This window comes from Streptomyces rugosispiralis, from assembly GCF_024505145.1.
GTDB lineage: Bacteria > Actinomycetota > Actinomycetes > Streptomycetales > Streptomycetaceae > Streptomyces > Streptomyces rugosispiralis.
In genome coordinates this window covers 1-56,813 of record NZ_JANIAA010000038.1, presented here as the reverse complement: position 1 = coordinate 56,813, position 56,813 = coordinate 1, and the positions used below count along the sequence as shown (strand labels likewise).

50 protein-coding genes and 7 pseudogenes (1 of these 57 running past the window's edge) are annotated in these 56,813 nt (G+C 69.8%); 29 read left to right on the top strand and 28 right to left on the bottom strand.

The window, feature by feature from the left end; genetic code table 11:
• Positions 1-778: the 3' portion of a MerR family transcriptional regulator gene (locus NP777_RS37005; RefSeq protein WP_256654563.1), read on the top strand. The gene continues 134 nt to the left of window position 1, outside the view; only the last 778 of its 912 coding nucleotides appear in the window; its start codon lies off the left edge, out of view; its stop codon occupies positions 776-778.
• Here the strand turns inward: NP777_RS37005 and NP777_RS37000 are convergent.
• Positions 764-1,327: a phytanoyl-CoA dioxygenase family protein gene (locus tag NP777_RS37000; protein WP_256654562.1), complete on the bottom strand. Its 564-nt coding sequence runs from the start codon at positions 1,325-1,327 to the stop codon at positions 764-766. The two genes, NP777_RS37005 and NP777_RS37000, sit on opposite strands and share 15 nt — an antisense overlap.
• A gap of 141 nt (positions 1,328-1,468) precedes the next feature.
• Here NP777_RS37000 and NP777_RS48685 point away from each other — a divergent pair, with 141 nt between their 5' ends.
• Positions 1,469-2,122, top strand: a complete 654-nt coding sequence (locus NP777_RS48685; protein ID WP_391858647.1) for an AraC family ligand binding domain-containing protein — start codon at positions 1,469-1,471, stop codon at positions 2,120-2,122.
• Here the strand turns inward: NP777_RS48685 and NP777_RS36995 are convergent.
• The 5 genes and pseudogenes from NP777_RS36995 to NP777_RS36975 form a co-directional block, all read right to left on the bottom strand.
• On the bottom strand, positions 2,037-2,882 hold the full coding sequence (locus tag NP777_RS36995) for an SDR family oxidoreductase (RefSeq protein WP_256654597.1): 846 nt from the start codon (positions 2,880-2,882) through the stop codon (positions 2,037-2,039). The genes NP777_RS48685 and NP777_RS36995 overlap by 86 nt on opposite strands.
• Before the next feature lie 90 nt (positions 2,883-2,972).
• Positions 2,973-3,633 (bottom strand): annotated as a pseudogene (locus NP777_RS36990) (transposase); the annotation flags it as partial.
• 159 nt (positions 3,634-3,792) lie between these two features.
• A complete protein-coding gene (locus NP777_RS36985) occupies positions 3,793-4,764 on the bottom strand; it encodes an alpha/beta fold hydrolase (protein ID WP_256654561.1) in 972 nt (323 codons plus the stop codon).
• 428 nt (positions 4,765-5,192) lie between these two features.
• Positions 5,193-5,744 carry an MFS transporter gene (locus tag NP777_RS36980; protein ID WP_256654560.1) on the bottom strand — a complete coding sequence of 184 codons (552 nt, stop codon included), beginning with the start codon at positions 5,742-5,744 and terminating at the stop codon, positions 5,193-5,195.
• A 99-nt stretch (positions 5,745-5,843) separates the two neighbouring features.
• Positions 5,844-6,272, bottom strand: coding sequence for a hydantoinase B/oxoprolinase family protein (locus NP777_RS36975; RefSeq protein ID WP_256654596.1), 429 nt, complete (start codon positions 6,270-6,272; stop codon positions 5,844-5,846).
• 171 nt (positions 6,273-6,443) lie between these two features.
• Here NP777_RS36975 and NP777_RS36970 point away from each other — a divergent pair, with 171 nt between their 5' ends.
• Both NP777_RS36970 and NP777_RS36965 read left to right on the top strand, forming a co-directional pair.
• A complete protein-coding gene (locus tag NP777_RS36970) occupies positions 6,444-8,612 on the top strand; it encodes a hypothetical protein (RefSeq protein ID WP_256654559.1) in 2,169 nt (722 codons plus the stop codon).
• 5 nt (positions 8,613-8,617) lie between these two features.
• On the top strand, positions 8,618-10,237 hold the full coding sequence (locus NP777_RS36965) for an ABC transporter substrate-binding protein (RefSeq protein WP_256654558.1): 1,620 nt from the start codon (positions 8,618-8,620) through the stop codon (positions 10,235-10,237).
• Between the two features lie 358 nt (positions 10,238-10,595).
• On the opposite strand, the gene NP777_RS36960 is transcribed toward NP777_RS36965, so the two are convergent.
• On the bottom strand, positions 10,596-11,033 hold the full coding sequence (locus NP777_RS36960) for a MarR family winged helix-turn-helix transcriptional regulator (RefSeq protein WP_256654557.1): 438 nt from the start codon (positions 11,031-11,033) through the stop codon (positions 10,596-10,598).
• A gap of 3 nt (positions 11,034-11,036) precedes the next feature.
• Here NP777_RS36960 and NP777_RS36955 point away from each other — a divergent pair.
• Positions 11,037-11,147, top strand: a pseudogene (locus NP777_RS36955) (cupin domain-containing protein); the annotation flags it as partial.
• A gap of 52 nt (positions 11,148-11,199) precedes the next feature.
• Here the strand turns inward: NP777_RS36955 and NP777_RS36950 are convergent.
• The 4 genes and pseudogenes from NP777_RS36950 to NP777_RS36935 form a co-directional block, all read right to left on the bottom strand.
• A pseudogene (locus tag NP777_RS36950) lies at positions 11,200-11,395 on the bottom strand (IS630 family transposase); the annotation flags it as partial.
• A 290-nt stretch (positions 11,396-11,685) separates the two neighbouring features.
• A complete protein-coding gene (locus NP777_RS36945) occupies positions 11,686-13,845 on the bottom strand; it encodes an MMPL family transporter (RefSeq protein WP_256654556.1) in 2,160 nt (719 codons plus the stop codon).
• 148 nt (positions 13,846-13,993) lie between these two features.
• Complete coding sequence (locus NP777_RS36940; protein WP_256654555.1) at positions 13,994-14,671, bottom strand: response regulator; 678 nt, start codon at positions 14,669-14,671, stop codon at positions 13,994-13,996.
• The gene (locus NP777_RS36935) at positions 14,668-15,876 is read right to left on the bottom strand and encodes a sensor histidine kinase (RefSeq protein ID WP_256654554.1); all 1,209 of its coding nucleotides are present in this window, start codon (positions 15,874-15,876) and stop codon (positions 14,668-14,670) included. Before NP777_RS36935 ends, NP777_RS36940 begins: the two co-directional genes overlap by 4 nt.
• A 175-nt stretch (positions 15,877-16,051) precedes the next feature.
• Here NP777_RS36935 and NP777_RS36930 point away from each other — a divergent pair, with 175 nt between their 5' ends.
• Positions 16,052-16,483: a hypothetical protein gene (locus tag NP777_RS36930; RefSeq protein WP_256654553.1), complete on the top strand. Its 432-nt coding sequence runs from the start codon at positions 16,052-16,054 to the stop codon at positions 16,481-16,483.
• A 276-nt stretch (positions 16,484-16,759) separates the two neighbouring features.
• On the opposite strand, the gene NP777_RS36925 is transcribed toward NP777_RS36930, so the two are convergent.
• Positions 16,760-17,644, bottom strand: coding sequence for a MurR/RpiR family transcriptional regulator (locus tag NP777_RS36925; protein WP_256654552.1), 885 nt, complete (start codon positions 17,642-17,644; stop codon positions 16,760-16,762).
• A gap of 200 nt (positions 17,645-17,844) precedes the next feature.
• Between NP777_RS36925 and NP777_RS36920 the strand changes: the two genes are divergently transcribed.
• The 14 genes and pseudogenes from NP777_RS36920 to NP777_RS36860 all read left to right on the top strand — a co-directional run bounded on the left by NP777_RS36920 (position 17,845) and on the right by NP777_RS36860 (position 30,048).
• Positions 17,845-19,428: an alkaline phosphatase family protein gene (locus NP777_RS36920; RefSeq protein ID WP_308405327.1), complete on the top strand. Its 1,584-nt coding sequence runs from the start codon at positions 17,845-17,847 to the stop codon at positions 19,426-19,428.
• Positions 19,429-19,608: 180 nt separating this feature from the next.
• Complete coding sequence (locus NP777_RS36915; protein WP_256654551.1) at positions 19,609-20,751, top strand: aminotransferase-like domain-containing protein; 1,143 nt, start codon at positions 19,609-19,611, stop codon at positions 20,749-20,751.
• A gap of 20 nt (positions 20,752-20,771) precedes the next feature.
• Complete coding sequence (locus tag NP777_RS36910) at positions 20,772-21,614, top strand: phytanoyl-CoA dioxygenase family protein (RefSeq protein ID WP_256654550.1); 843 nt, start codon at positions 20,772-20,774, stop codon at positions 21,612-21,614.
• Positions 21,611-22,651 (top strand): succinylglutamate desuccinylase/aspartoacylase family protein, encoded by a 1,041-nt coding sequence (locus tag NP777_RS36905; RefSeq protein WP_256654549.1) that lies wholly within the window; start codon positions 21,611-21,613, stop codon positions 22,649-22,651. The genes NP777_RS36910 and NP777_RS36905 overlap by 4 nt, the downstream gene beginning before the upstream one ends.
• Before the next feature lies 1 nt (position 22,652).
• Positions 22,653-23,744 (top strand): ABC transporter ATP-binding protein, encoded by a 1,092-nt coding sequence (locus NP777_RS36900; RefSeq protein ID WP_256654548.1) that lies wholly within the window; start codon positions 22,653-22,655, stop codon positions 23,742-23,744.
• The gene (locus NP777_RS36895) at positions 23,741-24,655 is read left to right on the top strand and encodes a carbohydrate ABC transporter permease (protein ID WP_256654547.1); all 915 of its coding nucleotides are present in this window, start codon (positions 23,741-23,743) and stop codon (positions 24,653-24,655) included. The genes NP777_RS36900 and NP777_RS36895 overlap by 4 nt, the downstream gene beginning before the upstream one ends.
• On the top strand, positions 24,652-25,467 hold the full coding sequence (locus tag NP777_RS36890; RefSeq protein WP_256654546.1) for a carbohydrate ABC transporter permease: 816 nt from the start codon (positions 24,652-24,654) through the stop codon (positions 25,465-25,467). Before NP777_RS36895 ends, NP777_RS36890 begins: the two co-directional genes overlap by 4 nt.
• Positions 25,468-25,508: 41 nt before the next feature.
• Positions 25,509-26,774 carry an ABC transporter substrate-binding protein gene (locus NP777_RS36885; protein ID WP_256654545.1) on the top strand — a complete coding sequence of 422 codons (1,266 nt, stop codon included), beginning with the start codon at positions 25,509-25,511 and terminating at the stop codon, positions 26,772-26,774.
• Between the two features lie 142 nt (positions 26,775-26,916).
• Entirely contained in the window at positions 26,917-27,540 is a 624-nt protein-coding gene (locus NP777_RS36880) for a carboxymuconolactone decarboxylase family protein (protein WP_256654544.1), read from the top strand.
• Between the two features lie 27 nt (positions 27,541-27,567).
• A pseudogene (locus NP777_RS48865) lies at positions 27,568-27,789 on the top strand (IS630 family transposase); the annotation flags it as partial.
• A 276-nt stretch (positions 27,790-28,065) separates the two neighbouring features.
• A complete protein-coding gene (locus NP777_RS36875; RefSeq protein WP_256654543.1) occupies positions 28,066-28,323 on the top strand; it encodes a hypothetical protein in 258 nt (85 codons plus the stop codon).
• A 167-nt stretch (positions 28,324-28,490) separates the two neighbouring features.
• Complete coding sequence (locus NP777_RS36870; protein ID WP_256654542.1) at positions 28,491-28,886, top strand: DUF6233 domain-containing protein; 396 nt, start codon at positions 28,491-28,493, stop codon at positions 28,884-28,886.
• Positions 28,887-29,043: 157 nt separating this feature from the next.
• The gene (locus NP777_RS36865; RefSeq protein WP_256654541.1) at positions 29,044-29,670 is read left to right on the top strand and encodes a hypothetical protein; all 627 of its coding nucleotides are present in this window, start codon (positions 29,044-29,046) and stop codon (positions 29,668-29,670) included.
• A gap of 198 nt (positions 29,671-29,868) precedes the next feature.
• Positions 29,869-30,048 carry a hypothetical protein gene (locus NP777_RS36860; protein WP_256654540.1) on the top strand — a complete coding sequence of 60 codons (180 nt, stop codon included), beginning with the start codon at positions 29,869-29,871 and terminating at the stop codon, positions 30,046-30,048.
• Positions 30,049-30,412: 364 nt separating this feature from the next.
• On the opposite strand, the gene NP777_RS36855 is transcribed toward NP777_RS36860, so the two are convergent.
• A complete protein-coding gene (locus NP777_RS36855) occupies positions 30,413-32,008 on the bottom strand; it encodes an MFS transporter (protein WP_256654539.1) in 1,596 nt (531 codons plus the stop codon).
• A 129-nt stretch (positions 32,009-32,137) separates the two neighbouring features.
• A complete protein-coding gene (locus tag NP777_RS36850; RefSeq protein ID WP_256654538.1) occupies positions 32,138-33,142 on the bottom strand; it encodes an NAD(P)/FAD-dependent oxidoreductase in 1,005 nt (334 codons plus the stop codon).
• Positions 33,143-33,234: 92 nt separating this feature from the next.
• On the opposite strand from NP777_RS36850, the gene NP777_RS36845 reads away from it, so the two are divergent.
• Both NP777_RS36845 and NP777_RS36840 read left to right on the top strand, forming a co-directional pair.
• Positions 33,235-33,813 (top strand): XRE family transcriptional regulator, encoded by a 579-nt coding sequence (locus tag NP777_RS36845; RefSeq protein ID WP_256654537.1) that lies wholly within the window; start codon positions 33,235-33,237, stop codon positions 33,811-33,813.
• A 189-nt stretch (positions 33,814-34,002) separates the two neighbouring features.
• Positions 34,003-34,905 carry a class I SAM-dependent methyltransferase gene (locus tag NP777_RS36840; RefSeq protein ID WP_256654536.1) on the top strand — a complete coding sequence of 301 codons (903 nt, stop codon included), beginning with the start codon at positions 34,003-34,005 and terminating at the stop codon, positions 34,903-34,905.
• 61 nt (positions 34,906-34,966) lie between these two features.
• Here NP777_RS36840 and NP777_RS36835 read toward each other — a convergent pair whose 3' ends face one another.
• Complete coding sequence (locus NP777_RS36835) at positions 34,967-36,028, bottom strand: Kelch repeat-containing protein (RefSeq protein WP_256654535.1); 1,062 nt, start codon at positions 36,026-36,028, stop codon at positions 34,967-34,969.
• A gap of 695 nt (positions 36,029-36,723) precedes the next feature.
• Between NP777_RS36835 and NP777_RS36830 the strand changes: the two genes are divergently transcribed.
• Positions 36,724-37,164 (top strand): WapI family immunity protein, encoded by a 441-nt coding sequence (locus tag NP777_RS36830; RefSeq protein ID WP_256654534.1) that lies wholly within the window; start codon positions 36,724-36,726, stop codon positions 37,162-37,164.
• A gap of 761 nt (positions 37,165-37,925) precedes the next feature.
• Here NP777_RS36830 and NP777_RS36825 read toward each other — a convergent pair.
• A pseudogene (locus NP777_RS36825) lies at positions 37,926-39,979 on the bottom strand (Helicase associated domain protein); the annotation flags it as partial.
• A 223-nt stretch (positions 39,980-40,202) separates the two neighbouring features.
• On the bottom strand, positions 40,203-40,538 hold the full coding sequence (locus NP777_RS36820; protein WP_030873914.1) for an ArsR/SmtB family transcription factor: 336 nt from the start codon (positions 40,536-40,538) through the stop codon (positions 40,203-40,205).
• A 173-nt stretch (positions 40,539-40,711) separates the two neighbouring features.
• Here NP777_RS36820 and NP777_RS36815 point away from each other — a divergent pair, with 173 nt between their 5' ends.
• A complete protein-coding gene (locus NP777_RS36815) occupies positions 40,712-41,854 on the top strand; it encodes an FAD-dependent monooxygenase (RefSeq protein WP_256654533.1) in 1,143 nt (380 codons plus the stop codon).
• Between the two features lie 158 nt (positions 41,855-42,012).
• Here the strand turns inward: NP777_RS36815 and NP777_RS36810 are convergent, their stop codons facing one another.
• A complete protein-coding gene (locus NP777_RS36810) occupies positions 42,013-42,390 on the bottom strand; it encodes a hypothetical protein (protein ID WP_256654532.1) in 378 nt (125 codons plus the stop codon).
• Between the two features lie 252 nt (positions 42,391-42,642).
• Between NP777_RS36810 and NP777_RS36805 the strand changes: the two are divergent.
• A pseudogene (locus NP777_RS36805) lies at positions 42,643-43,424 on the top strand (transposase family protein).
• Positions 43,425-43,580: 156 nt separating this feature from the next.
• Here NP777_RS36805 and NP777_RS36800 read toward each other — a convergent pair.
• Both NP777_RS36800 and NP777_RS36795 read right to left on the bottom strand, forming a co-directional pair.
• On the bottom strand, positions 43,581-43,799 hold the full coding sequence (locus tag NP777_RS36800) for a bacteriocin immunity protein (RefSeq protein ID WP_256654531.1): 219 nt from the start codon (positions 43,797-43,799) through the stop codon (positions 43,581-43,583).
• A gap of 650 nt (positions 43,800-44,449) precedes the next feature.
• Positions 44,450-44,869: a hypothetical protein gene (locus tag NP777_RS36795; RefSeq protein ID WP_256654530.1), complete on the bottom strand. Its 420-nt coding sequence runs from the start codon at positions 44,867-44,869 to the stop codon at positions 44,450-44,452.
• 319 nt (positions 44,870-45,188) lie between these two features.
• Here NP777_RS36795 and NP777_RS36790 point away from each other — a divergent pair, with 319 nt between their 5' ends.
• Positions 45,189-45,812 carry a DedA family protein gene (locus tag NP777_RS36790; RefSeq protein WP_256654529.1) on the top strand — a complete coding sequence of 208 codons (624 nt, stop codon included), beginning with the start codon at positions 45,189-45,191 and terminating at the stop codon, positions 45,810-45,812.
• Between the two features lie 2,045 nt (positions 45,813-47,857).
• Here the strand turns inward: NP777_RS36790 and NP777_RS36785 are convergent.
• From NP777_RS36785 to NP777_RS36770, 5 genes are all read right to left on the bottom strand, one after another.
• Positions 47,858-48,802, bottom strand: a complete 945-nt coding sequence (locus tag NP777_RS36785; RefSeq protein WP_308405323.1) for a S66 family peptidase — start codon at positions 48,800-48,802, stop codon at positions 47,858-47,860.
• Positions 48,803-49,134: 332 nt separating this feature from the next.
• Positions 49,135-49,545: a helix-turn-helix domain-containing protein gene (locus NP777_RS48680; RefSeq protein WP_391858646.1), complete on the bottom strand. Its 411-nt coding sequence runs from the start codon at positions 49,543-49,545 to the stop codon at positions 49,135-49,137.
• Between the two features lie 213 nt (positions 49,546-49,758).
• Positions 49,759-49,899 carry a hypothetical protein gene (locus tag NP777_RS36780; RefSeq protein ID WP_256654527.1) on the bottom strand — a complete coding sequence of 47 codons (141 nt, stop codon included), beginning with the start codon at positions 49,897-49,899 and terminating at the stop codon, positions 49,759-49,761.
• Between the two features lie 906 nt (positions 49,900-50,805).
• A complete protein-coding gene (locus tag NP777_RS36775) occupies positions 50,806-51,741 on the bottom strand; it encodes a hypothetical protein (protein WP_256654526.1) in 936 nt (311 codons plus the stop codon).
• 150 nt (positions 51,742-51,891) lie between these two features.
• Positions 51,892-52,062 (bottom strand): hypothetical protein, encoded by a 171-nt coding sequence (locus tag NP777_RS36770; RefSeq protein ID WP_256654525.1) that lies wholly within the window; start codon positions 52,060-52,062, stop codon positions 51,892-51,894.
• Positions 52,063-52,570: 508 nt separating this feature from the next.
• Between NP777_RS36770 and NP777_RS36765 the strand changes: the two genes are divergently transcribed.
• A complete protein-coding gene (locus NP777_RS36765; protein ID WP_256654524.1) occupies positions 52,571-53,461 on the top strand; it encodes an aminoglycoside phosphotransferase family protein in 891 nt (296 codons plus the stop codon).
• 125 nt (positions 53,462-53,586) lie between these two features.
• On the opposite strand, the pseudogene NP777_RS48675 reads toward NP777_RS36765, so the two are convergent.
• Positions 53,587-54,328: pseudogene (locus NP777_RS48675) on the bottom strand (TnsA-like heteromeric transposase endonuclease subunit); the annotation flags it as partial.
• A 250-nt stretch (positions 54,329-54,578) separates the two neighbouring features.
• The gene (locus tag NP777_RS36755) at positions 54,579-54,701 is read right to left on the bottom strand and encodes a hypothetical protein (RefSeq protein WP_256654523.1); all 123 of its coding nucleotides are present in this window, start codon (positions 54,699-54,701) and stop codon (positions 54,579-54,581) included.
• Positions 54,702-55,278: 577 nt separating this feature from the next.
• On the opposite strand from NP777_RS36755, the gene NP777_RS48670 reads away from it, so the two are divergent.
• The gene (locus tag NP777_RS48670; RefSeq protein ID WP_391858645.1) at positions 55,279-55,497 is read left to right on the top strand and encodes a hypothetical protein; all 219 of its coding nucleotides are present in this window, start codon (positions 55,279-55,281) and stop codon (positions 55,495-55,497) included.
• On the top strand, positions 55,452-56,006 hold the full coding sequence (locus tag NP777_RS48665; protein ID WP_391858644.1) for a class I SAM-dependent methyltransferase: 555 nt from the start codon (positions 55,452-55,454) through the stop codon (positions 56,004-56,006). The genes NP777_RS48670 and NP777_RS48665 overlap by 46 nt, the downstream gene beginning before the upstream one ends.
• 320 nt (positions 56,007-56,326) lie before the next feature.
• Here NP777_RS48665 and NP777_RS36745 read toward each other — a convergent pair.
• A partial coding sequence (locus tag NP777_RS36745; protein WP_256654522.1) for a short-chain dehydrogenase occupies positions 56,327-56,813 on the bottom strand: 487 nt, incomplete at its 5' end.

Genomic DNA, 56,813 nt, shown 5'->3' with positions numbered 1-56,813 from the left:
CCGCCGCCGCTACGGGTACGAGGACATGATCCGCCTGCTGTGGATTCGCAAGATGGCCGACGCCGGGATCGCCCTGGACGACATCCGTGACGCCTTGACCACCGGCATGGCTTCCGCCGGTGCGGACAGCGGAGACGGTATCGCGGACACCCTGGAACGGTTGGAGGAAACCCTCGCCCAGCAGGAGGCGGAATTGCGGCGGCAACGGACCGCCGTGCAGCGGATGCGCACCGAAGGCAGCCGGCTGGGCCTGCTCTCCGACTTCGTCACCGAACGCCTCAAGAGCCTGCCCGAGGGCTCCCTGCGTCAGGCGGACCTGGACAGTCTGCTGGTCACCGAGCGGATCTTCGGCCCGCTCGGCGCGGCCGTCCAGGCCACCCGCTTCGTCGTCCTGGCCACGCATCCCACTCTGCGGGAGGATTCCGACCGCATCGATGACGCCGAGGAGGCACTCGATGACAGTGTCGCCGTCGATGATCCACGGGTGGCTCAAGTCGCCGTCGAGCGGCACGCCTTCGAAAGCGCCCTGCAGGCCGTCATCGAGGAGTCCGGCCTGGGTAAGGAGGACGATGCCCTCTTCGACGCCTGGGACACTTTGCACCCTGCCACCGCCGATGACGGCGAGGACGAGGCCGACCTCGGCTCCGGCAGGCGGGAGGCTGACTCCATGAGCGTGTTCGAAGCTATCGGCAAGATGCCCTACGACTTCTCTCCAGCCCGCCTGCGCTGTATGGAACTGGCCGAAGAGCTATCCGCCCAAGACTCACCCGCTACCTAAAACACGGCCGTAGTGGCCGTCGTACACCACAGGGTTGAGTTCCGTTTGGGGTACCTGGCCGACAGGGTTGTGGCTGCCGCGGGCGAAGGCCAACGGGCCCATGTCGAGGGGAGTCTCCTGCAGGGGGAGCCAGACGGTCACTGTGCGGTCGGAGGACAGCGGCCAATAGTACTGGCCACCGCTGGGCTCCTTGTACAGGGCTTGGTCGTGATAGACGCGCACGGCACGCACACCAAGGAGCCGGGCCGCGATGCCGGCGAGACGGCGTGAGAAGACGAGCCGCCGTACCTTCTCGTTCTCCCGCCAGAGGTTCGACACCTGCAAGAAGGCCATGCCGTAGGTGTCCCGCTCGGCGAGCGGGAGGTGCTGGGTGTTGAGCCGGAGGACTTCGGAGGTGAGCGTCGGCTCGTACTGCCCGATGGTCTCGGGGGAGAGCACGTCGGAGAGGTGGACGAAGCCGTCACGGTTGAAGTCGGCGGTGGCCGTGGGCGACAGGCCTTCGAAGGGGGTGTCCAGCTCATCGGCCGGTTCGGGCAGGGGTGCCGTCATGGCGTGTGGGCTCCTCGGGCGTTGGCTCGGGGCGGATCGGTCGTTCAACCGTGGCAGGGCGGGGCCGGACGCTGCCACGTCTGTGTTTGCCACTTCTGGTACTGGATTGACATCGGCGCGGTCCCGAGGCGGAGAGCTACGATGCGCTTTGTGCGGCCACGTTATGAACAGCCGGGGGTTCGCGTCGGGACCACGTTCTTCGGATTCGTCCGTCGTCAGGGAACATTCGACTTCGCCTGGCACTACCACGAGGAATACGAGCTGACGCTCATCGCTGAGGGCACGGGAACGCGCTACGTCGTCGGTACCACCGTCGAGCGTTACTGCCCGGGGGTCCTCGTCCTCCTCGGCCCGGACCTTCCGCACACGTTCGCTTCCGAGGCGGGGGAGGGGGCCGCGGAGGCGGTGGTGGTGCAGTTCCGGCACGGCTTCCTCGGCCCTGAGTTCTTTGCCCTGCTCCAATTCGCCGACGTGAAAGGCCTGTTGGGGCGCTCCGCCCGGGGGGTGCGCTTCGACCGTGCGAGGGACGAGATACGGGCAGATGTGGCCGCGCTCCCTGGGTTGGCAGGCGCGGCCCAGACCGTTGCGGTGCGGCCGAAGCCGGCCTGCACCTCGTCGGAGACGACGAAGCCGCCCTGTGCTCGTACGGCGGCGCCCGCTCGCTGGGGCCTGTCGGCGGATACCGGGTGCAGGTCGACGAGGACCGTGATCAATCGAAGAAGTCGCGGTTCTGGCGCACGAAATCGGCGAAGCCGAGGGCTGGACGGCCCGTCAGGTCGGCCACGGTTGAAGTGACCGACTCGGCACCGCCGTCGCGGTAGGCGCGGGCAACTCCGATCAGGGCGTCGACGTGGAACTCCGGCGTTCCGCGATCCAGCATGGCCGCGCGCACTTCGTCGTCCGGCAGGCCCACGTAACGCACCGGCTTGCCGAGGACGTCGGAAAACTCTTCGGCGGCTTCAGCGTAGGTCAGGGCCTTCGGTCCGGTGAGGTCGTAGACGCAGCCGTCGTGGCCATCAGTGGTGAGAACCCTCGCCGCGACACAGGCGATGTCGCCGATGCCGATGAAGCTTATGGGCGCGGTGATCAATGGGAAGCTGAACTCCCCGGCTTCGCGGATGGACGACTGGCGCAGGAAGTTCTGCAGGTAGAAGTTGGGCCGCAGGATCGTCCAGGGCAGACCGGACGCAACCAGCGACTGTTCGACGGGCTGATGCAGCCGGGCGATCGGTGAGAGTCCTTCGTCGGCCCGCCAGACCGACAGCTTGACCACCCGGACGCCAACCGCACGGGCGGCTTCCAGCATGTTGAGTTCGTGCGTCGTTTGGGCGGGACTTGTCGCGCCGAGAAGGAATACGGTCTCGATGCCATCGAGCGCGGGACCGATCGTGTCCGGTATGGCCAGATCGAGCGTCACTGCCTGACCGCCCGACTTGATCACCTGAGCCGTGGTGCGCGGATCACGATAGGCCGCCCGCGCGGCTACGCCGTCGGCACGAAGACGGGTGAGGAGAGCCGTTCCGACGTTCCCGCCCGCGCCAGTCACCAGAATCATCGTCACACCCTCCCAGGCGGTAGCGGCGAGTAGGCCAAGAACCGGAACGTAGCATCCTGGGATGGCGGCGAGGCAGGCCAATAGTGATCTTCAGGCTATGGCGTTCAACGGACGTTCGCCCCAGCGAATGCCCTTCTCGCCGCGGATGCGGGTGTGTTCCTTGCGTTGGGCGGTGAGCAAGTCGGGATGGCGGGCGTGGGCGTTGCGCCGGCGCAGGCAGGCGTGCGGGGCCCGGGTCTGCGCGGGATGGCTGCGGTGGTAGGAGTTGACCAGGGTGAACTGCCGCAGCGGACCGAAGTGCGCCTCAAACGGGTTGGCCCAGGAGGCGTAGGCCGAGATGGGGCACCGCTCGGCCTTGTTCTGCTCCGCCCAGCGGCGGATGTCCGCTCCGGTGTGGGCGGAGAGGTTGTCCGGGACGATGGAGATGGCGGCGCCATCGGGGTCGGGCGCGCGGATCAACTTCGGTGCGGCCAGGGTGTTGGCGGTGCCTTTGTTGCGGGGGTTGACGCCCACAGCCGGCGATCGTGGATGGATTGACAGCCGTGGAAGTAGAGGTTACGGCGCGGGTGCGGCGGTAGGCCGCTGGCAGACGGTTTGGCTTGCCCTGCTTCGCCCAGCGGGAGCCTGCCGGTGGGGCGGATTCCAAGGGGTCCGAACTCGTCGAAGGCGAAGACCCGGTCCGGGAGCCGCCCAGCACCTGTTTCGATGCGCGGTCCAGCTCGGCGTCGCGCTCGGGGCCGGGGGACTCCTTCTGCGCGACCACCGGGACCCGGTTCCCGCCGGGCCGAGGCCAGCCGCATCATCGCCCGGCGGTAGCACACCGAGCCGGCGCTGCCCGGCACGGAGTGCTACGAGCCAGAGCCGAACGTCTTTACAGTCCCGACAGGCCGGAAGGCCCCTGGACGACTGGTTACTGAACGGCCGACTGGACAGTGGCGGAGGACAAGAAGTCGACCAGGAGCGCATTGACCTCGCTGGGACGCTCCTGTTGGATCCAGTGGCCGCAGCCGGGCAGGACCACCGGACCACGAAGGTTCGGCACATACTGGCGCATGGCATCCGTGTCCATAAAGCGTGTGGCAGTGTCCAACTCGCCGGTGACGAACAGCACTGGCCGGCGGATCGGGGTCGCGCCCAGGGCAGGCAGTTCCTCCCAGTCGCGGTCGACGTTGCGGTACCGGTTGAGCGCGCCGGTGAAGCCAGTGCGGCGGAATTCTTCCGCGTAGTAGGACAGGTCGGATTCGGCCAGCCAGGACGGGAGGCGCGCGGGCTCAGGGATCGGGTCGAGCAGCCGGGAGCCGGCGGGCAGGCCGGTCAGCAGTCTGATCGCCAGACCGTCGGGAGCGTCCCCGGACAGCGCGGAGAAGATGAGGCGCATCGAGCGTTCGACATCGGTCTGCAGCTCGGCTTCGGCGACGCCAGGAGCTTGGAAGTGCAGTAGCCAGTTGAACTTGCCGTCCGCCCAGCGGCGCAGGGCCTGGGTCATGGGGGCGGGGGGCCGCCGGTGGTATGGCACGCTGAGCGCGGCCAGGGCAGGGAACCGCTCGGGGGCCAGTTGGGCGCACGCCCAGCCGATCTGGGCACCCCAGTCATGACCGACCAGCGCGGCGGTCGGCTCGTCCAGCGCATCCAGCATGCCCACCACGTCGTCCACCATCGCCTGCATGCCGTACGCCTTGACGTCGGGCAGGACGGTGGTCTGACCGTAGCCGCGCAGGTCAGGGGCGATGACGTGGAAACCGGCCGCGGCGAGGGCACCCAACTGGTGGCGCCACGAGTACCACAGTTCGGGGAAGCCGTGCAGCAGGATGACCAACGGACCCTCCCCGGCTTCGGCGATATGGATGTTGATGCCGTTGGCGTGCAGCGTGCGGTGTCTCATGGCCTCGATAGTGGCGAATGCATGGGGAGCAGGCGTCGTACGGCGGGCGACTTCTCGCGTACACCCGGCGGAGTAGCGCCAGGGCTGGTGAAGTGCTCGGGGAGCTGGCTCGGGCGTTCAGGTGGCGGATCGCCTCGCGACACAGGGCCGCGCGCATGTCATCGAAGGAGGCGGTGGTCTTGGCGGTGAACCACGGGGACCGCGCGCGGCGCTGTCCGAGGTAGGCCTGGTGGTGGTCGTGGAGGGCGCACCAGAAGAGGGTGAGGGTGTGGACGGCCCGCCCGAGGGGCACGGTGCGTTCGGCCGCGCGCTTGACCCGGTTGGGGGCTTCGCCTGCCCCCAACACCTGCTTGAGCTGCGCTCTCGCACGGCGGCGGCGCCTTCTCTCAGCCGGCGCCGCGCCAGGGCGCGCAGTCGCTTCACCCCGGTCAGCCCCCGCTTGCCGCCGGGATCAGGCCGAGCGGCGAACCGAGTTGGGCGAAGGCACCGAAGAGCGTCTTGCGGCGCGGCTCGGCGTGTTCGATGCCGATGAGGGCAGCGCCGCCCCACTCGCCGCCGACCGCCATGCCCTGCACGATGCGCAGCAGCAGCAGCAGGAGCAGGATCGGTGCCGCTGCGCCGACAGTGGCGTACGAGGGCAGCAGGCCGACGGCGACGGTGGCGCCGCCCATGAGGAGCAGGGTCACGACCAGCGTGCGCTTGCGCCCGGCACGGTCACCGAAGTACCCGAAGAGGATGGCCCCGAGCGGTCGTGCGAGGAACCCGGCGGCGAAGGTGGCCAGTGACAGGAACGTGCCTACCAGGGTGGGGAGTTCGGGGAAAAAGACGTGGTTGAAGACGAGGGCCGACGCGGTGCCGTAGATGAAGAAGTCGTACCACTCGATCGTGGTGCCGATCATCTGGGCCGAGGCGAGCCGTGTCGCCGAGGGTGCGTCCGGAGGTCCCGATGGCGCGGCGTCGGGCGCGGTTCCTTGGCGCATGGCGTACTCCTGGGGGCTGGGAGAGGCAGGCATACGGGGGCGTAGGGACGGAATCCGGGACGCCCGGGGACGAGGGCGTGCGCTCCGGCCCGGGGGGTATCAGCCGGGCCGGTGGTGGTGGACGACCCCGTCGCGTATGTCGGCTTCGGACCGGTGCCGTTCGCGGGTGGCGGGTGAGCCATGCCCTCCGCCGCCGCCGGTGACCACACTCACGCGGTCACCGGCGTGCAGCTTTTCGTGGAAGACCACGGGAAGCCGCTCGACGCTCCCGTCGACGCGGGTGACGGTGAAGGCGCCGGTGTCGCCGGGACCGCCCCCGTCCACGCCCGATGCTCCGCTGCGGTGGCGGTCGGCGTAGCCGGCGATGTCGACCTCGTCGGCGACGGCCTCGTAGGTGCGGCGGATGCCGAGTCCGCCGCGATGCCGGCCGGGGCCGCCGGAGTCCTCGTGGAGCGCGTACTCGACGACGCGGAAGTGTGAGTAGTCGGATTCGAGGGCTTCCACCGGGGCGTTGGCGCAGTTATCGATGGCGGTGTAAGCCGGAACATGTCATAACGGATCTGTCAACTTCCGGCCTGATATTCATTAATGTCCGCAAGAATCGGCCGTGTTCTCCACTAACCTTTCCTGACGCACTTCCTGACCCAACGTCACCAACGCTCGATGGGTGGGGAAGCGCGCTCTACGGGGGAGGAGTTCGTGTGTGAAGACCTGGGGTTCGAGAAGCTGCTCAGCGAAGAGGGCTTCTTCGCTCGTCTGCTGAGCCGGTCGCCGTCGGGCGCCGGCCGGGAACCGCTGTACGGCCCCGAGCTGCCCGTGGTGCTGCTCACCGGTGGTCCCGGCATGGGCAAGGGACGGCTGCTGCGCGCGGTGCGGGACCACTTCGCGGCCAAGGTGCCGGTGGTCTATCTGGACTGCGGCTCGCCGGTGTACGCACACCGCGCGGCGCCGGAGCCGGACGCCCGTTCGGATGCGACCGAGGCTCTGGTCGAGATCGCCCGGCGGCTCTGCACCTGGCAGGGGACGGGCGGCGCGTTCGCCTTCCCCCGGCTCTTCGCGGGCCTCGCGATGATCGCGACCGGTGCCGCGGACGGCGGCCCCGCGGCGGTCGCGACGGAAGTCGAACGGTACGAGGAACTGCCCCAGAAGCGGGCCCTGCCCGGTCTGCGGACAGGTGACTTCTGGCGGGGCGTGATTTCCGGATCCCTCAAGAACCTGCTGACGACCCTGGCCGGACAAGCGCTCAACCCGTACTCCGCGGCGGTGAGCAACGCGCTGGTGGAGGCCCTCTTCCAGTCCTTGGCGCCCCGGGGCAGAGTGCAACTGGAGCGGATCTACGGGGGGTATCCCGGCGCGGCCGGCAACCCCCAGCACGGGCTGAGGGACCTCGCAGCCGACTTCCAGGCCCACGGCGAGGGACGGGAGTTGGCGGAGGGGTTCCTCTTCCGGGCGCTGCGCGAGGACCTCGAGGCGGCGTACGCCTCGACGGCCGGCTGGCTGCGCCGGGTGGGCCGCCCGGGACTGCTGCTGGACCACGCCGAGTCACCGCTGGGGGAACGGCTGCTGCGCGCCGTGCTCACCGACCGCCGGGGCGGGCAGCGCGACCGCGTGGTGATCGTGGGCACGGCTCGTCGGGCGGACGGCGGCGCCTTCCTGCACGGCGGTCTGCGGCCGGAGGAGGTGGTGCCCCCGGCCGAGTTCCGTCCCGCCGACGGCGCCCCGCCCGCCTGGCCCCGCGACGGGGAGGGAGCGGCGGACCAGGCTCCGCTGGCCAACGGGGTGCTGCTGCTGCGGATGCCGCTCCTCACCGGCGACCAATTACGCCAGGAGACCGAGCGCAGGCAGATGCGTGTGGAGCCGGAGGGCGGCGAGAACCGCCGCCGCATCGACGCCGCCGTGGCGCGACTGAGCGGCGGCCGGCCGCACACGGTGATCCGGCTGGCCGCCGCCGCGGCCGCCTTCCGGATGCCGGCGGACGCCAACGACCGGGACGTTCTGGAGGCCCCGCTGCGGCTCCCAGGTGACGGCACCCCCCAGCGGCCGGTGGTGGACGTGCTGCTCCAGGAGCTGATCATGGACCAGCTGCCGGTGAAGCTGCCGACCGAGCACCACGGCGAGTGGCTGGATCTGCTCACCCATCTGTCGGTGGCGCACGACGAGGAATGCGCCGACGTCCTGTTACGTCATCATCAGTCGGGCCACGTGAACCCGTTGACCGCGCACCATGTGTCGACGCTGCTCACCGACACCGGCTGGCCCAGCTGCGGACGGCACTTCATCGGGGACTTCGGGCTGCGCCAGATGCTGGTGCACCGGCTGTACGGGCTGCGCCCCGGCGGCGCCGCCTGGTACGCCGACCATCACTTCCTGCGGGACCACTACGCGGGGCGGACGGCGGACGAGGGGCCACCGGGCGAAGAGGCGTTCGGTTCGGTCATCGCACACCATATGAACCACCATCTGGTGTCCGGCGGTGCGGGCGACGTGGTCGGCCATCTCGCCGACACGCTGCCGGGACGCCCCCGGGAGTGGTGCGCGGAGCTACTGGAAATCGCCCAGGCGCCGTATCCGGGCGGCGCGGACGCCCGGCGGGAGCGAGCCCAGGGCCTGGTGGTGGCGGAGGGACCGGCGCTGCGCCGCACCGTCGACCAGCTGCTGCACGCGGTATGGCTGTGTGAGGAACGGACCAGGCCGACCGGGCAGGAGACCGCCCGCACCCTGTCCAAGCTGCTGGACCTTCTCTCGATCATGGAGTTCGAGGGGGCGGGACAGCTCGGCAAGGTGGCCACCCACTGGAGCGATCTGGCGGCGAACGAGCAGCCGTTGCTGCGCTGCGCCTGTACCGAGCAACTGGGTCGAAGGAGGTAACGGGGATGCCCAGGTGGAAGAAGTTCCTTTACGCGCTGCTGGCCGTGGGGGCGGCCGTGGCGCTTTCCTGCTACGTCTGGTCCCTCATCCAGAAGACGGACACCTGTGCCGACGGGGTCGAGCGGACCGGCGGCGAGTGCATCGGCGTCAGCGGCACCGGCTACGATTTCGGCACACCGGAGATCCGAGAGGTGTCCCGGGCCATCGCACAGGAGAACAAGAAGATCGACGGCCGGCCGCATGTCACGGTGGCGTTGATGCTGCCGCTCCAGTCGGACAAGCCCGCGCTGCGCCGGCAGATGCGCAGCGACCTCCAGGGCGCGTATCTGGGGCAGCGGCAGGCCAACGAGGGCGAGGGAGAGCCACCGAAGATCCGGCTGGTGCTGGCCAACCCCGGACAGGCGTACAAGCAGCAGAAGAAGGTCGTGGACATCCTGCTGCGGATGGCCGACTCGCCCAAGGACCGGCTGCGCGCGGTCACGGGCTTCAACCTCAGCCTCGATGAGACACAAGAAGCGGTCGAGCGGCTGACGAAGCACAAGGTCCCGGTCCTCGCCTCGCGGATCAGCGGGGACGAGATCGCGAACGAGGACCGGACGGACGGGACGGGGAAGGCGCGGTTCCCCGGCCTGGCCCGGTTGATCACCACCAACCATGACGCGGCCCAGGCCCTGGCCAACTTCAACGGCGAACGGGGCCGGGAGAACCGGAGGACGGTGCTGGTCTACGACAAGCGCAGCGACGGCTACAACGAGTCGCTGGCGAAGGCGTTCAGTGGCATCGAGGAGAAGGGCCCGCCCGGTCCCGCCGCGATGCCCTTCGAATCCCCGGCCATCGACGATCCGGGCTCGACCGGCAACCAGTTCACCCAGACGGCCAACAACATCTGTGACTCCGGCGCCGACATCATCTACTTCGCGGGCCGCACGCTGCACCTGCGGCTCCTCGCGCTCAAGCTGGCCCAGGTGGACTGCCGAAACCGGCACTACACGATCATCAGTGGCTCCGACGCGGCCTCGCTGCGGCAGGACATGACGGAGAAGGACTGGCAACAGCTGCGCGGCGAGGACGGCAAGGCGAAGGTGACGGTGCAGTACGCCGCCCCGGCGCACCCGGACGCCTGGAGCACCGAGCTGGCCGACTGGAAGAAGCAGTGGCACGACCACCACGACCGCGAACCCACCAAGAATGACCTCCCCCAGTACCTCACCGAGCCCGAGACGGCCCTGGAGATCCTGAAGAAGCGCATCGAGACGACGCGCGGCGAGGGCATCGAACTCGGGGCGACCCCGAATCTGGAGGACTCCCGGACGATGCTGGTATACGACGGTCTCATCACCATCGGAAAGGCGCTGCACCAGGCGCAGGAGGGCAGCGCCGAGGCGGTGCCCAGCCGGGAGGACGTCGGCGGGCAATGGCCACTGCTCCAGTCCCGGCACCGGGTGCGGGGTACGAGCGGCCTGATCTGCCTGACCAGCAGCGGGAACCCGTACGACAAACCGATCGCGGTGGTCCAGCTGGATCCGGGCCAAAAAGGCCTCGGCAGGCTGAAGTTCGTCGGCCTGGGCTGGCCCACCGGCCAGGCCCAGCCGAAGAACTGCGTGATTCCCAGCCGCGTGCCCTGACCGAGTGCCGCTCTCGGCCTCGGCGGGTACGCGGCCCGGTCCTGTGCGGCTCGTAAAGTCACGACGGCGACTCGCCGGTCCGGTCCGCTACGAGCCCGCGGACCGGTTCTGGCCGGCCGTGCTGTCGTCGCTGAGGTCGCGCCGGCGCTGGAGCTGTGTCTTCCCGGTCACGCCGGGGGGCGCCGCCGGCCTGGCACCGCAGGCGCCCCAAGAGCCGGTACGCAGCGTGAAAGCCACCTCTCGACTCTCGACGACAGGGCACAAGGCAGTGAGTTCCGCGCAGAGGTTCCACTTGGCCGGTTGCCCTGCCGGACGATTCGTTCACGGTCGGCGGCCTCCAGGGCGGTGGGACGTCGGCTCACCAGGCGGGGCGGATCGGTCCCGGCGGTGCAAGTAGTGTCAGGTCGGCGACGAGTTCGCTGAAGCGCGCCTCGCCCAGTACTTCTCGCCACGGTGCGACGGCAGCCCGGGCCGCCTGGTCGGCGGCGCGCGTGGCGGCCCAGCCGGTCTCGGTCAGCCCGAGGAGGCGGGCGCGGGCATCGTGCGGGTGCGGACGCCGCTCCACGTACCCCTTTCGGACCAGCTCCTCGACCAACTGGGCAGCGGCCTGCTTGGTCACCCCCAGGTGCTCGGCCAGGTCAGCCGTGGTGGCGCCGCCCGCCGAGACGCGGGCGAAGGCGAAGCCGTGTGCAGGTCGTAGGTCCTCGAATCCCTGCTGGGACACGCTGGTGTGGATTTCCTGCACCAGCTGTCCGCTATCTAGACAAGTAGCTTGTCTAAATGGAGGCTGGTGCATGCGGCGGTCGCCAACACGACCGGCCAGCCCGCTCATATGTGGGTCACCACACGTGTTGGGCTCACCGCCAAACTGGCCGACGGCAACACCATCACACCGCCCTGGGCTCGCTAGTGTGCTGTGACCGCGTAGGTTCACCGGATTCGGTCAGGCGGCGACTTTGAGGGGGGCGTCCTCCTCGGCGGATGCCCTTCTCGCTGCGGACGCGGGCCTGTTCCTTGCGTTCGGCGGCCAGGATGTCGCGGTGGCGGGCGTTGGCGCTGCGCCACCGCCCGCCACCGCGGATAGGCGTGCAGCGCCCGGGTCTGCACCGTGTGGTTGAGGTGGTTTGAGTTGGCGATGGTGAACTGCCTCAGCGGTCCCAAAGGTGTCCTTCGGCTTGGACTTGGCGATCTTCTTGATCTCGCGACGCTCCGGGAGCGTGAAGGGGCACGTCCCGGACCCGGTCCGCGCTGGTGAACGTCACCTCCGCGATCTTCAGCCGTAGCCCTTGTGGGAGAGCACGCTCACCGAAGCGACCAAGAGAGCGAGCAGTGGCGGCGGCTTCAGCCCGGCTGGCCGAGGCCCTGGTCCGTCCATCGCAAATCCCACAAACCCATCCGGCCCATGACAGGCCGCGCTTGGGGCAAGGCGAACGTTGGCTGATGCGGAACTAGGCGCGCTCGGGCGGCCTGGCCTCCAGCGTCACCCTTGGTAGCCCCCGGGCCAAGGGGCCCGGGAGCCACCAGGCGTGGCGGCCCAGGAGGTGCATGACGGCCGGGACGACGAGGCAGCGGATTACGGCGGCGTCCAGGAGGATCGCCGTGGCGAGGCCGAGGCCGAACTGTTGGAGCATGCGGCTCGGGCTGAGGACGAAGGCCGCGAAGACGACGATCATGATGGCCGCGGCGGCCGTGATGACCCGGCCGGTGGCGGCCAGGCCCTCGCGGACGGCGAGTGCGGGGTCACTGGTTCGTTCCCACTCCTCGTGGATGCGGGAGACCAGGAAGACCTCGTAGTCCATGGAGAGCCCGAAGACGATCGCGAAGATCATGACCGGGATGAAGGCCTCCACCGGGCCGGGCTGAACGCCGAACCAGCCGTGCTGGAAGACCAGTGTGATCACGCCGAGCGCCGCCGAGATGGAGAGGAGGTTGAGGATCGCCGCCTTGACCGGGATCCAGAGCGAGCGGAAGACGACGAGGAGCAGGAGCGAGGAGAGGCCCACGACGATCGTCACGAAGAGCGGGATGTGGGAGGCGACCGAGTCGGCGAAGTCCTGTGCCGTGGCCGTCGGACCGCCGATCAGATAGGTGGCGCCGGTGCGGTCGGCCAGGCCGGGCAGCACGTCGTCGCGCAAGGTGTGGACCAGGTCGGCGGTGGGCTCGGCCTGGGGCGCGGTCGAGGGGAAGGCGATAACCGTCGAGACCGCGCCGTCGGAGGAGGCGAGCGGCGGGGTCGTCGCCGCGATGCCCGGGGTGTTGGTGAGCGTCCTGCGCAATGCCGTCGCCGCCTCCTCATTACCCTGGGACACGGCCACCAAGGGGCCGTTGAATCCGGGGCCGAAGCCCTCGGCCAGCAGGTCGTAGGCCTTGCGGCTGGTCGACGTCGCCGGGTCGTTGCCCGCGTCGGCGAAGCCCAGGCGCATCCCGGCGGCCGGCGCCGACAGGGCGAGCAGGACCACGACGGCCGCCAGCAGGGCGGGCAGTGGACGGCGTTGTACGGCGGTGGCGAGGCGACGCCAGCGGTGACCCTCCTCCGTGCCCCGGGCCTCCGCCTTCGCCGCCTGCTTCAGGACGTGCCGCTGGATACGGGCGCCGAACAGGGCAAGCAGCGCGGGCAGCAAGGTCAGCGAGGCGGCCATCGTGACCAGGACGGTCAGCGCGACGGCCAGTGCCACGCCCTGGAGGGCGCCGAGGCCCAGGGCGACCAGGCCCAGCAGGGCGATGATGACGGTGCAGCCGGCGAAGAAGACCGTACGGCCCGCGGCGTCCAGGGCAGTGCGGGCGGCCGTGTCGAGGTCCGTGCCGCGGACGAGTTCGTGGCGGTAGCGGTGGAAGATCAGGAGCGCGTAGTCGACACCCACGCCAAGGCCGACCAGCATCATGATCGGCGGGGTGAAGTCGGCGACGGTGAAGACGTGCGAGGCGAGGGCGATCAGGCCGACCGCGCCGCCGACCGCGAACAGCGCTGTGACCAAGGGCAGCGCGGCGGCCATGACCGACCCGAAGAGCAGGACGAGGATCACCAGGGCGGCGAGCATGCCCGTGCCCTCGGCTGCCCCGCCGCCGCCCTCCTCGGCGCCGCGCACCGTCTCACCGCCGAGTTCGACCGTCAGTCCGCCGCCGGCCGCCGACCGCGCGGTGTCGATGATCCGGGTGATGTCCTCCTTCGGGACCTCCTCGACCCTGGCGTCCAGAACGACGGTCGCGTAGCCGATGGTGCCGTCCTCGGAGACGGCGGACGGGTCGGCGTACGGACTGCGGACCTCGGCGACGGAAGGGAGACCGCTCACCGTTTCGAGGGTCCCTTCCACTGCCGCGCGGTCGCCGGTCAACCCGGCGGGGTCCTTGAGGACGATCTGCACACTGTCGCCCGCCTGCCGGGAACCGTGCCGTTCCAGCAGGTCGGCGGCGGACTGGGAGCCGGTGCCGGGGACGGTGAAGTCGTTGCGGTAGGCGCTGCCCGCGGCCTGGGAGCCGACGGTGATGACGGTGACCACGGCCAGCCAGAGCAGCAGGGCGCCCCAGCGCCGGCGCCGGGACCAGCCGGCGAGCCGGCTGAAGACACCGGGGCCGGCCACGGGCGGCGGAGAGAGATGATGTGGGTGCATGTCCACAGCATCCGGACCCGACGCGGCGCGGGGCGTCGGCCCCGGGTGGGTATCTGCCGTACCCCGTGGGTTGCGCGGGCCGTGACGCCGTACGCCCGCCGCGTTATCCGGTGGCAGGTCCGCGGCTCACCCCGTCAGCCAGCCAGGCTCACCCCGCCAGCCAGCCCGGGGTCACCATCCCGGACTCGTAGGCCAGCACGACCAGTTGTGAGCGGTCGCGCACGTCCAGCTTGGTCATGATGCGGCTGACGTGGGTCTTGACGGTGGCAGGGCTCAGTACGAGGCGGGCGGCGATCTCGTCGTTGGCCAGACCGGCGGCGACCAGGCGCATGACCTCGCGCTCGCGGTCGGTGAGGGCGTTCAGCCGGGGGCCGGGCTCGGGGGCGCGCACCCGGCCGGCGAACTCGGCGATCAGACGGCGCGTGACTGAGGGGCTGATCAGCGCGTCGCCGCGGGCCGCGACCCGGATGGCGTGCACCAGCTCCTCCGGCTCGGTGTCCTTGAGCAGGAAGCCGGTGGCGCCGGCGCGCAGCGCGCCGTACACGTAGTCGTCGAGGTCGAACGTGGTCAGAATGACCACGCGTACGTCGTTCAGGCGCGCGTCGGCGGCGATGTCCCGGGCCGCCTGGAGGCCATCGACGCCCGGCATACGGATGTCCAGCAGGACGACATCGGGGCGCTGGGCGCGGCAGGCGGCCAGGGCCTCGGCGCCGTCGCCTGCCTCACCGACGACCTCGAAGTCGTCCTCGTCCTCCAGGATCGACCGGAATCCGGCGCGCACCAGGCGTTGGTCGTCCGCCAGCACGATTCTGATCTTGGTTGTCATGGTCGAGGGGGTTCTCCGTTCGCCATGGCGGATCCTGGTCCTGGCAGGTGGGCGAGTGGGGCCGCCGGACACGGCAGCGTCGCCCGGACCGTGAAGCCGCCGTTCAGGGTGGGCCCCGTGGTCAGTTCGCCGCCCAAGGCGCGGGCCCGCTCGCGCATCCCGGTGATGCCGCTGCCGGACCCGCCGCCCAGGGGGATGGGCCCGCGGCCGTTGTCGGTGACCTCGACCGTGAGGTGTCGTGGCCCGTGCTCGGTGCGGACGGTCACCGCGGTGGCCTGGGCGTGGCGGGTGACGTTGGTCAGCGACTCCTGGACGATGCGGTACGCGGCCAGGTCCACCTCGGCGGGTAGTCGGCGCCGCTCGCCGTCCGTGCTTACCCGGACGTCGAGACCGGTCCGTCGGGCCGCCGCCGCCAGGTCGCCGAGTCGGTCGAGCCCGGCCACGGGCGCGGTGGGCGCCGACTCGTCAACCTGCCGAAGTACGCCCAGGGTCGTCCGCAACTCGCGCAGCGCCTCCCGGCTGGCATCCTTGATGGCGCCAAGCGCCTCCTCCGCCCGCTCCGGGCCACCTTCGGGATCTTTGCGCAGCCGACGCAGGGCGGCGGCGGACTGGACGTTGATGAGCGAGATGTGGTGGCCGACGACGTCGTGCAACTCCCGCGCGATGCGCAGACGTTCCTCGCTCGCCGCCCGCTGCTCCGCCTCCCGGGCGAGGGCCAGCCGGTTTTCGCGCACCCAGCCGAGGGCGACCACGCCCACCAGCCAGCCGGTCATCATGAACAGGGCGACACCGTTGACGTCGTGGTTGCCGAGTAGCGTGCCCGCCCCGGTGAGCAGCAGGCCGAGCGCCGCCAGGAGGATGGCCATCCGCAGTCTGCCCTCGGCCGCGACCGTGTACAGGGCGACGACGAAGGCCACCAAGAGGGGGCCGTCGTAGGCGCTGACCAGGTAGTACGCGATGGTGGCGGCCAGTACGAAGGTAGCGGTCGGCACAGGGTGGCGCCGACAGGCGTAGAGGGCGGCGCAGGCGGCGACGAGCAGGGCCCAGGCGAGCGCGGTGGTCTCCCAGGACTCCTGCCGCTCGCCGATCAGCGAGCGCAGGCTGCCCACCGCCACCAGGACCAGGACCACAGCGGCCAGCGCGGCGTCCGCGGCACGGCCACTGGGCAGTCGCGGCCGGCGGGGACTCGGGACGCGTGGAACCATGCCGCCAGCGTAAACAGACCGCCCGCACCGCGCAGTCCTCCGCGCGGCGGAGGAACCCGACGTCCACCCGCAACTCCTGGTGTAACGGGGCGCAGGGCACGTCAACCGCTGGGGTACGGCACCTGTCGGCCCCGGTACGACGCCCCCGTGTCCGTCGACCACCGACGCTGGGGCCATGAGCACCGACCCCGCCCCCAGCCTGCCCCTGTCCGTACGCCTGCGTCGCCTGAACCGGCCGCTGGTGGCGCTGCTGACCGCCGTCGCGCTGGTCCGGCCGCTGTTCTCGGTCACCGGACTGTCCGAGGCACTCGGCAAACCGCTTACACCGCTGCTGCTCACCGCGTTCATCAGCCTGACCTGGATCCTCGCGGTGGGGCTCAGCCGGGTGCGTGAGCCGTTGCTCACGCCGGTGGCCGCCGGAGTGGCCTACGCGCTGGCCGCGTTGGTTCTCAGCGGCATTCTGTCTCCCCTCCTCGAAGGTGACTTGCGGGGTCCCCTCGCGCACCCGCCGGCCATCCTGCCGTTGTTCCTGGTCAATGGGGTGTGGGGCGCGGTCTGCGGGGTGTGCGCGTTGGGTGTGCGTCGGATGCGCGGGGCTGGGCTTTGAGTGACCGACCCGCTACCGCTCCACCCGTATCCGCCTCGACTCTCGACGCCGTCGCTCGCGGTGGTAAGTGACGGCGGCGGGACCAGCGTCTCAATACCGGCCCCGGCGTGTCTTTCGACCGCGGCGGACGGCCGGCGAGGGACAGGGCCTCGTCCATGGCCCGTTCGACGGTGCCGTTGTGCGCGATGTTGTGCGCGATGGTGGTACCGGCCATGTCGAGTACGGCCAGGTCCATCGCTCGGGGGGCTGTCGTGGTGGGGCACAGGTCTGTTCCTTCTACAGGGAGTGTTCGATCGTGATATCGGCCATCACGTCGAGCGCTTTGGTCGATGCTTTGGGACGGCGGACCGCGATGCCGACGAAGAGTGCGTCGACGATCCCCAGGTGGGCGAGGCGGCTTGCCATGGCTTCGAGTCGGAAGCCGTACTCGGGTCCTCCCGCGATCAGCGCGGCGTCCGCGACACGGGTCAGCGGCGACTTGGTGTAGCTGGTGATGGCGACGACGAAGGCGCCTGCCGCCCGCGCCGCCTCGGCGGCCAGCAGCGACTCGCGGCTGGCGCCGGTGTGGCTGATGACCAGGCACACACAGGAGTCGTCGAGATGCCGTGCCGCGAGATGCTGGGCCATCACATCGGCGGGGCACGTCGTCACGAGGCCGAGCGCGGACAACCGGTAGGCGGCGTCGTGGGCCGGCGCGGTGGAGGTGCCGTTCCCGATGACGAGGACGCGGCCGGCCACCGCTATGCGGTCGATGGTGAGGGACAGCAGTTCGGGGTCGACGCTCTGTGCCGCGTCGACCAGGGCCCGGCCGCTGCGGCGCAGGATGCGGTCCAGGATCTCGCCGGCCGAGGTCCGGCTGTCGATTTCCTCTTCGTGGGCGAGTTCCTGCTCCTGCTCGTCCCGCTGGGCGAGATCGCGTGTGATGGCGAGCTTGACGTCCTGGTAGCCCCGGTACCCGATGCGCTGGCAGGCACGGACCGCGGACGACTGCGCGACGCCGGCCCGCTGGGCCAGCTCGGTCACCGAGCCGCGCACGACCGCTTCGGGGTCACCGAGGATCAGCTCGATGACCCGCTTGTCTGTGGCGCCCAGGTTGGGCAGCGCCGTTTGAGCACGGGTGACGAACTCGCCGCTGACCAGGGACGACTTGGCTGCAACCACGGGACCTCATTTCGCCGTGTGAACACAATTCGACTGTCGATGCGGGCAGGAGGCTAGCACGACTCGGATATTCCATCCCAGGCTTATGGATGAACTGGATAGTTCATCCTTCGGTAACTCCGGCTTGGTTCCCACGCCATCCCCGTCTCTGAGCCTGACACCGCCAGTACAGGCCGGCAGCAGTTGCACCGGCCGCTGAACTGGTCGGCCACACGGCGCGGCGTGCCCCGCAGTGGCCCCCGAGGAAGGAGACAACCATTCCTGACACACCACTCACCCTGATCGCGGTCATCGACGGCCTTCGGCCGGCCGCTCTGAGCGCCTCCACCGCCCCGTTCCTGTCGCGATTGGCCGACGAGGGCTGCTCCTACGACCACGCCGTGGCTGCCTTCCCCGCGCTGACCCGTACCAACGCCGCGACACTGGCGACGGGATGCCACCCCGGGCGTACGGGGGTCTTCGGAAATCGGGTGTGGCATCCCGAGCTGGGCCATCTGGACACGGCAGTCGCCGATGACGTGCGCCGATTGCGTGACGCCGGGGCCATGCCGCAGATGTCCGTCGCGGAGCGGCTCAGCGCCTCCGGCCGCAGCACCATGGTCGTCGGCAACGGCTCGGCCGGTTGCACCTACCTGCTCAATCCCGGCAGCGACGCCGGACACGGAGCCAGGATCGCCTCGGTCGGTCCGGAGCACGAGGTCCACCGTTCCGTTCCCTCCGACGTCAGGGCCGCGATCGAGGGCTTGGGACCGCGCCCCGCATCCGACGACGAGGCGCTGGAATGGGCGGTCGCCGCAGGGGTGGTCTCGATCACGACGCGCGCTCCCGACCTGCTGATCTTCTGGTCCGGGCAGCCCGACACCGCCCACCACGCCACCGGATTGACCTCGACGGCCAGCATTGAGGCGATCCGACGAACCGACCGGGCCGTACGCACCTTGCACACCGCCGTGCTCGACACGGGACGGGAGTGCAATCTGATCCTCACGGCCGACCATGGCTTCTGCGAGACGATCGAGTCGCTGGAGCTGACCGAGACGCTGGACAGGATCGCCGAACGCGCGGGTCTGCCTCCGAACGGATTCGTGCCCACGTTCAACAGCGGCGCCGTCTTCGGCTACTTCGAGCCCGGCACGGCACCCCGTCTGCGGGCCGACATCGCGGCCCGGATCGTCCAAGAGCCCTGGGCGGGACTCGTTTTCTGCGCGGACGCCCATTGCCCCGATGACGCGTTCCCGCTGTCGCTGGTCGTGACCGGAGACTCGCCATTCACGCCAGACCTGATCATCACCATGCGCACCGAACCGACCGACCAGCGCGAGCCCGCGGACCCGCCGGCCCGTGCTCTGCACGCACGGGCCTCCGGAACCCGGCCGTACAGCGGTGTGCACGGCACGGTCCACCCGGCTGACATGCGCATTCCGCTGATCCTGCATGGGCCGGCCTTCAAGCCCCGCACCCGGCGCGCCGAACCCGCGGGCCCGGCCGACATCGCCGCCACCGCGTATACGCTCGTCACCGGAGCACCGCTCGACGACGTCGACGGCCGTGTGCTGACCGAGTCGCTGCGCGATGTCACCGACGGCCCCGAACTTCTCGTGGAAGAACGGACGATCCGGCGCGGCGACGCGTCCGTCAGCGTGCGCCGGACCGGGAGCCATTCCTACCTGGTGGGCGGCGTGTCGGGCCATCGGACGCCGCCCGAGCACCGCGATCCCGCGCGGCAGGGCCTCGCCGAACCGGCCGCCTTCGGGCGGCAGGGCGACAACGACTGGGACGACTGACCCACCAGGCCGCCCCCGCACCAGCAACCCTGGTTTCCGAAACCGCCGGTACGGCCATCATCCGCGCGCACCGCGCACTCGTCAGGCCGTTGTCGCGGGCCGCGCCCGCCCCGGTCTCCTTCCGGTGGCTCACCGATCCCTCCATCGCCCGGGTTACCCATCTCAAGGAAGCAGCCCCTCATGACCTCACTCATCGCCTGCGACCACAACCCCGACGACCTGCGCCGCCGTGAGAGCCCCGTCTTCATGAGCGGCAACCTGCCCCCCGACGTACCGGAGGTGTTCGACGCACGGTACGGTGCGGCGCTCGACTCCGCGCTCTCGCGGCGGTCGCCGTCCCGCCTGATCGGCGCCCACCAGTACCGCGGCTCCGACCGCGATCGGGCCGCCGGTGCCGCGTTCACCGCCCAGCGCCTGGGAACGACGCCGACCCCGGAGCGTGTCGTCGTGGCCAACGGCACCCAGAGCATCCTCATCCAACTGCTCCCGGGACTGGTTCCCCGCGGCGGGCTGCTCGCCGTCGAGGAACTGACCTACCCGACGATCCGCACCTTCGTCCAAACCCTCGGCATCGACGTCGCTCCCGTGGCGATGGACGGCGAGGGGATCGATCCGGACGCGTTCGAGCAGGTCTGCCGAACCCGACGGCCCGCCGCCCTGTACACCATGCCGACGTTGCAGAACCCCACCACCGTCACCATGAGCGCCGACCGCCGCCGCGCGATCGCCGACCTCTGCCGCCGGTACGGCGTGTCCGTGATCGAGGACGACATCTACAGCCTCCTCCCCACGGACGCGCCCCCGCCGCTGTCGGCCTACCTGCCGGAGCTGTCCTGGTACGTGCTCGGCACCGCCAAGAGCATCGCGGCCGGGCTGAAGGTCGCCTACGTCGTCGCGCCGGACGAGGAGTCCGCCAAGGCACGGTTCTGGCCCGGCGTCCGCAGCACCTACTGGATGGTCGCGCCGATCAACGCCGCCGTGATGAGCAGCCTCGTCGAGGACGACGGGGCCACCGCCATCATCGACGCGGTCCGGGTGGAGATCCGCGCCCGTCACGAGTTGGTGGCGGACGCGCTGGCAGGGATCGACCTGCGCACGACCCCCGAGTCGCTGCACGTCTGGCTGCCCCTGTCCCCGGGCCGTACCGCTGCGGACCTCGCGGCCGACGCGCTCGCCGCGGGCGCGTCCATCGGCACCAGCGACACCTTCTACTTCGGCACCGGGACCGCCCCCGAGGCGGTCCGGTTCGGTATCGGCGCGCCTCCCGACCGCGCCGCCCTGGAGCGCGGCCTCACCGCCGTCCGCAACGCCTACCACCGCTGATCGTCAAGGAGACCCGAAAGATGCCCAAGGTACTCACCGACACACAGGTCGCCGGATACCGGTCCGACGGCTACGTATGCCCGATCCGCGCTTTCGAAGCCGACGTCGCGGCCGGCTACCGCGACCGGATGGACCGGCTGGAGGCCGACCATCCCGGCCTGTGGACACGCGCCAAGGTCAAGCCCCACCTCCTCATGACGTGGCTCAACGACCTCATGCGCGAGCCGCGGATCCTCGACGCCGTCGAGGACGTGCTCGGCCCCGACATCCTGGCCTGGGCGACCGGACATTTCGATAAGAAACCGCACGACCCGGGTTTCCTCGCCTGGCACCAGGACGCCACCTACTGGGGGCTGTCCGAGCCCAGCGTCGTCACCGCCTGGGTGGCGCTCACGCCGAGCAACCGGCAGAACGGCTGCATGCGCGTCGTCCCCGGAACCCACACCCGGGGTCAGCTGCAGCACACGGACACGTTCGCCGCCGACAACATGGCCAGCCGGGGCCAGGAGATCAAGGTCGACGTCGATGAGGCGGCCGCCGTCGACCTCCAGCTGGAGCCGGGCGAGTTCTCACTGCATCACACGATGCTGGTGCACGGCTCCCTGCCGAACACATCGGACGTGCGGCGGTGCGGGATCACCATCCGGTACGTCGCCGCCCACGTCCGGCAGACCACCGGCTTCCAGGACAGCGCCACGCTGGTCCGCGGCACCGACCGCTACGGGCACTTCCGCCCGGAACCCCGTCCGAGCACCGACTTCGACCCGGCCGCGTCCGCCTTCTACGACGAGGTCGTCGGTGAGACCGAGCGGCGCAAGGCGGCCATCGCCGCGCAGTCCGGCTCGGTGAGGAGCGAGCGATGACCACCGCACCCACCCGGATCTTCACCGACATCGACCTGGACTCCGACGGCGAGGCGCGCGGCTATCTGCGGCTGCCGCTCGCCGTGCACACCACATCCGACGGCGACGCCGGCTACGGCTACACGGGCATCCCGATCGTGTCGCTGCGCAACGGCGACGGTCCCACCGTGCTGCTCATGGCCGGCAACCACGGCAACGAGTACGAGGGCCAAGTGGTGGTAATGCGGCTGCTGCAGCGGCTGCGTGCCGCCGACCTCACCGGCCAGGTCATCATCCTGCCGGCGGCCAACGCACCCGCGGTGGCGGCGGACCAGCGGACCTCACCGCTCGACGGCGGCAACCTGAACCGCAATTTTCCGGGCCGGCCCGACGGCCCGCCCACGGAGATGATCGCCCACTTCATCGAAAGCCACATCCTGCCCCGTGTGCAGTTCGCCTTCGACCTGCACTCGGGTGGCAAATCCATCGAGTACCTCCCCGTCGCCGTCGTAGCGCGGTCGGACGACCCGGACAGGTTCGCCCGCTCCCTGGACATGCTGCGCGCGTTCGGCATGCCCACCTCGATGATCATCGACCATTCCACGGGCGGTGACGCCGCGCTGATCGGCGCCTGCCGGCGCGCGGGCGTGTTCCATCTGTCCACGGAGCTGGGCGGCGGCGCGTCGGTCGGCCGCGAAGAGGTCCGGCTCGCCGAGCACGGTGTGCTGCGGCTGCTGCATCACATCGGCCTGTTGCGTACGCCGCTCACCACCGAACCGCCCGCCACGACGACGATGCTGCACCGGACACCGGCCCATGAGTACATCTACGCCGGTTCCACCGAACGCGGCCTGTTCGAGCCCCTGGTGTCGCTGGGCGAACGGGTCGACCGCGGTCAGGTCGTCGGGCTGATCCGTTACCCCACCGCGCCGTGGCGGGAACCGGATCCGGTGGTGTCCACCCATGACGGCGTCGTCCTCGCACGGCGCATCCCCGCGCGCACGGGCCTCGGGGACTGCGTCTTCGTACTCGGCCGACCGTGGGAAGGCGGTGCGTGACATGCGGTTGAAGTCACCGGCGCGGCCCACCCGCCGGACCGCGCCCCCGGCACTCGCCGGAGACACCGCGGCGCCGACACCGTCGGCGGTGCGGGTGTACACGGCGACCAAGCGGTTCGACCGCTCCGAGACCGATGCCCTCAGCCATGTCGACCTCACCGTGCCCGCCGGATCCATCACGGTGCTGCTCGGGCCGAGCGGCTGCGGCAAGACGACCTTGCTGCGCTGCATCGCCGGTCTCGAGACGCTCACATCCGGCCGGATCGAGATCGGCGACGTCGATGCCACCGACATCTCCGCCGAGGACCGCGGTGTGGCGATGGCCTTCCAGAACTACGCCCTCTACCCGAACAAGTCGGTCCTGGGCAATATCGAGTTCCCGCTGCGGATGCGGCGGGTCGACCGGGCGACCCGCCGCGAACGCGCTCTGCGGGCTGCCGAGCTGATGCGTCTCGACGGGCTGCTCGACCGCAAACCGAGCGAGCTGTCCGGTGGGCAGCGGCAGCGGGTCGGCATCGGCCGTGCCCTGGTCCGCGACCCCGCGGTGCTGGTCATGGACGAGCCCTTCTCGAACCTTGACGCGGCCCTGCGGGACACCATGCGCGCCGAACTCGTCACGTTGCAGCGGCGCCTGGGCATGACGGTCGTGTTCGTCACGCACGATCAGGTCGAGGCCTTGGCCCTCGCCGACCAGCTGGTCGTCATGCGCGCGGGCCGCATCGAACAGGCCGGGCCTCCCGAGGATGTCTACCGGACCCCGGCGACGACCTTCGTGGCCACCTTCCTCGACGGGATGAACACCTTCGACGCCGAAGGCCCGTTCGCAGCAGGATCGGCCCCCGGTGCCGCCACCGTCGGCTGCCGGACGGACCATCTGAGGATCGGCACGGGGGACGGGGACGACATCGATCTGCGCGGCCAGGTCCTCATGGCCGAACTGCGCGGACGCGACCGCCTCGTCCACCTCGACATCGGCGGCCGGCGCGCCCGGATGCGGGTACCTGCGGACACCCGGCCGGACGGGGAGATCGCGCTGCACGTGCGGCGGTCCGATCTGCACTACTTCACCGCCGACGGGGTGCGTTGCCCATGACCGCACTGCTCGAGGCCTCCGTACCGCGGCGCTTGCGGACACCACGGCGGTATGTACCGGCGCTGCTGGTGACGCCGGCCGCGACCTTCCTCATGGTGTTCTTCATCGTGCCGCTGAGTACGGTGATGGCGCTGACCCTGTTCGACTACCAACCGCTCACGCGTTCCATCCGTTTCGTCGGGCTGCGCAACTGGGACCGCATCCTGACCTCCCCCGAACTGCAGCAGGCCACGGTCAACACCGTGCTGTACGCCGTGCTGACGGTTCCGGTGATCGTCGGCCTCAGCCTGCTCGCGGCGCTCGGCATCCATGCCCTGCCCCGCTGGGGCGGACTGTGGCGCACGGTCTACTTTCTGCCGACGATCGCGACAATGGCGGCGATGTCGGTGGTGTGGCGCTGGCTGTTCTACCCCGGCACGGGACTGGTCGACTCCACCATCGGGCGGCTGACCGGTGCCACCGACTGGCTGCACTCCACCACGCTCGCGCTGCCGGCCATCGCCGTGATCGGCAGTTGGGCGGGTATCGGCTCGTCGATGGTGATGTTCCTCGCCGGTCTGTCCAGCGTGCCGCAGCACCTGCATGAGGCCGGCCGGCTGGACGGCGCCGGTCCCTGGCACAGGTTCTGGCACATCACCTGGCCCGCGCTCGGGCCGTCGACCATGTTCGCCCTGATCATCGCCACTCGCGACGCGCTGCGTGTCTTCGATCAGGTGCATGTGATGACCGACGGCGGACCACTGGGGTCGACCGAGACCCTGGCGGACCTGCAATGGCGGTACGGCGTCAGCTATCTCGACATCGGCAGCGGCTCGATCGTCAACACCGTCCTTCTCGGCCTCGTACTCGTCACCGTCGCCGCGCAGTACCTCGCCGGCGGACGCCGGCTCGAGAGGGCGGGTGCGCGATGAACACGACGATTCGGCGCCGCATCGGTGTCCACACGGCGGTCGCGGCCGGCGGCGTGATCATGCTCGGGCCCCTGGTGCTGATGCTCGCCGGCACGTTCCTCGTGGGCAACCCGTTGAACGGGGACCTGACGCCGCACCTCACCCTGGACCATGTCCGCGACGCCTGGGCCGCACTGGACTGGCCGCGCGTGTACGGCACCAGCGTGCTGGTGACCGGGGCGATCTTCCTCGCACAGGTGGTGACGTCGCTGCCGATCGCCTACGCGCTGGCACGCTGGGAGTTCCGCGGCCGAACGCTGACGTTCAAGCTCGTGTTGGTCTGTCTGGTCATTCCGGTCCAGGTGACCGCGATCCCGATCTACTTCCTGCTGTCGGACCTCGGTCTGCTCGACAGCTACTCGGCGTTGATCCTGCCGAGCATCGGCAGCGGATTCTGCATCTATCTGTTCCGCCAGTTCATCCTCGCCATCCCGGCGAGCATGTTCGACGCCGCCCGGCTGGACGGCGTCGGGCCGGTGGCGATGCTGTGGCGGGTGGTGCTGCCGCACGTCCGTCCCGCTCTGGTCGCCGCCGGTGTGTTCAGCGTCGTCTCGCACTGGAACGACCTGTACTGGCCGTCGGTCGTCCTGACCACCGACCACGTCGCGACTGTCCCGTACGCGGTGGCCGGGGTCTCCGGCCCGGACAGCACCGTGCCGCTGAGCGTGCAACTGGCGGTCGCCGCGCTGGCGGCGCTGCCGCTGCTCGTCTGTTTCCTCCTGGTCCAGCGGCACCTGGTCCGCGGACTGGTTCTCACCGCCGACGGCGAATAGCCATGGTCCGTATTCCGTATCCACGCAAGGACAGCACAGCCATGACCAGCATCGTCTCCCGGCGGAAACTGCTGCTGGCCGCGGGTGCCGCCGCGGTCACGACCGCCTGCGGCCGCGACACCTCCGGCACTCTGAGGTTCCTTGTCCCGAGCGGCACCCGCGCGCAGGCCGCGGGTGCCACGCTCGGCAAGGACTTCACCCGGCGGACCGGCATCTCCTTCGAGATCCAGCTCAGTGGCGGCGGCGGCAACTGGCAGGATGTCGACGGCCGACTGGCCACCGCGTTCGCCGCCGGTACTCCGCCGGCCATGGCCATGGTGGGGGCGAATGCCGTCCTCACCTACGCCGCGGCGGGCCTGCTGCAGCCCCTGGAACCCCTGATGGCGGCGGGCGGTTTCCGGCCGGACGACTACATCAGGCCGTTCCGACGGGTGAACCGGTACGACGGACACACGGTCGCCGCCCTCTACAGCCTCGGCGCGATGGTGTTCTCGTACAACGCGGATGCCTTCCGCAAGGCAGGGCTCGACCCGGACAGGCCACCGACCACCTGGAGCGAGATGCGGTCCGCCGCTGCCGCCGTGGTGGGCAGGCGGGCGGCACGTTACGGGGTGCTGCACTCCTACGACGCGGACTCCAACTGGACGTTCGAGAACTTCATCGGCTGGGCCGGCGGATCCCTGATGGACGCACGGCGACGGCGCATCACCTTCGCCGGCCGTCCCGGCGTCGACGTGCTCACCTACTGGCGTGGGCTGATCACCGACAAGCTGAGCACCCCGACGACCACGCTGGAGATGGACGACGCGTTCCTCCGCGGCGACGCGGCCATGGTCTTCGGCCCGTCCACCAAGCCGGTGCGCTACGCCAAGGAGGCGTCGTTCGACTGCCGGACTGCCATGGTCCCGATCCCGGACGGTGGCACCCGGCGGCTGCCACCGGGCGGAGGATCGCTGGTGATCTTCACCAAGGACAAGCGGGAACAGCGGGCCGCTTGGCAGATCATCCAGGCCCTCATCAGCGCTCCCGGGCAGACCGAACTGTGCACGAACACCGGCGAGATCCCCGTCAACGTGCACGCCACCGGCGCCCGGTACCTCGGCCCGATCATCAAGGAACAGCCGTACCGCCGGCCGGCGCTCGACTCCGTCCCGGACCTTGCCCAACGCTTCCAGTTCCCCGGCCTGCGGGCCGTTCAGATCAACGACCTGCTGCGGCAGAACATCTACGCCGCCCTCGCGGGCGCGAAGGAACCGCGGCAGGCGCTCAGCGACGCGGCGAGCCGGGCAGAAGCCCTCCTCGCCTGAACCGATCTCGCCCACTCCCCGGGCAAGGAGATCACCACCGTGCCGATAGCCCATGCCCGAAGGCAGCCGACACCCGAACCGGAGGACGCCGCCCGGCACACCCCGTGGATGCCCGCGGCCCCGACCACTGTGGAGGACTGACATGCCCGACCGACCCGAGGTCGACTGGACGGCGGTGCCCTACCGAGGGCTCAGCGACGGGACGCGGCCCGAACCCGTGGACCTGGCGGCGGTCGTGGCCGAGCTGCCCGACGGACTGCGCAACCGGCTCGCCGAGCGGGCCGACCGGCTCGGCTACATCAACGGGTTCCTCGCCGTGGGCCTGCACCATCCCGGCGCCGTCCTGGCACTGCTGGAAATGACCGAACAGCTCAAAGCCGCACTTGATCCCACCCACGTGCTGATCGTGGCCCTCGCCACGCACCAGGCTCTGGGCAACGAGTACGAGCGTGCCCAGTACCTGGACGTGGCCCGCGACCACGGCATGAGCGAGGCGTGGATCAACGCGGCTCAGGGGCGCGCCGTCCACGTCCTCAACTCCGCCGAGGAAGCCGTGCGCAGGCTGACACTCACTGTCGTGTTCGCGTCGCCTCCCATACCCGCTATGACCGCGGCCGGAGAGCACCTCGACGACCCCGCGCTGGTCGCGATCGTCCACCTGGCCGCACGGTTCGTCGCCACCTCGCGCATCAGCCACGCACTGGGCCTGCGGCCCATGACCGGGCACTCCCCAACACCCGACACTGATCTCGGCTCGCTGGGGTGATGTCTGCGGAACGTCCTGATGCCGGGGCGGTGTCGCCTGTCGCCGCGCTGTCCGGAGAAGCTCGCCGGGTATCTCGAGCAGGGGCCGACCGCGCACGGCTGGACGGCTGCACGGAAGGAAGCGACCTGGGCGGAAGTAAACGGGCCCGGGCGGCCTGCGGGGGCTATATCTGCTTTGAGGACGAGGCGGGCTTCACCCGCAGGCCGCCCAAAGGACGCACCTGCCACCGGTCCCGCCCCTGCCGGGCAGGTGATCGTCTTGTGCCGCTCCCGCAGTGCCAGCAGTCCGGCCAGGTACTCGCGAAACCCTCGCCACTGGGCCAGACGATGATGGTGCCTTCGATTACCGGCGGCTCTCCTTCGGGATAGTCGGTCCAGGCCGAGCGCCGAACCAGCAGCGGGTGCAAGCGGTCCCAGGCAGTAGCGACGGCCTTCCCGTATCGCTGACACGGGGATGCAGATTCCGTGGGCTTGCCGGAGTGGACGGACGTTTTTCATTATGGCCTGCGCCCGCTGCGACTTCTTATTGCCCAAGACCTCCAGCAAAGGCCGGCTCCTGGAGGCCAAGGACAACCTTCAGCGCATGCTGGCGAGCGTCCCGCTCAGCGACGAGGAACGCGCCGCTGTCGACGATGGCCAGTCCGCGCTCGACCAGCTGCTGGAACGGCTGGTCGACATCCCCACGCCGACCGGGACGACACCCCGCGAGATCGGTGTTCCGGCGACTGCGACGCTCCTGCCGATCGTCGCAGTCAACCAGATGCCGTCAACGAACGGCGAGTGACGATTCTCGGACGGACTTCACGACGGGCGGCACCCCGGGGTGCCGCCCGAGCGGGCGCCACAGGTCCGTGCATTCGAACTAGAATCCGAATCGTGGATGCGGAGGAGAGGCGGTCGAAAGCTGGGCCGTGGGCGCGAGCCGTGCTCCCAGACGGCCAGGAACTGGACGTGATCGCCACCGGATGGATCCGCAGCACAGACGGACAGTGGTGGCTTGAAGCCGAGGCGATCCTCCCTACCCGCTTCGAGGACACCGAAGGCCGCAGCCGCCCGACCGGGGCACCCACCGCGATCACTTTGGCCGCCGACCAGGTCACCCCCATCCCCGGCGAGGACTACGGCACCGTCCCCCGGGATGGCGCGATCGCCGGGCGGCAGTGGGTGCTCGAAAAGCTGCACCAGTACGCGGACGACGATCCGGCGCGCCGTCTTCACCGCCGCGACTGCTGGCAGGCCAAAGGGGAGCACGCACGGGTCACCACCGAGGACGCGATCGGTCTGCTCACCCAGCACGGCGTAGATATATGCGACGTATGCCGCCCGGATCGAGCACTCCGGCGCTGAACTCGTGCCGTACTACCCCTGCGCCCCGCTGGCGGCCGGTTCTCGACCGACTCCTGTGGCCGAGACACTGGCTGGATCGCCTACTGGGCGAATGCGGGGTTCCCCCACTCAATAAAGGAGTTGATGTCTGAAGACAACAAGGGAGACCAGGAGGATCATGTCGGACCACGGCGACAAGATCACAGAGGAGCAGGTGCAGAAGAGGGCCGCCCAGATCCGGGAGCGCCTGAACCGTGTGAGGAAGATCGAGGGTTTTGATCTGGTGGCGGCGCTGGACGTGGAGGCGATGGCGCGCCGGTCGCTGGAGGCGCGGGCCAGGCCGAAGCCGTCCGCGCACGAGGTGCTGAAGGTCATCCGGCCCGAGTGGGAGAAGGAGGCGGCGCAGCAGGGGCTGACCGGCGAGGCGCTGAGCGCGTTCGAACGGCAGATCCTGGCCGAGGACGGCCCGCAGGTCTACGGCGAGATGACGGACATCATCTACTACGTGATTCACCTCAACAGGGCCGCCGTCGAACAGATCGACCGGGACTCGGAGATCGTCTTCCAGGCGCTGGAAGTGGCCGCGCTGGCCGTCCCGGAGATCGATGAGATTCTCTCCCCGCTGGAAGCCTTCATCAGGGCCGAGGTCACAACGATCCAGGCAGTCGGCTCCACCGTGAGCAACGGCCAGGTCAAGCTCGTAGGGGTCTGGCCGGTTCCCGTCGTCATCGCCGAGTCCGACGAGGACTACAACTGGGACGCCGAGGATGCAGCCAAACGCCTGCGAGACCGAATCGGCGGCTAGACCGTCGCGGCGCGGTCCTCCGCCCGCCCGGGCAGGGGGCCGCGTCGGCTTCCCCGGCCTCCGCCGCCGACGTCACCAACCGCTGACACCGGCTCAGCGCCGCCACTGACGTGACCCTGCGTTCCCCGCCGACATCAACCCGACGCGCTGCTGGCCGACTTATCTCTGCCCACTGAAGTCTTCGGAGCGATCATCGCAGTGACCGTTCAGGTCAACGAGACCCGGGGCATGGTGCCGGGCAGCACTGCCTCGGTGAAATGGCCCCGGCAAAGACGCATGCCGCTCGGCCGGGACGGGATGCTCGGCGTCGCCGAGTACGTCGTCATTGCTGACGCCGACCCTCCGTACATCGTCCTCACCCGCCTCCAGCCGTACTGACCGTCCCTGACGGCCGAGAGGCCTGGCCGCCGCGGTGGTCAGCTAGCGCCCAGTGCTGGTTCACGGCCGGGTGAGCGTCCTGTGGCCGCCGCGACCGTCGGTTTCGCCTTCCTCGGCACCGCCCCGGCCCCACCGCGAGACACACCAGCTCGGAGTCGCTCGACTGCGGTGGTCCGCCCAGTCATCGGGTCTCCGTGAGCTCGTCGTCGATCTTCACGTTCAGTCCGGTGATGAAGGTGTCCAGGAGCTCGTTCGGCATGGGTGTCCCCGTTGCGACGTGCGCTGCTGGGCCGGGGTGTCAGGCATCGCGGTATGGCGATGCCTGACGCCTGACGGACGATCCGCCAGTTGTTACGCACGGTCATCAGACGGCGACGGTCTCCGTGGTCTCCGCCTCGTCCGTGATGGTGGGGTCTGAGCCCTGGGGCCCGGGCAGGGCGACGTAGACGAGCAGCACACCCATGACGGCGACGCCTGCCCACATGGCCTGCTGCCAGCCGTCGACGAAGGACTGTTGCGCGGTGTGGATCAGGTCCTGGGCGTGGCTGCCAGTGCTCGGGGCCACCTCGACGGCGTTGGCGATGCCTTCGCGTGCGGTGTCCGCGGCCCCCTGGGGGATGCCGCCGAGCTTGTCGTCGATGGCGCCGCGGTAGCCGTTGGCCAGGAGCGCGCCGAGCATCGCGACGCCCAGGGCGGTGCCGAATTCGCGGGTGACGTCGTTGAGGGCCGAGGCAACGCCCTGCTTGGCGCGGGGCAGGGAACTGGTGATGGCCTCGGTGGAGGGTGTCATCGACAGGCCCATGCCGATGCCCATGGTGAGCATGCCGGCGAGGATGGACAGGTAGCCGCCGTCGATGGAGACGAACAGTGCCATCAGCGCGAGGCCGAGGGCGGACAGGGCGACACCCACGGTCATGGTGGAGCGGGCGCCGATCTTGGCGGCCATCTTGGGGGCCAGGCCGGACGTCATCATCATCATGATGGCCATGGGCATCATCGCCACGGTGGACAGCAGGCCGGACCAGCCCAGCACGGCCTGGAAGAAGGGGAAGAGGACGACGGCGATACCGGCCTGGACACCGAAGACGACGAGCAGCGTGATGGAGCCGCTGGCCAGGCCGCGCTCGCGGAAGAGGCGTACGTCCAGCAGGGATGCGTCGCGGCGGTGCAGTTCCCAGGCCACGAAGACAATGGCGGCGGCGACGCCGACGGCCAGGCTGATCAGGGGGACGGGGTCGGTCCAGCCGCGCTCGGGGCCTTCCTGCAGGGCGAAGATGAGGCCGATCACGGCGATGGTGGACACCAACGCGCCGATGGTGTCGAAGGAATGGGTGGAGCGTTCGCGGGAGTTGGGCACCGACTTCAGGGTCATCGCCAGCGCGGCGACGACCAGGACCACGGGCAGCACGAACAGCCACCGCCAGTCCGCGACGTCCACGAGGAGCGCGGAGAGGAACATGCCCAGGATGCCGCCGCCCCCGGCGACGCCGGTCCATACACCGATCGCCTTGCCCCGTTCCTCCTCGGGGAACGTGGAGGTGATGACGGCCAGCGTGATCGGCATGATCATCGCGGCGCTGATACCCGCGGCCACCCGGGCGCCGATCATCACTGCGGCCGACGGGGCGAGCCCGGCGACGACGCTGGCCGCGCCGAAGATGATCAGTCCGGTGATCAGCATGGGCTTGCGGCCCCATCGGTCACCTATCGCACCCAGCGGCAGCAGCAGGGCGGCCAGGGCGAGGGTGTAGATATTGATGATCCACAGGACAGTGGTCTGTGAGGCGCCCCACTCGACGGCCATGTGGGTCTGGGCGACGTTCAGGCCGGACACCGACGCGATGACGGCCATCAGCGCGATCGACACGGTGATCAGGATCGCGCGCAGCTGACGCGCGTCCGGCGTGCCCCCGTCGCCGACTGGTACGGCTGCCGCCTGGGGAGGCTGGTTGCTACTCATGATTTCCTCTCAAAAAGGGCATGCGGGATCAGCGCGCCGGCGCGGGGCCGATCGCAAAGGGGTGGTGAAGCAGGAGGTCGCGCGGACCGCTGGGTGCGGTCGCGCGATTCGGCTACGGCAGCCGGGGTGTCAGGCGGGGGTGTTCGCGGCCTGGGCGGCGGCGAGGGCCGCGTCGGTATCGGCGGTGGCCAGCAGGGCGTTGATGTGGGATCCGGCCAGGGCGCCGGCCGCGGCGGACGCACCGACCTGCGCGGTCAGATCGGTGGCGTTGCCCGCCACCCACACGCCGGGGACGTCGGTGGTGCCGGCCATGGCGGAGGCGAAGCGGCGGCCCATGTTGTCGGGCAGGTCCTCCATCGGCAGCTTCAGCCCGTCCAGGCCCTCGGTGCGGGCCTGCAACTGGGTGGCCACCGCGATCACGCGCCGGGCGGCGAAGGTGCCGTCCGCCAGGCGCAGACCGGCCAGGGTGCCGTCCTCCTCGACGGCTTCCTGTACCTCGGTCTCGACGATGCGGATGCTGCGGGCGGCGAACCGGGCGCGCGTGTCCTCGTCCAGGTCGGTGCCGTTGGTGAAGTACACGAGGTCGTCGGTCAGCTGACGGAACAGCAGTGCGTGGTGGAGGGAAGCGGGGCTGGTGGCGAGGACGCCGATGGGCTGGTCGCGCACTTCCCAGCCGTGGCAGTAGGGGCAGTGCACGACGCTGTGGCCCCAGTGCTCGGCCAGGCCCGGCACCTCGGGCAGTACGTCGCGCAGACCGGTGGCCACCAGGACGCGGCGCGCGGTCACACCGCGGCCGTCGGCGAGGGTTACGGTGAACCGCGGATCACCCTCGACCGGTTCAGCGGGCTCGGCGGAGGCGACTTCACCGAAGACGATCCGCCCGCCGTATTCGCGGACCTGCCGGCGTCCGCGCTTGAGGATCTCGGGCGGCGGGGTGCCGTCCAGGACGATGAAGCCGTGCATCGCCGCGGCAGGCGCGTTGCGCGGGGTGCCGCTGTCGATCACGACGACCGACCGGCGCGAGCGCGCGAGCATCAGCGCGCCGTTCAGGCCCGCGGCGCCGCCGCCGATCACCACCACGTCCGTCTCGGCGGGCAGGGTGTCGCTCTCGTAGCGGGAAGTCTGCGCAGACATGTCGCGCCCTTTCGTCGTACCTGGCCCCCGTGCTGGACCAGCTGTATTTCGACGTTAAGGCCGCCTTGCGGCAATGGCATACCCTGTTGCCTATGACGCAAGAAGATGGGACGCTGGACAGCCTCGTACGCAAACGGATCCGCGCACTGCGCGTCGCACAGGGCTGGTCCCTGGAAGAACTGGCCACCCGCGCCAACCTCAGCCCGTCCTCGCTGAGCCGGATCGAGAACGGACAGCGCCGCCTGGCCCTGGACCAGCTCGTCACCCTCGCCCGCGCCCTGGACACCACCCTGGACCAGCTCGTGGAGAACGCCGCCGATGACGTCGTCATCAGCCCAATGATCAACGGTGCCCACGGCCTGATGCGCTGGCCCATAAAGGGCGACCCCGGCATGAGCGTCATGCGTCAGCGCATGACCGATCCGCCGCCCGACAATCCCGCCCGCATGCGCGCCCACCCCGGCCGCGAATGGCTCGTCGTGCTCTCCGGCACCGCGATCCTCATGCTCGGCCACCGCCGGTTCCGCGTCGAGACCAACCAGGCCGCCGAGTTCCCCACCATGATGCCGCACGCGATCGGAGCCGCGGGCGGCCCGTGCGAGATCATGGGCATCTTCGACCGCGACGCACGCCGCGGCCACCAGCGGGACACCGACGACAGCGGCGAGTGACGGCGCGCAGGGGCCCTGCGAGTAGCGGCTCCCGGCAGTGCCGAGGGGCCCTGCGGGTAGCGGCCCCCGGCAGCGCCGAGCGTCCGTGCGAGGGTGCGATCTTGCGTGGCGGGCAGCGCGCCAAGCCATCTCCTTGCGCATACCGCAAGACGCTGTGCGTTATGCGCATGACGGTCTTACGGTGGCGCCATGACCCAAGCGCATCAGCACACTCCCCACGACGACAGCGGCCACCACCACGGGCACGGCCACGGTGGTGGTCATGGTGGCACTCAGCAGGACGGCGACAGCGGGCAGGCGGAGATCCTCGACCTGGACGCCGAGGTCCTCGCCGAGCACATCGCATCCATCACCGCCTGGCTGCCACTGAAAGCCGAGCCGCGCCAGATCGTGGACCTGGGCTGCGGCACCGGCGCGGGTACCTTCGCGCTCCTCGAACGCTTCCCCGAGGCGCACGTCACCGCGGTCGACGCCTCCGCCGGCCACCTGCAGCTCCTGCGCGAGAAGGCATGCGCCCGCGGCGTCTCGGACCGGGTGCGCACCGTGCAGGCCGACCTCGACACCAGCCATTGGCCCGACCTCGGCACACCGGAACTTGTGTGGGCCTCCGCGTCGATGCACCACATGGCCCACCCCGACCGCGCACTGCGCGGCGTCCACGGACTTCTCGCCCCGGGCGGGCTGTTCGCCGTCGTCGAGCTGGACGGCTTCCCCCGCTTCCTGCCCGCCGACGCCCCTGAAGGCCGACCGGGACTCGAGGAGCGCGCCCACCGGGCGACCGACAGCTTCCACGCTGAACACGTCCCGCACCGCGGCGCGGACTGGGGGCCGATGCTGACCGCCGCCGGATTCGCCGTCGAGGACGAGCGCACCATCACCGTCAACATCGAGGGCAACCGCGGCGAGGCCATCGGCCGCTACGCCCACGGCAGCCTGCGACGCATCCGCGGCGCCGCCGCACCCGCACTCAGCTCTGAGGACCTCGCCGCCCTCGACGAACTCCTGGACGTCAACAGCCCGCACGGCATCCTGCACCGCGACGACCTCGCCGTACGCACCGAGCGCACCGTCTGGGCCGCCCGCCGCGCCTGACGGGCCTGTCAGTGGGCTGCCTGGTCTTCTGGCGGTGGCTGTTTGGGTGTGTCGGTTGCTGTCAGTGGTGCAATGACAGTGTGAAGGTGTCGGTGCTGGTTCCTCCTCCGCAGGTGGGGGAGCCGCCGGCGAAATAGGCTTGGCCGTTCAGGTGTGCGGCGCCGAAGCCGTGCCTGCTGCCTGGCAGCGCGGTGAGGTTCTTCCAGCGGTCGAGGTGCGGGTCGTAGAGGGTGACGTCGTCGAAGGTGTCGGTGCTGCTGCCGGGCCGGCATTCCCCGCCTGCGTAGATGACGCACCCGTTCATGACGACGGCAGCGCCGGCGGATCGGGCGGCCGGCAGGGGCGCGGCGCGCAGCCAGCGCTGGGTGCGGGTGTCGAAGACGTCATGCCGGGTGAGGTTGTCGCCGACGTCCTCCACGCGCCCGCCCACGACGTGGATGCGGCTGGCGAGCACTGCTGTGCCGGCGTGGTCGCGGGCCTCGCCGGGCAGTGGCGGGGCCTGGCGGTAGGTGTCCGTGCCTGGTTCGTAGACGTGATGGGCCGAGACGGTGCCGAATCCGAGTGACACCGGCGATCCGTGTGGGGTGACGATGCGGTGGGAATCGCGTCCGCCGATCAGGTGCAGCCGTCCGTGTACGGCGGCGACGGCGATGGAGCCGAGGGCGGTGGGCATGTCCGGCAGCCGATGCCAGTGGTCTTGGCGCGGGTCGTAGGCGTAGGCGTCCGGCTGCGGGTTCAGGTGCACGGCGTCGGTGAATCCCCCGAACGCGTACAGGCGTCCGCCCGACGCGGCCACACCCACGTGCGTGAGGGGTTTGGGCAGGGGAGCGTGGACCGACCACCGATCGCGTCGGGGGTCGTAGCTGTGGACCGCGGTCGATGCCCAGAGGGGGCTGGCTTCCCCCTCCTGCACGGTGCCGCCCACGACGAACAGCCGCCCGGCGAGAGCAGCCGTGCCTACCTCCCCCCGTCCCACCGGCAGTGGCGCCCGCGGCTGCCAGTGTCCGGTCGCGTGCCGGGCGGGCGAGTCTGGCCGGGCGGCAGCCGAACCGGCGGTGTTGGGCAACGCCGCGGTCCCGCCCGCGCCGGCCAGCACAGCCGCAACGAAGCGACGTCGTCGCATGCCGGGATCCTTCATCATCCGACTCCATTTCCGAAGAGCGAGGAGCGCATCAGCCGGGCGCCACCTGCGTGAAGAAAATTGCACCAGCCGGACGCGGAGGCGGTCCAAGACCTCTTCGGATGCCGCGATACCCGCCGAGTATCGTGCCAGGAATGGAGTGGCGCCTGGTGGGCTGCTTCCTCGTCGTGGGCGGGGAGTTGCGCTTCGGGTGCAGCAGCGGCCCGCCCGTACAGGGGTCAGCCGCCACTCAGCGTGCTGTCCAGCGGCTCGGAGCCGGTCCGCAAGCCTGCCTCTTCGAGCGCGGTCCCGCCGGTGTGGCGCTGACGCCCTCCGGCGCGGTTCTGGAGACGGAGGCACGCGCGGTGCTGGGCCGGGCCGAAGACATGCGTCGTACGCGTCGTCGGCGGCCATGGGTCCCGGCCATCTCGTCATCGGCACGATGGCCGGCGGCAGCGTCCTGGGCGGCCACGGCCCTCGTGGTCGCGTTCGGCAACCGCCGTCCGCAGGTGGGGGTTCGCATTCGGGCAGTCGGCTCGGTGTGTGGGGCTCCATGCTTGCGGGCCGTCGATTCGATGCCCTGATCACAGGCGTATGCCGGGCGGCGGCGGGCTGGGGTGGCAGGACTGTTGTCTTCGGTTTCAGCTCGCCGTTTATCCACTTGTGTGGTGCGGGATGCTGGGTGACATCCTTGGGTGGTGCTACTCGCTGATCACGAACATCGCATCGAGCTGCGTCCGCTGCGCTATCAGTTCCCGGTGGTCAGCGGCGACCAGTATGACGACAACTGGCTGGTCATCGGGGGTGAGGTGACCACGCTCGAGGGCAGTTGGTCCTTCACTGACCCCTGCCTTCTGACCGATGAGGCGCGTCAGATCTCGCCGTGGCTGCGCGCTGTCGGTGGAGCAATGTTGACGGGCACGCAGCCGGACCTTCACTTCCTGGAGCCTGTTGTGTCCTTCGGCCGCACTGGTTCGGGCTTCGTGCGAGTCCATCTCTCTCAGGAGGCGGCGCCCCCGTGGCTGGATGGCGATGAGCGCTTGGACGAGTTGGTCGTCGAGATCAAGGCCACTGCCGCCGGCCTGCGCCAGGCGGCGGAGGAGTGGGATCGTTGTCTGGCTCCGTTCCCACCGCGCTGAGGGTGCTCTACGCCTTATCACCTGCGTTTCTTCTTCGAGGTCGGTGTTCCGCACACTCCTTTGTGGCCGGAGGACGTCGAAAGTCCCCACGGTTCCCCCCTGCGTGCTGGAACGACTGCCTGTCAGCGCGGCCACGCGGGAGGAGCTGGAACGACTGTGCGAGTGGTACCAGTCGTCCATCGACTGGGAGTCCCCATCGGGCCCGTCGCCGTGGACCGAGGAGCAATGGGTCCTGTGCAGGCAGCAGGCGGACGCTGCGCTCGCTGGAGGCTCCGCGCCGCGAACTGGGCGGCGACTGGAGAGTCGAGGACCGTCGCGACGGCTCGTGACACCGGTACTCAGCGGTGGGCCGGCCCGTCAAAAGGGCACGCACACCACTTGCACGCGCACCACTTCGTTCGAGGGATGAGCCTTCTCACTGCTGCGGGATGGAGCCTCAGCTTCGCCGGATTGGCAGCCGGACCTGGTCAGCTACTACTGCACGTACGCCCGTGCGTGGAAAGCTGCGCGGAGGTATTCCTCAACGTCCGCGATTACGTGGAACACCGTGCCGGCGGCCACTTCGCAGCCTGGGAACAACCCAAGGCCTACGCCGCTGACCTATGCCGTGCTGTCGGGCTGGGTGGCTGAAGCCGGGCCTGCAGATGCTCGTTCCACCAATCCGGTGCCGTACGCCCGGCACGGCCCGTGGCCTGGCGGCCCGGCACCGTGAAGGTTCATGCTCAGGGCATCAGTTCCCATCGGGTGGCGGAGCTCTTTGTTCAGGTCCGTTCGATGCCGAGTTCGGCCAGAGCGGCGCGCTGCGGCCCGGTGAGTTTGTCGCGGCGGGTTTTGGTGTTGCTCATGAATACGCCCAGCCGGACTGGTACGGGGGTGTGGTGGCCGTCGGCCGGGTTTTCCTCTACGTGGCTTCTGGGGACGCGGTGGTGTCCTTCGCGGGAGATGTACTGTGCGAGGGCCGTTACGCTGCGCTGGAAAGCTGCTGGCAGCTTCCCCTCCGGCTTCCCGTCGTTCTTGGCCGCGGGGCCGGGGCGTTCTGCGGGTGTCACCCCCAGTGTGGTCAGGCGCTGCTGCTGCTCGGCGGAGAGGTCTGTCCAGTTGTGGGCTTGCTGTTGGAGCCATCGTCCGAGGTCGTTGCCTTCGAACAGTACGCCGGGGGCGATGCCGGGCAGGCGGTTGCCGGGTTCGTCTTCGGCGAGTTGGGCCAGGACGCGGTAGTGGCGTTGCCAGTCCAGGGGCCAGGGGCAGTTCCAGTCGGGGTCGAGCGCGGTGAGTTGTGCGGCGCGGGTCGCGGCGCGCTCGGGGTTTTTGCCCAGGCCGTTTTTTTCTGCGGAGGTTGGCGATCTGCCGGCCGATTGGCCGGGTGTCGGTTTCGGTGTCGCCCCAGTGGGTGTTCTGCCGTGGGGCGAGGTGTCCGTGTGTGTGGTGGTAGGAGCGGAGGAGGGCCAGTTTGGTCTCCCAGGCTTCTTCTCCGGGTTCCCATACCATGCCGTTCTCGTCCAGGAGTTCGCGGCGCCAGGTGTCGAGGTCTCCGGTGCGGGCCGCGCGGCGCTGCTGGGCTTCCCAGCGTCCCACGGGGAAGCGGCCCAGGTTCCCGCCGGCCGTGGTGTGCGCGTCGTAGGGGGTCGGGTGGAGTCCGGTGATGCCGTTCTCCTCCCGCCAGCGCCGCCTGGCCTGGTGGCCCTCGAGCCATACCAGGGACTGTGGGCGGTAGACCCGGGTGCGCAGGAACGCGGCGATGGTCGCCGGGTCGCGTGGGCTGGAGAAGTGCAGCAGCGCGGCCTCGGCAGCACCGTCGGTACCCTCCTCACCCTCCTGGCTTTCCTGGCCTTCCTGGTGCTCGCCGCGGCTGTGGCTGATGGTGCCGATGATCCGGCCCTGTGTGTCGCGCTGGATGTGTATGCGCCGCTGCCGGTGGCTGCGGGTGAGGGCGCGGGAGGCGAGTTGTTCGACCAGTTGTTCGGAGTGTGAGCGCAGGCCTTGGAGTACCGCGGCCAGGGGGCGGTACGAGGTGCTGGCGATCATGTTTTCCGGGTCTTCGCCGGGCTGGAGGAAGACCGGCACGATGATCCGTGCGGTCTTGGTGGTGCCGTCCGGGTTCGGCCGGAGTGCGCGGCCGATGTTCTGGACGATCTCGACCTGGGAGCCGCGGGTGTCGGCGAAGCAGACGGCTTCCACGCCCCGGGTGCCGGCGATGTCGGTGCTCTGGCCGAGTACGCGGACGCTGGCGAGGAAGGCCCGGTGCACCCGGCGGCCGGATGCGTTGAGGCCGTGGGCGAACTGGCGGATGGTCTCGCGCCGCTCGGCCACGAGGTGGTCACCGCACAGCCAGGCGGACCATACCCGGTCCGGGGGGTGTGCCTCCAGTTCGTAGAGTTACGCGCCGGTTGAGGATTCCGGCAGCTTCTCGGCTTCGGAGAGGGCCTGGCCGGATGCTTCGGTGGAGTACAGTTCGGCGGCGGTCTCGGGCAGTTTCTCCGCGAACGCGGCCGCCTCTTCCACTCGTTGGTGGAAGGTGATCACGGTCTTCAGGTTCCATCTGGCGGCGTGTTCCAGGAGGGCGGCCTGCAGCAGCGCCAGGCGGCGCCCGCGCAGCGCCTCCTGCGGCAGTTCCGGAGCCGGCTGGGGGTCGCGGATCTCCAGGACGTCGATCTCGAAGCCGGCGAGGATGTTCCGCTCGACCGCCTCCGCCAGCCCGAGCTCGAAAATCCTTCGCCGTAGGTGCCGTGCGGATCGGAGGTCATCGACGCGATCTCCGGTTCCTGGCCGTCCTTGTCCTTCTGCGGCCGGGGGAGGCGAGGATGCGCGGGGTGGCCCTGCTCCGCACTCAGGTTGAGGAAACCTCAGTGGGTGTGGGCGTGAGGGAGCGTGCGGAAGAGTTCGGCGCCGATCACGAGCGCGGGACGTTGGTCGAAGCGACACCGATCCCCTTCGTGCCCGCGTCGTGCTCGGCTACCTGCGAGCCGGGCGCGGGCTGGATCCGGCCGAGCTCGCGGCTCAGAGCCGGCCCGGACTCCTTCCGGTGTGCTCAGCTGTGTTCAGCGGGGAGCGGTACCGCCCGGGGACTCTGAGCCCAGGAGCGTGAGCAGCCCGGGGAATCTCTTCTCGATGTCCGCGCGTCGTAGTCGGATGCCCTTGCGGTTGCCGTAGTCGATCTCGTCAATGAGACCTGCCTCGCGCAGGACCCGGAAGTGGTGGGTCTGGGTCTGCTTCGAGATCGGAAGATCGAACGAGTTGCAGCCCCGCTCGCTGTCGCTGCGGTCGGCGGCCAACTCCGTCATCACCGAACGACGGTGCTCGTCGGCGAGGGCGCGAAACACCGCACCCAGATCGAGCGCATCGACCTCCGGGCCGACCAGGTTCCTCCCGGCCACGCCGCACCTCCTTCAGGTATGACTTGCATCGTACCTGAAGGGCGTGCTTCCCTGAATGAGGTACGAAAATGATCGTACCTTGGTCCGGTGCGCCGCCCCGTGCCGCCGCTCCCTCAGGCCCGGCCCGGCACTCACCGGGGACCTGGTCATCGACACTCCGAGAGGTCATCGTCATGAAGAAACCCGAGGTGCTGATAGTCGGTGCCGGAATCGCAGGGCCCGCACTCGCCTACTGGCTCTCCCGGAATGGATACCGGCCAACGGTCGTCGAACACGCCCGGCAGCTGCGCTCCGGTGGCAGCGCGATCGTCGTGAAGGGGCCCGCGATCCCGGTCGCCGACCGCATGGGCATCCTCCCGCAGCTCCGCGGGCTCGCCACCCGCAACCGGTCACTGACCCTGCTCGACCCCGGCGGCAGGCGAATCCTGCAACTCCCGCTCACCTCGGACAAGACTCCGACCGTCGAAGTGACCCGAGCCGACCTGTCCGAGGTGCTCCACCGGTCGGCGCAGACCGAGGCCGAGTTCTTGTTCGACGACACGGTCACCGCTCTCGACCAGGATGAAGGCGGGGTGGACGTCACCTTCCGGCGGTCCGCGCCACGGCGCTTCGACTTGGTAGTCGGTGCCGACGGGATGCACTCCACCGTACGGCGCCTGGTATTCGGACCCGAGCGGCAGTTCGCGAGCGACCTGGGCCTGTACGGCGCGACCGTCCCGCTGGAACCCGACGCCATCGAGGACCCGACCGAGATGACGATGCTGACCGTGCCGAACCGGATGCTGGTCCTCCACCCCTCACGGACCACTCCGCTCGCGATCTTCACCTTCCGGGCCGCACAGCTAGCGCCCCACGACCGCAAGAACATCGCCCTTCACAAGCAGACCGTGGCCGACGCCTACGCCGACGTGCGGTGGCGGGCACCGGAACTCGTGGCGGCGTTCCTCGACCACCCGGCTCCGTTCTTCGACCCCCTGACCACCGTCCGGATGCCCTCGTGGTCCCGCGGACGGGTCGTACTGCTCGGGGACGCGGCGGCGGCGACAGCCCTGCTGGGCGACGGGTCCAGCATGGCGATGGCGGGCGCGTACGCCCTCGCAGAACAGCTCGCCGCCCATCCCGGTGATCACGCCCGCGCCTTCGCCGCCTACGAGTCGCGGCTCCGCCGTGAGGTAGGCCCGCGGCAGCGACGCGTCGGTCTGCTCTCCAGGCTCATGGTGCCCCGCACCCGGCCGGGCCTCGCGGTGCGCAACGCGATGGGCCGCGCGGTCGGTCGCACGAACCGGATCGCCTCTCGCGAAGCCGCGAACCGGTAAACCGGGCCCGCACCGACCGGTCGCCGGTCGGTGCGCAGCTCCGCGGCAGCTCCAGGGTGTGTGAGGGGGGAAGACTGCGGTGCTGCCTCGCGAGACTGCGGTGCTGCCTTGCGTAGGGTTGCCCGGCCGATGTCGTGACGTCGTCGCGGGGCCGGTGATCAGCTGCGGTCTTCGGTGCTGCTGTCGGTGATCGCTTGGAACAGGTCGCGAGCCCGTCCGCGGAACTGTTCGACCTCTGTGATGTCCGGCTCGTCACCGTCGGCCAGCATCCGGGCCTGGAGTTGTTCGGAGCGCGGTCCGCCGTAGCGGGCCCGTACCTCAGCGGTCACCGGCTGGACCGCGATGTGCAGGTGTTTGCGCATGTCGCGGCCGTGCGACCACATGCGGACGTAGGTCTGCTCGGGCCGGCACAACGGCTCCACGACACGAGCGGTGTCGCGCAGCAAGGGGCCGAGTTCCGCCGCCGCCGTGTCGTCGGGTTCCGCGATGGCCACGACGTGCTCGCGCGGGCCGACGATCAGGGTGCCGGGATTCATCGGACTGACGATGTGGTTCACCGTCCATGCGCGGTCTCGTGCAGGACGCCCCCGGGCAGTTCCCGGCGCCCGGTCAGAAGGTCGCGCCCAAGACATCCCGTCACATCCGCGCGCATCAGTCTATGCAGAGCCCGTAGCGGTGGTGTCGAGGGCCAACGTGGTTGATGAGCCGGCCGGTTGGCCTGCGCACGCGGTGATGCTTCTGGTGGACGGGTTCACGACCGAGGTCACCGGTGCCGCCGGGGGCTTCATGTGCTTGTCTATCCGGCTGCCTTCGATCTTGTATACCCGGCATCTGCGGTTCGTGACCGGCCGGTCGGCCGCGTATCGGGCGGCGCGCGGGACTCGGTGGCGCCGGCGGTCCGCCGGCCGCCAGGCGCTGCTGGTGCTGGCACACCTGCGCCCTGGGGCCGCACCTGCGCGCAGTTCGCGGCCGGGTTCGAGGCGGGCGTGAGCGCGGTGTACCGGGTGCCTCACGGAGGCCATCGGACTGCTCGCGGTGTGGCGGGCGCCCGGCCTCGCCACGGCGGGGACGGCCGCTTCGGCGAGGGCATTCGTGATCCTGGACGGGCCGCTGTTGTTGCCGAGCGACCGGTTCGCCGCCGACCGGCCCTTCTGTTCCGGCAAACACGAGAGGCACGGTATGAACGTGCAGGTCATCGCCGGTCCACACGGGAAGCTGCTGCGACCCTGCCCTGCCCCGCCCCGCCGGCGCCGTGCACGGCAATTGAGGCCGCCCGAACCCGCGGCATCATCGACGCCCTCACCGAGGCGGGCCCGGCCTGCTGGACGGGCAAGGGCTGCCGGGGCGCGGGCGGCACCGCGGGGGTGCTCTTCCGCGGCCGGTGGGACCGGCTCTCGACAGGTCAACGCGCGGTCAACGCCGCGCCCGTCCGCATCCGTACCCTCGGCGAGCAGGCCATGGCGGCCTTGAAGGCCTGGCGCCTGCTGCCGAAACTCCGCTGCAGCACTACCCGAATCACGGCAGCCACGCCCAAGCCGTCCTCACCCTCCACCTGACCTGCTCAAACTGAGGTTGGCAAAGGCTCACCGGTTCATCGGCCCTCCGTCTGCATGCTCCGCTCGTGGCCGTGGCCGTGGCCGTGGCCGTGGCCGAACGCGGCTACGTCTTCCCCGGGGCCGCCGCCCCCGTGGCCCTCGTCACTCGTATCAGGGGCGGATCCAGGTCCTCACAGGGTGATCGGCCGGTATGCCAGGGCCTGTTCGACTACGTCGTCAGCCGAGAGTTCCCGGCCGGGCGGCGGCCAGAAGATCAAGCCGGTGACGTGCCCGGTCGGGCATTCCAGGGCCCGGTCGAGCAGGTCCAGCCAGCTGTCCGCCTCGTCTTCGGAGGCGTAGTCCGCGTCCATGATCCGCTGCACGAGCGCAATCGCCTCGGCCCGGCTCATCTCCGTGCCCCTCATCAGGCCCCTTCCGTCGAGGACACCGCAACGAAATCCATGATCGGTCGGGGGACACGTCCTGACGGACGCGGCCTCGCGCGGAGTTCGGCGACCGCGGCATCGGCCTACGGCGCCATCCCCGGCCGCCCGGTTGTTCCTTCTGCTACGGTCTCACGCCCGCGGAGACGGCCGCCCTGCGGGCGTGGGCCGGGGACTGGGTCGGCAATCTTGCACAGGCGCCTCCACGAGGAGGCCATGGACGACTGTGCACGGTGGTGGGGGAGACCTGGCGGGAATGCCCGCCGGCCCGGCCCCTGTTGCTCCATGGCTGCCGGGCAGGCGGGTTCGCCGATTCCGCGCCACGGACACCGGGCCGACGACGCCCTGGCCGCCCCGGCGTCCCGCGCGCCGCTGCCCCGGCGCGCCCCGCGCGTCGCTGCCTGGCGTCCTGCGCGTCGCCGCGCCGGCGCGCCCCGCGCGTCGTCGGCCCGGTGTCCCGCGCGTCTGCGGCTCGTCCCGCGCGTGGCCGCCCCGGCGCGCGTTGTCGCCTCGGTGTCCTGTACGTCGGCGGGTTCGTCCCGCGCGTGGGCGCGTCGCGTGGGCCGGCTTCAGGGTCAGGCGGGTGATGGCCTGCTCCAGTACCAGGACACCCCCGCTCACTGGATTGCCCGCTCCGTGCCCGGCCAGGGGCAACGTCTTGTCCGGCGGGGCGCGGCGTTGACCGTGGCCGGGCACGGGCGGCAGGCAGTGCCGATCCCTGTGTTCGGTGAGGCTGTCTGGCTGATGTTCTTGCTGGTCGGGTTCTCCGTCCGGAGCTGTGTGAAATCCACATCCGGTTTCGGGCCGTACGCTTCCGGCTGGATGCCGGGCTCGTGGGTTGGACAGCTCACCGGATCTCTTTGATGTGCTCGGGCAGGTACGGCGAGACCTGGGCCAAGTCCTCGGGGTCGATCCCGCAGCCTTCCTCCAGCAGCCAGCAGCCAGCAGCCAGCAGCCAGCAGCCAGCAGGCGATCTCCGCGATGTCCGGGGCGTTGTGGAAGATCACCGCGTTCGTGAGCGGGGCGTTGAACTTCATCGCCTTCTCCTGCCCGCCGCGGTCGTTGTCGGTGGCCGCGGTTGCCGAAGCAGGCCCACTGGGAGAGCCGGTTGAACGACTGGACCTTGTTCGTGGCCGCTGTCACCGGCCGCGCTGGAGAGGGTTGCGGAGGCCGGGCCGGTACTGGCCCTGACCGGGTGAAACCGGCTGAGGGCAACGTCCGGGGCGTGGACAGCCATCGGCGTGATCTCCGTCGCCTGCCTCTCCGGCAATAAACTGAGCAGCATCGCCCCCTGGCGTGACCCGGCTGGAAAGGCATGAAGCGGGCTCGCCATCGTGCGGAAGGAGCGAGATCCGCATGAGTACACCACCGCTGCCCGGGGTGCTCGGTGACATCGCGCCGGTCCTGGATCACTGGGGTTACTGGGCTGTGGGCGGCCTGATCTTCGTGGAGGACTTCGGCATCCCCTCGCCGGGCGAGACGATCCTGATCGCCGCGGCGGTGTATGCGGGGGCCGGGCAGCTCAACATCGTCGCTGTCATCGCCATCGGCATCGTCGCCGCTGTCCTCGGCGACAATGTCGGCTACCTCATCGGGCGCACCGGTGGACACGCGCTGGTACTGCGCTATGGCAGGTACGTCTTCCTCTCACCCGAACGCTATGAGAAGGCCCAGAGGTTCTTCACCCGTCATGGCGGGAAGGTCGTAACCGTGGCGCGCTTCTTCGAAGGCCTGCGTCAGGTCAATGGGATCATCGCCGGTACCACCAGGATGCCCTGGCCGCGTTTCCTCGCCTTCAACCTGCTGGGGGCAGCACTGTGGGTCGGGCTCTGGGCGGGTGTCGGTTACGCCGCCGGCAGCCACATCACCGCGATCTACACCGAGGTCACCCGCTATTCGACCTACCTGCTGATCGCCCTGGGTGTGCTGGTTGTCGCGCTTGTGGCCCGTGCCGTGCTGCGCCGCCGCGCGGGTGACTGAGCGCTCTCCCCGGCGGGGGATGGCGAACCGTGCGGGTCGCCGGGGGAACGCCTCTCACTCAAGCCGTCGAAGTTTTACAAGATGCAGTAATCCCCGGTCCGGCCGGAGCCGCCGGAGCCGCCGGAGCCGCCGGAGCCGCCGGTGCGGTCGCGTGTGTCGCCCGGAGTCTCGTCTCTGCGCTCCGGGCCCAAGGTCGTGCTTGTCCGTCCTGGCCTGTCCCGAAGCCGTGGGCGTCGGCCTGCCTGCTGCAAGAGGTCACCGGGCTGTTCCCGGTCTCCAGCCCTCGGGTACGGCGTCGTGATACCCGCGCTGTTCGGCACGTATGGGAAGCATGGCCTGGGGGTCAGCGCCGGCGGGTCCTTGTGTGCTCCGGGACCGGCGCCGACAGCCGCGGGCCACCGGGAATGACGGTGAACACCGTGAGTGCCGCCACCCGCGGACCGTGCTGAAGCGCCACGCACTGCCACGGTAGATGGCTCCCGCTCACACCGGTCACGGTCGCTCGGGGGGTCACGGCAGCCCTGCCCGATGGGCTGGGACCGCTCACCCACCGGCCGGGGGCAGGTCGCGATCCGGTCCCGCGGGCCTGACAACGGATCCCGCTCCGCATCGAACCGGTCACCGCACCGGCGGCCAGCCCCGTCACCTCACAGGGGCCCGCAGCATGGGTGTGTATCGCGGCCTCGGACAGATGCTCCTGTCGTGCTTCGTCGGCCACGGCCGGACCCCCGCCCGCCGCGGTGCACCGGCACTCCCCGCCGGGCATCCACCAGTGCCCGTCCCCGACGCCAGGACCCCACCCCGTCAGGCTGGCCACCACGATCAGCACCATTCCGGCGCACGCCGCGGCGACCTTCCGGTTCACCGGATCCTCGGCCGCGAGCACGCTCACCGGCCACCGCCACGGTCACGGCCCCTGCACCGCCATCAGCGGCACCTGTCCCACCGCGGCGAACCCCAGGATCACCGGCTCGGTCACCCACGGGCGCCGCCCACGCCACCCGCCCACGCCACCCGCCCACGACGGCCGCGCACGCCACCCGCCCACATCCCGCGTACGCCACCCGCCCACGACGGCCGCGCACGCCACCCGCCCACATCCCGCGTACGCCACCCGCCCACGACGGCCGCGCACGCCACCCGCCCACATCCCGCGTACGCCACCCGCCCACGACGGCCGTGTACGCGATCCGCCCGCGTCCCGCGCATGCCCGGCAGCGCCGCGGCCGGGCAGCGCACCGCGAGCGCTCGGCGCGGATCGGGTACTGCTGCGAGGTGACGCGGCAGGTCGGCGGAAGTACCGGCGGTGACGGGAACGGCGGCGGGTCCCGCTCGGTCGGGCGTGGAGGGTGGGCGCGATGGTTGAACGGGCAGGGACGGTCTTGCTTGGCGGTCATGGGCTTCGGCACCCGCGTGATCACTGACGCCGTGCGTCTGCCCGCCTTTCCGGCCGGGGCCTCTGGGACTTTCACTTCGAGGTGATGTGCTGGTGGGGGCGGGGGTCGCCCGCGGCCCTCGCCATTGGCCCGCCCTTCCGTCGATGCGTTCGCGCAACAGGTCGGCGTGCCCGCAGACGGCGTGCCCGCGGACGGCGCGTCCCGAACTGACGCCGGCACAGCGCCGGTGTGTCGGTGGTCGTGTCCGGCTGGTAACTGGCAGGCCGGCGTCTTGGGTCCGGCAATCCGCGAGGGGGTGAAGCGGGCCGGGGTGCCCTGGGCGTTTACGGTCGGCCTGGGCCGGCGGGCCGCGGTGAGCGGACCGGCCGCGCCGGGCGTGAACGGTGTCCAGGTGCAGGGGCGGTCCCGTGTGCGATGGGCGCGTCGGCGCACCCCCCTGGTGCCGCGTGCAGGACCGATCTGCGCACGGCCCCGTGGCCGGTGCTCGGCCCTGTGGCCGTTGGCCGCCTTCTTCAGTCGCTCGCGCTCGGCGGCGGTCAGGACGGTCGGGCAGGCCGCGGGGTAGCGGGCATGACAGGCAGGCCGACCGGGAGAAGCGGGACACGACGGGGCGCAGCCCTCCGGGCTCACGCCAATACCCAACAGAACTCAGCCTTCAGTGACCGCCGCTTCGGTCAGGGACAGTGTCTGGTTGTCGGCGTCGATGTGTGCGCGGACGCCGATGGGCAGGGGCAGGTTCGGCGAGGTGTGGCCGAAGTCGACCTGGGCGAGGACGGGGATGTCACGCCGGGCCAGGACATCGAGTACCACGTCGCGTAGGCCTGCGCGGTCTCCGCCGCCCTCGTGGGGGGTGACCTCGGTCGGGATGCCGATCACCATGCCGGCGATCCGGTCCAGCACACCGGAGAGCCGCAGGGTGTGCAGGTCGTTCCAGATCCGTGAGACCGGCCGCTGCAGTTCCTCCCAGAACAGTACGGCGCCTTCGAACTGTTCGGCGGCCGGGGCGAACGGTGTGGCCTGCAGCAGGACCAGGCGGTTCAGCAGACCGCCGAACAGTGGTCCCTGCGCGCGGCCCGGCCGCCAGGTTTCCCAGGCCCCCTTCGCCGGCAGCAGGCCCGGCGCCTCGGTTTTGGTGAGGACACGGGTGTAGAGGTCGACGAGCTCGGAGCGGCGGGCCTCGTCGCCCAGTGTGTACCAGTCGCTGCCGAAACCGTGGGTGGCGATGTCGGCGTGGAAGCCGACGAGGCCGGTCTTGGCGTGCAGTGCCATGTGCAGCAGCGAGATATCGCTGTAGCCGAGGATCGGTTTCGGGTCGGCCCGGATCGCGTCCAGGTCGATCAAATCGAGATAGCCGATGGTCGTCTGTCCACCGGTGTGCGCGACGATGGCCCGCACTTCCGGGTCCCGGAGCAGACCATTGAGTTCGTCGGCCTGCTCTGCCGGAGTGCCCGACGCCCACCAGCGATGCCGCGCCGGGTTGACCATCGGGCTGACCCGCACGCGGAATCCCATCCGCTCCAGTATCGCCACACCGCGGGCGAGCAGTGGTTCCTCACCCGGCTCGAGCTGGCCCGAGGGGGCGGTGACGACCACGAGATCGCCGGAACGCAGCGCGCGGGGCCGAAGGATCGCAGGCATAGGGGGCTTCCTCCTTATTGATCAACAAAGGCGGGAAACAAGACCCGCGCCGCCGGTATTCCGCCTCACCGACACGGCCCGGGCGAGGCCCCGGAACCCCGGCCGGGCCCACCCACCGCCTCCACACGGACAACGGCGGGCGCCGATGACGGGTGCGCCGGTACCCCCCAGGACTCCGTCCGGCAGGAGCGGCCGGTGCCGCCTGGACTTCAGTCCAGGCGGCACCTCGGGCTGCTCTCCGTTCACCGGGCAGCGTCCGCGCGCTCTGCCCGGCAGATGATCCAGCACTACGACGCGCGGGCGCTCGGCGTGGCCCGCGAGGGCGCCGCCTGCGTCGAGTTCACGGGTGTGAGACCGTTCCGCCACCGGTCTTGGCGCGGGCCCTGGGCCGGCCTCCCGGCGATCCGTGTGCGTCGGGCGGCTTCGACGCTCGAGATGTAGGTCTGCACACGCCGTTCCTCTACGGGCCGCACGCTGCCCAGTGCTGCAAGCCAGCGCTGGGCAGCGCCTGGATCCACCCTGCAGGCGTGGAGGACGGCCACGAGGATGTCAGTGGTCACTGGCCGGTCGCCGCGCAGAACCGCGCCGAAGGTGTGGTGGGAGAAGCCACCGCTCCGGCGCGCCAGGTCCCGCAGGCTCAGGCCGCAAAAGCGCCGCATGTGGTCCAGGAGTTCTGCCAGCTCTGCCTCGCTCTTCACCCACTGAGGCGGAGTGAGCTGCCGCGTGCGGGCCCATTTGCTGATCAGGGCAGCGTGGCGGTCCTCGGCCTGGCCGGTGCGCTGGGCGAGTTGGACGCCTTCCCACCGGGAGCGCCGGCGCGCCGGATCACCGCCACAGGCCCGGACGTATCCATACACGGTGCGCCAGGTGGGCAGCCCGCGGCCGTTGTGTGCGTCGGAGAGCGAGGCGGTTCAGACGCCGGAGCGCTGCGCCATCTCGGCCAGCGTCGGTGCTCCCGCCCGGGAGCGCAGGGCGCGCAGGGCGGAGGCGAAGTCCACCAGGAGGCTGTTCTCGCCGTCAGTGGCGGGCAGTGGGTTCATGGGGCGGGCCACCGTGTCTCCTTCCGTGAGCCCGCGGCCCGGGGCACTGGGCCCCGGGGCCGGTGGGATGGGTCAGGACTGGGTGAAACGGCGGCGCATTTCGGCGCTGACGAGCCCGGCAACGCCTACCACGGTCACAGGGCCGGATTGCTGTGGACGTGTCCTGGCCCGGTTGCAGCCGGGAAACAGGACTGTTTCTCACGCTACTGAGAGCAACGCGCCTGTGGGCGGCGGCAGTTGCGGCCCTGGCACACGTGGTCAACCACGTCCCGGGCCCGCGGCACGCGTGACACGCTGCACAGTCGGCCGGATTGGGTAGATTCGCCGGGAAGGTGGGTTTTCCGGAGGCGTGCGGGCGTTGTCTCCGCAGGTCATACCCGTCATCACGGCGGAGGGAAAAAATCTTGAAATCCTCCGACGGCGGGCAAATAACTGTGCGGGCTCCGCTTCTCGGGTTGTTTACGAGCTGTCGCGGATGTGCCGCGAATAACCCACCATGGTTGCTCGCACCGGACCAGGGTTCCCGCAGGTCACAGGGGTAAGTTTTTCGTGTGGTGTAATCACCGGCGCTCAGGGATTGCTATTGATCACTTCGGCGGGCGACACTCTTACCCGTTGAAGCGCGCACTCAGCGCGCTGCCCGGGCGACGATCCGTATTGCTGTGGACGCACCAGGGACAAACGGGGATCTTCCGTTGCAGCGGAACCCCCACCGACTTCTCAGTATGCATTCCGTACAAGGATGCGAAGCTGAGGACAGCGTGTTGTGGCCCGGTCAGATCTGGCCGGGCCACAAGTGCGTCAGGAACCGTCCGCGGAAACCGCACCTTCCGCGGCAGAGCTCCGGGAAACCGCCGGCGGGGAGCTCCGCCCGATCAGACAGGAGGTCCGGGCACCGCCCGCGGCAACTGCAGACGGTCAGGATGCGCCGGCAGGCACCGGCCGGTCGTCCAGGACGATGGTGGTGACCTCGGCGCCGTCAGGCCGGGTGTGCTTGGCGTCGGCGACCGCCAGTTGCGTGCGTCGGTAGACCGCACTGGCCGGCACCCAGGTCGCCACCTCGGTTTCGTCTGCGGCGAGGCCGTCCAGGATCTTCCGCATGGTGACCAGCACCGCCAGCAGGGACCGGCCGGACAGGAACGTCTCGATCTGCCCGTCCTCGAGTTCGCCGACGCGGTCCGGATGGCGGAAATGCGGGTGCTGGGAAGTCTGCTCGATCACGAACGTCCAGGTGTCCCGATGGCACACCAGCCGGGCCGACGCGATGGCGGCTGCCTTCAGCACGCTGTCCACGTACCGGCGGTAGTCGTCCTTCTTCTCGCCCCCCCGGTCCTCTTTGCCTGCTGACGTCGCCGCAGCCTCGACCGCCGGCTCATCGGGCGCAGGAACAGGGGCCGACGGCGACGGCTCCTGCGCCGTCGCCGGGGCAGGAGGAACTTCGTCCTGGTGCCGCTCCTCGCGCGGCGCGCCCTGCCGGCCACCACCCTCGTCAACCGGTTCCGTGCTCGCGTCCACCGCTTCCTCCCGCCCCGCCTCGCCGCCGCCGTCGGTGCCGACGGCCTCCAGAACCCGCTGCTCGCGCCGCGCCAACTCCGCCGCCACGCCCGGCACGGCCGCCGCGGTCGACGCACTGATCGTGTGCGCCCAGGCCTGCGCGATCTCCCGCCGCAGCGCCTCGACCGCGGCCCGCGTGTCCGACAGATCGCCGGGCATCTTCTCCTGGCGGCGCCGCAGCTCCCGGTTCTCCTCACGCAACCCGGTCGTGCCGAGCTGGATGTTCTCCAGCACCTTGCGCCGCAGCTCGTCTTGATCCTGGTGGAACGCCGCCAGACCGGCAGCGGGGTCGTCCAGCACCCGCCGTACCTCGTCCAGCCTCTCCACGACATCGCCCACCGACTCGGCTGCTCCGACTGGCGACGCCGCCATCAGCAGCGATCACGCACCAGCCATTACCAGCGACAAGCCGCATCCCAGACATGAAGATCACGATCTACAGCTGGAGTACTACATAGGCGCCCGCAGTTCGATGGCGTGGAGGGCGGCGTACAGCTCGTCCACGCGCAGGGGCGTGTCGTCTCCGCCGTCGCGGCGTAGGCGGTAGAAGGTGACGCACAGGGCCAGGAAGCGGTCGTAGACGACTGCCCGGTCCTCTCTGCGCCCGTGGCGTACTGCCACCAGAGAGTTTGTTGCGGCCTGAGCCATCCGCATCGCTTGGGTTGTCGCCCGCATTGCTGCGCCTGTCACCGGTTCCACCATCCGCGGACCGTAACAGCTCCTGGGATCCGTGCCTGGGGCTCGCACGCCCCCGGACCCCTGATCCTCGCGATCAACCTTCGGTGACACGGATCGTCGTCCGTCAACCTTGAGTGGCCATCGGTCAAAGATCGATGGCACGGGACAACAGCGAAGTTAGTCGGTTGCGATGCCCTGGCCTTGAGCGACTGGGTTCGATGGGTAAACGAGCTGTCGCTCTCGGTGGTGCCTCTCGTGTTCCGTCTCAAGTGATCTGGTCCGAAGTCGCGGCTCTGACCTGGGGCGACCAGGACGGTTCAGGCACCTGGGTGGCCGAAAAAATCTCAGTTGATCTGGGACCTGGCGTCTGAATACTGGTTGTCGTCTCAGTTGATCTGGACTGCTTCCGTCGTTTCGAACTGGATTAGTGGAAGGGCTCGCGAGATTGCCCATGCACGATGACCAAGTGGACGTGACAACCGATATCGTTGCGGCCTTGATCCAAGAACAGTTCCCTCAGTGGAGTGGCAAGGCGATCCGACTCCTGTCGTCGACCGGGACGGTCCACGCCATCTTCCGCATCGGGGACGACCTCTCCGCGCGTTTCCCGCTGCGTCTGACCGATGCCGCGGAGGCGCTGGCGGTTCTGGAACGGGAAGCCCAGGCGAGCGCGGAGCTGGCACAGGTGTCCCGGTTCCCCGTTCCGGAACCCGTCGCCCTGGGAAAGCCTGGAGCGGGTTACCCCATGCCGTGGTCGGTCCAGACATGGCTGCCGGGAACGGTCGCCTTGGATGCCGACCCGAGTGGGTCGGACGCTTTCGCGGAGGACCTTGCGTCCTTCATCGCAGCCCTGCGGGACGCCGAGACGCGGGGGCGGCGTTTCAGCGGCGAGAACCGCGGCGGCGTTCTCGCTCACCACGACGATTGGATGGCGAAGTGCTTCGAGGAGAGTAAGGGGCTGCTCGACGTGCCCCGGCTGCGTCAGGTGTGGAGCCACCTCCGGGAGTTGCCACGCACGGCTGCCGACGTGATGAGCCATGGTGACTTGATTCCCGGCAACGTACTGGTCACGGGAGACCGGCTCAGCGGCGTACTCGACACCGGCGGCTTCGGCCCGGCCGACCCCGCACTGGATCTGGTCAGCGCCTGGCACCTGTTGCAACCGGGCCCAAGGGAAGTGCTCCGGCGGAAACTGGCCTGCGACGATCTGGAGTGGGAGCGCGGTAAGGCATGGGCCTTCGTGCAGGCGATGGGTCTTGTCTGGTACTACGTCGAGAGCAATCCGGCGATGAGTAAAATGGGGCGTCGGACACTCGACCACATTCTGGAGTCGGCGAGGTGATGTCGCCCCGATCGTAGGCCGCGGCAGAGGCGATCGCTTGCCGGCCCACCGACACAGCGCCAACGTGGACAGATCGGCTGAGATGGTGGCCCGCTCCTGCTGAGCCGGCGAGTTCCGTTCAGGCTTCCGTCCGCCATGCGCACGATGGTGGACGGCCCCAGCAGCCCGACCGACGGACCCTCGGCAGCCAACTCGCGCAGCCAGAGGAGATGGAACAGGACGGGAAGCGTCTCAAGCCGGTCACCCACCGCATCTGCGCCGGCCATCAACCGGACCGGTGCCGCGAAGATCTTTGGGAGGCGGTCCACGACCGCCCCGCGCCGGCACCGGGGGTGCCGGTAGCGCGACAACCACCGCACGTTCGCCAGCAGCACCTCCTCCGGAACCCCGACCCGCTCGAAGCCCCACCCCGCCTGGCGGCAGGCCAGGCGCGTCACCTCGAAACGCCTCCGCGTCCCTTGGCTCGATCCGTTCATCGGCACGGACATCGACGACCACCGCAGAGCCGTCCGCGCGGCGCACGAAGTAGTCCGGAGCATGCCGACGCTCACGCTCACCGTCGTGCCAGTGCAGCCAGAACGGCCGCGAGGCGATCCCCACCACCTCGGGATCGAAGTCCATCAGCACAAGCCGGTCCCGCTCCAGCCACGACTCGAAGCCGACGTGCTGCATGGTCGTCGCCGCCCAGTACCAGTCCGAGAAGTGACGCTCACCGCGCGACCAGCGAAACGGCCGTACCGCGGCCACGTCCTCGAACCGCGCCGTTACGCAGTCCAGCAGCGGACGCCGCCGAGACTCGCGTACCGCATCCACGTACGACAGCTCGACGTACGGATCCGTAAGATCCGCCCCGGCCGGCACGGCCATCCAGCACCCCCAGCACGTCACCTCGTAGGACTGGGTTCGCTGTCAAACGCCTCGATTGGATGACAGGGGACAGCTGCCCAGATGTCCCGTGACGCTGAGCCTTGAGCGTGTGCCAACGAAGTTTGACCGGTGGCCCCACTGCTCTTCGGCTGAACTGCCGCTCCACCATGTTCACAGGGACATGGTTGCTGCCCGCGAGAGGCAGCAACCATCTGTTCAACCCGCCCGCATTGGCTTCTATGCGAGCGGCTCAGGGTCGCCTGGTGCGGTAGACGGCGCTCTCCCAGCCGACGCCGTACGAGCACTCGGCCTTGGCGTACCCATAGCGCCAGGCGCTGGTGTTCCGCTGTCCGTCTACGCAGGTGATCGTCATTCGCACGTAGAAACCAGGACATTTCGCGTGGGCTCGGCCAGCGCCGCCGGGCCCGGCCCTGTCGAACCACGTGCTGCAGTTGGCGGCGGCCGCCGTGGGGGACACGAAAACGGCAGCAGTTCCGGTTCCGGAGGCGGGGGTGGCGGTCGCGGATGGCGCGGCAACGAAGAGACTGGTGGCGAGGCCAGTTGTGGCGGCCCCGAAAGCAAGCAGCGTGCATGCTTTCACGTGCGGTCCTTTCTCCCGGGCTCAGATGCTCATTGCCCTCCCAGCGTGGGCTGTGCACCAGTAGGGATTTAGCGACTTCACCGCAGACGTCCGAAAAAAAGGGCTATGTCGTCTGAAACCACCGCCCCCACTGTCACCCCCGACCATCAGCACCCCGTGCCGGTCAAACTTGGTGGCAAATATCAAACTTCGATGGCACAGGACACCAGAGGCGATGCGTGTGCGGGCGGCCCGGCGGGTGTCTCGTCTCGAAGGATCCGGTCTCCGTCTCAAGTGGCCTGGTCTGATTCGTCGTTGATCTCAGTTGATCTGGTTCGTCATCCTGATCGCTGCACTACTCTGTCGAGCCATGAACGCGGACCGCTGGTTGGCAGACACCCGGACCTCCTACGACACGGTCGCGGTCAGCTGTGCCGACCAACTACGCGAGGCTCTGGCCGGGGCGCGGTATCTTCGGGCGGCTCTGGCGCTGTTCGCCGACTTGGTGCACGCCGCTGGCGGTGGGCCGCTGGCGGTGGGCCGGTGGCGGACGTGGGCTGCGGACCTGGACACGTCACCGCTCACCTGAACGAGCTGGGTGTGGACGCTTTCGGCATCGACCTTTCATCCGTGATGATCGACGTGGCTCGGCGTGACCACCCCCGCCTGCGGTTCGAGGTGGGCTCGATGACCGACCTCGACCTCGCCGATGCTTCAGTCGTCGGCCTGCTCGCATTTTGGTCGTTGATTCACGTCCCCGACGAAGCAGTGCCCACGGTCTTCGGCCACCTCCGGCGCGTGTTGCGTCCCGGCGGACTTCGAGGACAAGCGGGACGTGCACTATGCCGCGATCTGTCAGCCGCAGGACGCCGGGGAGTTCATCGCCGCCCTGCAAGGCAAGCTCCGCACCTCGCTGGACCGCTTCGAGCAGGTGTCGGCGGCGGGTACGACGGGCGGGGTGGCGATCGTCAAGAAGCACGGCGAGCCGTGGATCAGGGTCTCCTCGCGGGCGGGCGAAGCAGGAGGAGCCCGAGAGCCTGGTGGCCGGTGCCCGGCCCGCGCACCCCGCAGGAGGAGGCAGCCGCAGCCCCGGCGTGATACCCGGGCTCCGGGCCAGGCCCGGAGCCCGGGTGAAGGCGATGTTGCCCGGGGCGCTGAAGGCGCCCCGGGCAACGTGGGTGAGCGGCAGCGGCGGGCTGACTGGCTCGGTCTCCTGTCTGACCTTCTGTAAAGTAGCTGGGGTGTTCCCGGATGGCCTCTCGTCGGACTGTTATGGCTGCTCGTTCCAGGGCCTTGTCGGCGTTATGGCCGGACGACGCGGCGTGACCGGGGTATCGGTTCCCGGTCCCCGTGTGAGGCTTTCGTTATCGCCCGGGGCGGGTACCTGGCCCTGGGCGTCCTGCTCAGTCTCGCAGGTGCTACGCCGTGGCCTGTGGAGCCAGCGGCTCGGGGTGGAACTGCTTGACGTGGTCGCGCTTGGTGTGCATGTTCCAGTAGTGCTCTGCGAGGTCGTCGGGGTCGACGGCCGGGAGCTGCGGACCGTCGGCCGGCTCGAAGGCGGCCTGGGCCGCGGCGGACACCTTGCTGCGGGCGATCAGGGACGTGATGGTCGGGGCGCCGATGTAGGTACCCGTGTGAGCCAGTTCGGCGTTGGGGGAGTACAGGTAGTTACGGGTGGCGGACATCACTGGGCCCGGGCGGCTGAGGTGGGGCATCGGCTGCGCCGCTGAGTAGCCCTGAGCCGGCGGGAAGGTGCCTTCGCCGTGCTTGCTCCACTCCGGCAGCACAGCTTGGACTACCTCGAGTGGTGTGAACAGCGGCAGCGGGGTCAGGCCCTCCAGAGTGGCCGTGTCCAGCTTGGCGGCCGGGGTGAAACCCTGGTCGCCGCTGATCGGCCGGTACGCG

Excerpts from the sequence above, each read along its gene's own strand:
- NP777_RS37000 (WP_256654562.1), bottom strand. The coding sequence starts at position 1,327 with ATGACGGCACCCCTGCCCGAACCGGCCGATGAGCTGGACACCCCCTTC.
- NP777_RS48685 (WP_391858647.1), top strand. The coding sequence starts at position 1,469 with ATGCGCTTTGTGCGGCCACGTTATGAACAGCCGGGGGTTCGCGTCGGG.
- NP777_RS36995 (WP_256654597.1), bottom strand. The coding sequence starts at position 2,882 with ATGATTCTGGTGACTGGCGCGGGCGGGAACGTCGGAACGGCTCTCCTC.
- NP777_RS36985 (WP_256654561.1), bottom strand. The coding sequence starts at position 4,764 with ATGAGACACCGCACGCTGCACGCCAACGGCATCAACATCCATATCGCC.
- NP777_RS36980 (WP_256654560.1), bottom strand. The coding sequence starts at position 5,744 with ATGCGCCAAGGAACCGCGCCCGACGCCGCGCCATCGGGACCTCCGGAC.
- NP777_RS36965 (WP_256654558.1), top strand. The coding sequence starts at position 8,618 with ATGCCCAGGTGGAAGAAGTTCCTTTACGCGCTGCTGGCCGTGGGGGCG.
- NP777_RS36960 (WP_256654557.1), bottom strand. The coding sequence starts at position 11,033 with ATGCACCAGCCTCCATTTAGACAAGCTACTTGTCTAGATAGCGGACAG.
- NP777_RS36945 (WP_256654556.1), bottom strand. The coding sequence starts at position 13,845 with ATGCACCCACATCATCTCTCTCCGCCGCCCGTGGCCGGCCCCGGTGTC.
- NP777_RS36940 (WP_256654555.1), bottom strand. The coding sequence starts at position 14,671 with ATGACAACCAAGATCAGAATCGTGCTGGCGGACGACCAACGCCTGGTG.
- NP777_RS36935 (WP_256654554.1), bottom strand. The coding sequence starts at position 15,876 with ATGGTTCCACGCGTCCCGAGTCCCCGCCGGCCGCGACTGCCCAGTGGC.
- NP777_RS36930 (WP_256654553.1), top strand. The coding sequence starts at position 16,052 with ATGAGCACCGACCCCGCCCCCAGCCTGCCCCTGTCCGTACGCCTGCGT.
- NP777_RS36915 (WP_256654551.1), top strand. The coding sequence starts at position 19,609 with ATGACCTCACTCATCGCCTGCGACCACAACCCCGACGACCTGCGCCGC.
- NP777_RS36910 (WP_256654550.1), top strand. The coding sequence starts at position 20,772 with ATGCCCAAGGTACTCACCGACACACAGGTCGCCGGATACCGGTCCGAC.
- NP777_RS36905 (WP_256654549.1), top strand. The coding sequence starts at position 21,611 with ATGACCACCGCACCCACCCGGATCTTCACCGACATCGACCTGGACTCC.
- NP777_RS36900 (WP_256654548.1), top strand. The coding sequence starts at position 22,653 with ATGCGGTTGAAGTCACCGGCGCGGCCCACCCGCCGGACCGCGCCCCCG.
- NP777_RS36895 (WP_256654547.1), top strand. The coding sequence starts at position 23,741 with ATGACCGCACTGCTCGAGGCCTCCGTACCGCGGCGCTTGCGGACACCA.
- NP777_RS36890 (WP_256654546.1), top strand. The coding sequence starts at position 24,652 with ATGAACACGACGATTCGGCGCCGCATCGGTGTCCACACGGCGGTCGCG.
- NP777_RS36885 (WP_256654545.1), top strand. The coding sequence starts at position 25,509 with ATGACCAGCATCGTCTCCCGGCGGAAACTGCTGCTGGCCGCGGGTGCC.
- NP777_RS36880 (WP_256654544.1), top strand. The coding sequence starts at position 26,917 with ATGCCCGACCGACCCGAGGTCGACTGGACGGCGGTGCCCTACCGAGGG.
- NP777_RS36865 (WP_256654541.1), top strand. The coding sequence starts at position 29,044 with ATGTCGGACCACGGCGACAAGATCACAGAGGAGCAGGTGCAGAAGAGG.
- NP777_RS36855 (WP_256654539.1), bottom strand. The coding sequence starts at position 32,008 with ATGAGTAGCAACCAGCCTCCCCAGGCGGCAGCCGTACCAGTCGGCGAC.
- NP777_RS36850 (WP_256654538.1), bottom strand. The coding sequence starts at position 33,142 with ATGTCTGCGCAGACTTCCCGCTACGAGAGCGACACCCTGCCCGCCGAG.
- NP777_RS36845 (WP_256654537.1), top strand. The coding sequence starts at position 33,235 with ATGACGCAAGAAGATGGGACGCTGGACAGCCTCGTACGCAAACGGATC.
- NP777_RS36840 (WP_256654536.1), top strand. The coding sequence starts at position 34,003 with ATGACCCAAGCGCATCAGCACACTCCCCACGACGACAGCGGCCACCAC.
- NP777_RS36835 (WP_256654535.1), bottom strand. The coding sequence starts at position 36,028 with ATGCGACGACGTCGCTTCGTTGCGGCTGTGCTGGCCGGCGCGGGCGGG.
- NP777_RS36815 (WP_256654533.1), top strand. The coding sequence starts at position 40,712 with ATGAAGAAACCCGAGGTGCTGATAGTCGGTGCCGGAATCGCAGGGCCC.
- NP777_RS36810 (WP_256654532.1), bottom strand. The coding sequence starts at position 42,390 with ATGAATCCCGGCACCCTGATCGTCGGCCCGCGCGAGCACGTCGTGGCC.
- NP777_RS36800 (WP_256654531.1), bottom strand. The coding sequence starts at position 43,799 with ATGAGCCGGGCCGAGGCGATTGCGCTCGTGCAGCGGATCATGGACGCG.
- NP777_RS36795 (WP_256654530.1), bottom strand. The coding sequence starts at position 44,869 with ATGAAGTTCAACGCCCCGCTCACGAACGCGGTGATCTTCCACAACGCC.
- NP777_RS36790 (WP_256654529.1), top strand. The coding sequence starts at position 45,189 with ATGAGTACACCACCGCTGCCCGGGGTGCTCGGTGACATCGCGCCGGTC.
- NP777_RS36765 (WP_256654524.1), top strand. The coding sequence starts at position 52,571 with ATGCACGATGACCAAGTGGACGTGACAACCGATATCGTTGCGGCCTTG.
- NP777_RS36755 (WP_256654523.1), bottom strand. The coding sequence starts at position 54,701 with ATGACGATCACCTGCGTAGACGGACAGCGGAACACCAGCGCCTGGCGC.
- NP777_RS48670 (WP_391858645.1), top strand. The coding sequence starts at position 55,279 with ATGAACGCGGACCGCTGGTTGGCAGACACCCGGACCTCCTACGACACG.